The sequence below is a fragment of the Bacillus sp. 103mf genome, assembly GCF_900116295.1.
GTDB lineage: Bacteria > Bacillota > Bacilli > Bacillales > Bacillaceae_G > Bacillus_A > Bacillus_A bruguierae.
In genome coordinates this window covers 341,935-399,605 of record NZ_FPAF01000002.1, presented here as the reverse complement: position 1 = coordinate 399,605, position 57,671 = coordinate 341,935, and the positions used below count along the sequence as shown (strand labels likewise).

At 37.8% G+C, this 57,671-nt stretch carries 57 protein-coding genes and 1 pseudogene (1 of these 58 running past the window's edge); 36 read left to right on the top strand and 22 right to left on the bottom strand.

All coding sequences use genetic code 11. The annotated features are described in order from the left end of the window. The first annotated feature begins 176 nt into the window (after window positions 1-176). The 9 genes from cysT (at window position 177) to BM350_RS08550 (ending at window position 8,306) form a co-directional block, all read left to right on the top strand. Window positions 177-1,013 carry a sulfate ABC transporter permease subunit CysT gene (gene cysT, locus BM350_RS08590; protein WP_090915683.1) on the top strand — a complete coding sequence of 279 codons (837 nt, stop codon included), beginning with the start codon at window positions 177-179 and terminating at the stop codon, window positions 1,011-1,013. Between the two features lie 15 nt (window positions 1,014-1,028). After that, window positions 1,029-1,889 (top strand): sulfate ABC transporter permease subunit CysW, encoded by an 861-nt coding sequence (gene cysW / locus BM350_RS08585; protein ID WP_090915685.1) that lies wholly within the window; start codon window positions 1,029-1,031, stop codon window positions 1,887-1,889. A 1-nt stretch (window position 1,890) separates the two neighbouring features. Continuing rightward, complete coding sequence (locus BM350_RS08580; RefSeq protein WP_090915687.1) at window positions 1,891-2,964, top strand: sulfate/molybdate ABC transporter ATP-binding protein; 1,074 nt, start codon at window positions 1,891-1,893, stop codon at window positions 2,962-2,964. A 123-nt stretch (window positions 2,965-3,087) separates the two neighbouring features. Further along, window positions 3,088-4,026, top strand: a complete 939-nt coding sequence (locus BM350_RS08575; protein WP_090915689.1) for an ATP-grasp domain-containing protein — start codon at window positions 3,088-3,090, stop codon at window positions 4,024-4,026. 133 nt (window positions 4,027-4,159) lie between these two features. Beyond that, a complete protein-coding gene (locus BM350_RS08570; RefSeq protein WP_090915691.1) occupies window positions 4,160-5,065 on the top strand; it encodes an AraC family transcriptional regulator in 906 nt (301 codons plus the stop codon). A 168-nt stretch (window positions 5,066-5,233) separates the two neighbouring features. Beyond that, on the top strand, window positions 5,234-5,593 hold the full coding sequence (locus BM350_RS08565; protein ID WP_090915692.1) for a VOC family protein: 360 nt from the start codon (window positions 5,234-5,236) through the stop codon (window positions 5,591-5,593). A gap of 494 nt (window positions 5,594-6,087) precedes the next feature. Continuing rightward, a complete protein-coding gene (locus BM350_RS08560) occupies window positions 6,088-6,621 on the top strand; it encodes a sigma-70 family RNA polymerase sigma factor (RefSeq protein ID WP_090915694.1) in 534 nt (177 codons plus the stop codon). A 4-nt stretch (window positions 6,622-6,625) separates the two neighbouring features. Continuing rightward, window positions 6,626-7,033: a PadR family transcriptional regulator gene (locus tag BM350_RS08555; RefSeq protein ID WP_090915696.1), complete on the top strand. Its 408-nt coding sequence runs from the start codon at window positions 6,626-6,628 to the stop codon at window positions 7,031-7,033. A gap of 7 nt (window positions 7,034-7,040) precedes the next feature. Continuing rightward, a complete protein-coding gene (locus BM350_RS08550; RefSeq protein WP_090915697.1) occupies window positions 7,041-8,306 on the top strand; it encodes an FtsW/RodA/SpoVE family cell cycle protein in 1,266 nt (421 codons plus the stop codon). A gap of 602 nt (window positions 8,307-8,908) precedes the next feature. Here BM350_RS08550 and BM350_RS08545 read toward each other — a convergent pair. After that, window positions 8,909-9,493 carry an SCO family protein gene (locus BM350_RS08545; protein WP_090915699.1) on the bottom strand — a complete coding sequence of 195 codons (585 nt, stop codon included), beginning with the start codon at window positions 9,491-9,493 and terminating at the stop codon, window positions 8,909-8,911. 154 nt (window positions 9,494-9,647) lie between these two features. On the opposite strand from BM350_RS08545, the gene BM350_RS08540 reads away from it, so the two are divergent. Next, window positions 9,648-10,904: a M48 family metallopeptidase gene (locus BM350_RS08540; protein ID WP_090915701.1), complete on the top strand. Its 1,257-nt coding sequence runs from the start codon at window positions 9,648-9,650 to the stop codon at window positions 10,902-10,904. Window positions 10,905-11,429: 525 nt separating this feature from the next. Here BM350_RS08540 and BM350_RS08530 read toward each other — a convergent pair. After that, a complete protein-coding gene (locus BM350_RS08530; protein WP_090915705.1) occupies window positions 11,430-11,645 on the bottom strand; it encodes a spore germination protein in 216 nt (71 codons plus the stop codon). 481 nt (window positions 11,646-12,126) lie between these two features. Here BM350_RS08530 and BM350_RS08525 point away from each other — a divergent pair, with 481 nt between their 5' ends. The 7 genes from BM350_RS08525 to BM350_RS08485 all read left to right on the top strand — a co-directional run bounded on the left by BM350_RS08525 (window position 12,127) and on the right by BM350_RS08485 (window position 19,669). Further along, window positions 12,127-12,618 carry a DUF1648 domain-containing protein gene (locus BM350_RS08525; RefSeq protein ID WP_090915708.1) on the top strand — a complete coding sequence of 164 codons (492 nt, stop codon included), beginning with the start codon at window positions 12,127-12,129 and terminating at the stop codon, window positions 12,616-12,618. A 140-nt stretch (window positions 12,619-12,758) separates the two neighbouring features. Further along, a complete protein-coding gene (locus BM350_RS27235) occupies window positions 12,759-13,826 on the top strand; it encodes a DUF5667 domain-containing protein (protein ID WP_211482626.1) in 1,068 nt (355 codons plus the stop codon). An 87-nt stretch (window positions 13,827-13,913) separates the two neighbouring features. Further along, a complete protein-coding gene (gene sigI / locus BM350_RS08505) occupies window positions 13,914-14,636 on the top strand; it encodes an RNA polymerase sigma factor SigI (protein WP_090915710.1) in 723 nt (240 codons plus the stop codon). Beyond that, window positions 14,629-15,681, top strand: a complete 1,053-nt coding sequence (locus tag BM350_RS08500; RefSeq protein ID WP_090915712.1) for an anti-sigma factor domain-containing protein — start codon at window positions 14,629-14,631, stop codon at window positions 15,679-15,681. The genes sigI and BM350_RS08500 overlap by 8 nt, the downstream gene beginning before the upstream one ends. Before the next feature lie 236 nt (window positions 15,682-15,917). Further along, on the top strand, window positions 15,918-17,507 hold the full coding sequence (gene aceB / locus BM350_RS08495) for a malate synthase A (RefSeq protein ID WP_090915714.1): 1,590 nt from the start codon (window positions 15,918-15,920) through the stop codon (window positions 17,505-17,507). A 23-nt stretch (window positions 17,508-17,530) separates the two neighbouring features. Further along, window positions 17,531-18,808 (top strand): isocitrate lyase, encoded by a 1,278-nt coding sequence (gene aceA / locus BM350_RS08490; protein WP_090915716.1) that lies wholly within the window; start codon window positions 17,531-17,533, stop codon window positions 18,806-18,808. A 282-nt stretch (window positions 18,809-19,090) separates the two neighbouring features. Beyond that, the gene (locus BM350_RS08485) at window positions 19,091-19,669 is read left to right on the top strand and encodes a competence protein ComK (protein ID WP_090915718.1); all 579 of its coding nucleotides are present in this window, start codon (window positions 19,091-19,093) and stop codon (window positions 19,667-19,669) included. Window positions 19,670-20,342: 673 nt separating this feature from the next. On the opposite strand, the gene BM350_RS08480 is transcribed toward BM350_RS08485, so the two are convergent. Further along, entirely contained in the window at window positions 20,343-20,768 is a 426-nt protein-coding gene (locus tag BM350_RS08480; protein ID WP_090915720.1) for a hypothetical protein, read from the bottom strand. A 90-nt stretch (window positions 20,769-20,858) separates the two neighbouring features. Here BM350_RS08480 and BM350_RS27445 point away from each other — a divergent pair, with 90 nt between their 5' ends. From BM350_RS27445 to addA, 7 genes and pseudogenes are all read left to right on the top strand, one after another. Continuing rightward, window positions 20,859-20,975 carry a competence protein ComK gene (locus BM350_RS27445; RefSeq protein ID WP_217647527.1) on the top strand — a complete coding sequence of 39 codons (117 nt, stop codon included), beginning with the start codon at window positions 20,859-20,861 and terminating at the stop codon, window positions 20,973-20,975. A gap of 767 nt (window positions 20,976-21,742) precedes the next feature. Further along, window positions 21,743-22,546 (top strand): annotated as a pseudogene (locus BM350_RS08475) (N-acetylmuramoyl-L-alanine amidase); the annotation flags it as partial. 316 nt (window positions 22,547-22,862) lie between these two features. Continuing rightward, on the top strand, window positions 22,863-23,063 hold the full coding sequence (locus BM350_RS08470; RefSeq protein WP_035437341.1) for a cold-shock protein: 201 nt from the start codon (window positions 22,863-22,865) through the stop codon (window positions 23,061-23,063). Between the two features lie 298 nt (window positions 23,064-23,361). Then, entirely contained in the window at window positions 23,362-23,961 is a 600-nt protein-coding gene (locus BM350_RS08465) for a TVP38/TMEM64 family protein (RefSeq protein ID WP_090915726.1), read from the top strand. A 53-nt stretch (window positions 23,962-24,014) separates the two neighbouring features. After that, window positions 24,015-24,578, top strand: a complete 564-nt coding sequence (lepB, locus tag BM350_RS08460; protein ID WP_090915888.1) for a signal peptidase I — start codon at window positions 24,015-24,017, stop codon at window positions 24,576-24,578. A gap of 230 nt (window positions 24,579-24,808) precedes the next feature. After that, window positions 24,809-28,318 carry a helicase-exonuclease AddAB subunit AddB gene (gene addB / locus BM350_RS08455; RefSeq protein ID WP_090915727.1) on the top strand — a complete coding sequence of 1,170 codons (3,510 nt, stop codon included), beginning with the start codon at window positions 24,809-24,811 and terminating at the stop codon, window positions 28,316-28,318. Continuing rightward, on the top strand, window positions 28,315-32,040 hold the full coding sequence (gene addA, locus BM350_RS08450) for a helicase-exonuclease AddAB subunit AddA (RefSeq protein WP_090915728.1): 3,726 nt from the start codon (window positions 28,315-28,317) through the stop codon (window positions 32,038-32,040). Before addB ends, addA begins: the two co-directional genes overlap by 4 nt. 158 nt (window positions 32,041-32,198) lie before the next feature. On the opposite strand, the gene gerPF is transcribed toward addA, so the two are convergent. The 7 genes from gerPF to BM350_RS08415 form a co-directional block, all read right to left on the bottom strand. Next, window positions 32,199-32,414 carry a spore germination protein GerPF gene (gene gerPF, locus BM350_RS08445; protein ID WP_090915729.1) on the bottom strand — a complete coding sequence of 72 codons (216 nt, stop codon included), beginning with the start codon at window positions 32,412-32,414 and terminating at the stop codon, window positions 32,199-32,201. 41 nt (window positions 32,415-32,455) lie between these two features. Continuing rightward, window positions 32,456-32,842, bottom strand: a complete 387-nt coding sequence (locus BM350_RS08440) for a spore germination protein GerPE (RefSeq protein ID WP_090915730.1) — start codon at window positions 32,840-32,842, stop codon at window positions 32,456-32,458. 11 nt (window positions 32,843-32,853) lie between these two features. Beyond that, window positions 32,854-33,048: a spore gernimation protein GerPD gene (locus BM350_RS08435; RefSeq protein ID WP_090915732.1), complete on the bottom strand. Its 195-nt coding sequence runs from the start codon at window positions 33,046-33,048 to the stop codon at window positions 32,854-32,856. 6 nt (window positions 33,049-33,054) lie between these two features. Then, a complete protein-coding gene (gene gerPC, locus BM350_RS08430; RefSeq protein ID WP_090915734.1) occupies window positions 33,055-33,669 on the bottom strand; it encodes a spore germination protein GerPC in 615 nt (204 codons plus the stop codon). Window positions 33,670-33,730: 61 nt separating this feature from the next. After that, window positions 33,731-33,940: a spore germination protein GerPB gene (locus BM350_RS08425; protein ID WP_090915735.1), complete on the bottom strand. Its 210-nt coding sequence runs from the start codon at window positions 33,938-33,940 to the stop codon at window positions 33,731-33,733. Between the two features lie 16 nt (window positions 33,941-33,956). After that, a complete protein-coding gene (locus BM350_RS08420; protein WP_090915737.1) occupies window positions 33,957-34,178 on the bottom strand; it encodes a spore germination protein in 222 nt (73 codons plus the stop codon). A gap of 138 nt (window positions 34,179-34,316) precedes the next feature. Beyond that, window positions 34,317-34,496 carry an aspartyl-phosphate phosphatase Spo0E family protein gene (locus tag BM350_RS08415; protein ID WP_090915739.1) on the bottom strand — a complete coding sequence of 60 codons (180 nt, stop codon included), beginning with the start codon at window positions 34,494-34,496 and terminating at the stop codon, window positions 34,317-34,319. Between the two features lie 241 nt (window positions 34,497-34,737). On the opposite strand from BM350_RS08415, the gene BM350_RS08410 reads away from it, so the two are divergent. Then, the gene (locus BM350_RS08410) at window positions 34,738-35,637 is read left to right on the top strand and encodes a fumarylacetoacetate hydrolase family protein (protein ID WP_090915890.1); all 900 of its coding nucleotides are present in this window, start codon (window positions 34,738-34,740) and stop codon (window positions 35,635-35,637) included. After that, entirely contained in the window at window positions 35,624-36,118 is a 495-nt protein-coding gene (locus BM350_RS08405; RefSeq protein ID WP_090915741.1) for an HXXEE domain-containing protein, read from the top strand. Before BM350_RS08410 ends, BM350_RS08405 begins: the two co-directional genes overlap by 14 nt. Window positions 36,119-36,160: 42 nt before the next feature. Here BM350_RS08405 and BM350_RS08400 read toward each other — a convergent pair whose 3' ends face one another. Next, complete coding sequence (locus tag BM350_RS08400) at window positions 36,161-37,351, bottom strand: ornithine--oxo-acid transaminase (RefSeq protein WP_090915743.1); 1,191 nt, start codon at window positions 37,349-37,351, stop codon at window positions 36,161-36,163. Window positions 37,352-37,502: 151 nt separating this feature from the next. Between BM350_RS08400 and BM350_RS08395 the strand changes: the two genes are divergently transcribed. Beyond that, window positions 37,503-37,874, top strand: coding sequence for a YisL family protein (locus tag BM350_RS08395; protein ID WP_090915744.1), 372 nt, complete (start codon window positions 37,503-37,505; stop codon window positions 37,872-37,874). A 51-nt stretch (window positions 37,875-37,925) separates the two neighbouring features. On the opposite strand, the gene BM350_RS08390 is transcribed toward BM350_RS08395, so the two are convergent. Continuing rightward, the gene (locus BM350_RS08390; RefSeq protein ID WP_090915746.1) at window positions 37,926-38,477 is read right to left on the bottom strand and encodes a DUF2777 domain-containing protein; all 552 of its coding nucleotides are present in this window, start codon (window positions 38,475-38,477) and stop codon (window positions 37,926-37,928) included. A 139-nt stretch (window positions 38,478-38,616) separates the two neighbouring features. On the opposite strand from BM350_RS08390, the gene asnB reads away from it, so the two are divergent. Then, window positions 38,617-40,464: an asparagine synthase (glutamine-hydrolyzing) gene (gene asnB, locus BM350_RS08385; RefSeq protein WP_090915748.1), complete on the top strand. Its 1,848-nt coding sequence runs from the start codon at window positions 38,617-38,619 to the stop codon at window positions 40,462-40,464. 287 nt (window positions 40,465-40,751) lie between these two features. Here the strand turns inward: asnB and BM350_RS08380 are convergent, their stop codons facing one another. Both BM350_RS08380 and BM350_RS08375 read right to left on the bottom strand, forming a co-directional pair. Then, complete coding sequence (locus BM350_RS08380; RefSeq protein WP_090915750.1) at window positions 40,752-40,979, bottom strand: hypothetical protein; 228 nt, start codon at window positions 40,977-40,979, stop codon at window positions 40,752-40,754. A gap of 220 nt (window positions 40,980-41,199) precedes the next feature. Continuing rightward, entirely contained in the window at window positions 41,200-42,474 is a 1,275-nt protein-coding gene (locus tag BM350_RS08375) for an ammonium transporter (protein ID WP_090915752.1), read from the bottom strand. Between the two features lie 220 nt (window positions 42,475-42,694). Between BM350_RS08375 and BM350_RS08370 the strand changes: the two genes are divergently transcribed. Further along, entirely contained in the window at window positions 42,695-44,038 is a 1,344-nt protein-coding gene (locus tag BM350_RS08370) for an alpha-amylase family glycosyl hydrolase (protein WP_090915754.1), read from the top strand. A gap of 207 nt (window positions 44,039-44,245) precedes the next feature. On the opposite strand, the gene BM350_RS08365 is transcribed toward BM350_RS08370, so the two are convergent. Continuing rightward, window positions 44,246-44,737 (bottom strand): YajQ family cyclic di-GMP-binding protein, encoded by a 492-nt coding sequence (locus BM350_RS08365; RefSeq protein ID WP_090915756.1) that lies wholly within the window; start codon window positions 44,735-44,737, stop codon window positions 44,246-44,248. Between the two features lie 348 nt (window positions 44,738-45,085). On the opposite strand from BM350_RS08365, the gene BM350_RS08360 reads away from it, so the two are divergent. After that, complete coding sequence (locus tag BM350_RS08360) at window positions 45,086-45,940, top strand: CvfB family protein (protein WP_090915758.1); 855 nt, start codon at window positions 45,086-45,088, stop codon at window positions 45,938-45,940. A 35-nt stretch (window positions 45,941-45,975) separates the two neighbouring features. Here the strand turns inward: BM350_RS08360 and prsA are convergent, their stop codons facing one another. Together prsA and BM350_RS08350 are read right to left on the bottom strand one after the other, a co-directional pair. Beyond that, on the bottom strand, window positions 45,976-46,833 hold the full coding sequence (gene prsA / locus BM350_RS08355) for a peptidylprolyl isomerase PrsA (protein ID WP_090915793.1): 858 nt from the start codon (window positions 46,831-46,833) through the stop codon (window positions 45,976-45,978). A 204-nt stretch (window positions 46,834-47,037) separates the two neighbouring features. Then, the gene (locus BM350_RS08350) at window positions 47,038-47,169 is read right to left on the bottom strand and encodes a DUF3941 domain-containing protein (protein WP_090915794.1); all 132 of its coding nucleotides are present in this window, start codon (window positions 47,167-47,169) and stop codon (window positions 47,038-47,040) included. A 105-nt stretch (window positions 47,170-47,274) separates the two neighbouring features. Between BM350_RS08350 and BM350_RS08345 the strand changes: the two genes are divergently transcribed. Then, window positions 47,275-48,132, top strand: a complete 858-nt coding sequence (locus tag BM350_RS08345) for a YitT family protein (RefSeq protein ID WP_090915796.1) — start codon at window positions 47,275-47,277, stop codon at window positions 48,130-48,132. A gap of 44 nt (window positions 48,133-48,176) precedes the next feature. Here the strand turns inward: BM350_RS08345 and BM350_RS08340 are convergent, their stop codons facing one another. The 3 genes from BM350_RS08340 to BM350_RS08330 all read right to left on the bottom strand — a co-directional run bounded on the left by BM350_RS08340 (window position 48,177) and on the right by BM350_RS08330 (window position 49,428). Further along, window positions 48,177-48,380: a DUF3813 domain-containing protein gene (locus BM350_RS08340; protein ID WP_090915798.1), complete on the bottom strand. Its 204-nt coding sequence runs from the start codon at window positions 48,378-48,380 to the stop codon at window positions 48,177-48,179. Next, entirely contained in the window at window positions 48,380-48,520 is a 141-nt protein-coding gene (locus tag BM350_RS08335) for a competence protein (protein ID WP_090915800.1), read from the bottom strand. Before BM350_RS08335 ends, BM350_RS08340 begins: the two co-directional genes overlap by 1 nt. A 98-nt stretch (window positions 48,521-48,618) precedes the next feature. Then, a complete protein-coding gene (locus BM350_RS08330) occupies window positions 48,619-49,428 on the bottom strand; it encodes a Cof-type HAD-IIB family hydrolase (RefSeq protein WP_090915802.1) in 810 nt (269 codons plus the stop codon). 394 nt (window positions 49,429-49,822) lie between these two features. Between BM350_RS08330 and BM350_RS08325 the strand changes: the two genes are divergently transcribed. Together BM350_RS08325 and clpB are read left to right on the top strand one after the other, a co-directional pair. After that, window positions 49,823-50,002 (top strand): YjzC family protein, encoded by a 180-nt coding sequence (locus BM350_RS08325; RefSeq protein ID WP_020059836.1) that lies wholly within the window; start codon window positions 49,823-49,825, stop codon window positions 50,000-50,002. Window positions 50,003-50,420: 418 nt separating this feature from the next. Next, window positions 50,421-53,027: an ATP-dependent chaperone ClpB gene (gene clpB, locus BM350_RS08320; RefSeq protein ID WP_090915804.1), complete on the top strand. Its 2,607-nt coding sequence runs from the start codon at window positions 50,421-50,423 to the stop codon at window positions 53,025-53,027. Between the two features lie 31 nt (window positions 53,028-53,058). On the opposite strand, the gene BM350_RS08315 is transcribed toward clpB, so the two are convergent. Further along, window positions 53,059-53,244, bottom strand: a complete 186-nt coding sequence (locus tag BM350_RS08315) for a YjzD family protein (RefSeq protein ID WP_090915806.1) — start codon at window positions 53,242-53,244, stop codon at window positions 53,059-53,061. Window positions 53,245-53,399: 155 nt separating this feature from the next. Here BM350_RS08315 and BM350_RS08310 point away from each other — a divergent pair, with 155 nt between their 5' ends. Genes BM350_RS08310 through BM350_RS08300 form a run of 3 tightly spaced genes read left to right on the top strand, consistent with a single transcriptional unit; the run spans window position 53,400 to window position 55,260 of the window. After that, window positions 53,400-54,131: an alpha/beta hydrolase family protein gene (locus tag BM350_RS08310; RefSeq protein WP_090915808.1), complete on the top strand. Its 732-nt coding sequence runs from the start codon at window positions 53,400-53,402 to the stop codon at window positions 54,129-54,131. Between the two features lie 48 nt (window positions 54,132-54,179). Further along, the gene (locus tag BM350_RS08305) at window positions 54,180-55,040 is read left to right on the top strand and encodes an NAD-dependent epimerase/dehydratase family protein (protein WP_090915810.1); all 861 of its coding nucleotides are present in this window, start codon (window positions 54,180-54,182) and stop codon (window positions 55,038-55,040) included. Between the two features lie 40 nt (window positions 55,041-55,080). Then, entirely contained in the window at window positions 55,081-55,260 is a 180-nt protein-coding gene (locus BM350_RS08300; protein WP_020059831.1) for a ComZ family protein, read from the top strand. A 378-nt stretch (window positions 55,261-55,638) separates the two neighbouring features. Here BM350_RS08300 and BM350_RS08295 read toward each other — a convergent pair whose 3' ends face one another. Next, window positions 55,639-57,671, bottom strand: the 3' portion of a protein-coding gene (locus tag BM350_RS08295; protein ID WP_090915812.1) for an efflux RND transporter permease subunit. It continues 1,093 nt past the right edge of the window; the window shows 2,033 of its 3,126 coding nt (coding positions 1,094-3,126); the start codon falls outside the window, past its right edge; its stop codon occupies window positions 55,639-55,641.

The following is a 57,671-nucleotide window of genomic DNA, read 5'->3' as shown; positions in this document are numbered from 1 at the left end:
AACTTCCATCAGTGGGGGGCTTTATCCCCCACTGATGGAAAGCCCTCCCAATCGGGCTCTTACGGGCAGTTATCTCCCACCTATCTTCTTTGCTTTCTCTGAATCTGGAGGTGGGAGTCTTACTGCTCGTTAGTAGCGGGATAATCGAAGCAGATGATGTAATGAGGTGAAAGAGTATGAGGAAGAAGAGTAGGAAGAAAATTTTACCCGGGTTTGGACTTTCTTTTGGATTTACGATGTTATATGTAAGCTTATTTGTCTTAATCCCATTATCTATCGTGTTTATCCAAACTTCCCAGTTAGGATGGAGCAAATTCTTTCAAGTGATTACAAGTGAAAGAGTATTGCATTCTTATCAAATTAGTTTTACAACTTCACTGGCAGCGGCGCTTGTAAATGTTTGTTTTGGCTTATTAATCTCCTGGGTACTTGTTCGTTACTCGTTCCCAGGAAAGCAGCTGCTTGATGGGTTAATTGATTTGCCTTTTGCTTTGCCGACTGCGGTTGCGGGTATTACGCTTACAACTTTGTATTCTCAAAACGGCTGGATTGGAAAAATTTTTGATGTGTTTCATATAAAAATAGCTTTTACGCCACTTGGGATTATTGTTGCTTTAACTTTTATTGGATTGCCCTTCGTTGTACGTATGGTGCAGCCTGTCTTGCAAAATATGGAGAAGGAAGTGGAAGAAGCAGCAGCTAGTTTAGGAGCATCACGTTTACAAGTATTTTGGAAGGTTGTTTTTCCGGAAATTTTACCAGCTTTATTAGCGGGATTTTCGCTAGCTTTTTCAAGAGCGCTAGGGGAATACGGATCTGTTGTTTTTATTGCTGGAAATATGCCGCTTAAAACAGAAATTGCTCCGCTGATGATTATGACGAAACTTGAACAATACGATTATGCAGGTGCGACGGCTGTGGCAGCGGTCATGCTGGTTGTCTCTCTTTTCTTCTTGTTCACTATTAATCTCATTCAGAGCTGGAGTCAAAAACGTGGATTGCAAAATGAATAGAAAGGGGAGAAAAGGATGGAACCGTCATTCGTGAAACCAATTAAGCCAAAAACAGTGCAGACACCAGTAGTCACGACAGAATCGAAAGTGATTCGCATTATTTTCATTGCGGTCACTGTTATCTATTTATCTGTATTTCTTTTGTTGCCGTTAGCGACGATTTTTATGAAGGCATTTGAGCGTGGAATGAATGTGTATATTGCCGCTATTACAGATAGTGAGGCGGTTTCTGCGATTCGTCTAACAATTATCGTTGCTCTCATTGTTGTCCCACTTAATACGATATTTGGCGTGGCGGCAGCGTGGCTGATTACAAAATTTCGCTTTAGAGGGAAACAATTTCTTTTATCACTCATTGAACTGCCCTTTGCAGTTTCGCCGGTTATTGCCGGGTTAGTTTTTGTATTACTATTTACGCCTCGCGGTGAATTAGGGGCGTGGCTCATGGAGCATGGCGTGCGGCTTATTTTTTCAGTGCCCGGTATTGTAATTGCCACTGTGTTTGTCACATTCCCTTTTGTAGCACGTGAATTGATTCCCGTTATGGAGGCGCAAGGAACAAGTGAAGAAGAAGCGGCTTTATCACTAGGAGCAAGCGGCTGGAACATGTTCTTTCGTGTTACGCTGCCTAATATAAAATGGGGGTTACTCTATGGCATGATTTTATGTAATGCCCGTGCGATTGGAGAGTTTGGAGCGGTTTCTGTTGTATCGGGGCATGTGCGAGGCGTTACGAATACAATGCCGCTTCATATTGAAATTTTATATAATGAATATCAATTTTCTGCTGCATTTGCGGTTGCGTCATTAATGTCATTGCTGGCGATCGTTACGTTAATTATAAAGAACTGGATTGAATGGAAAGGAAGGCAATAGGATGAGTATTCAAATTCAGAATGTATGGAAACAATACGGTACGTTTCAAGCTCTGCAGCAAATTAATCTAGAAATTCCGAAAGGGGAACTCGTTGCGCTGTTAGGTCCATCTGGTTCTGGGAAAACGACGTTATTACGAATTATTGCGGGGTTAGAACAAGCGGATCAAGGTGCGATCTTATTCGACGGAGAAGATTTAACGGATATTCATGTGAAAAATCGGCAAGTTGGTTTTGTGTTTCAGCATTATGCCCTTTTTAAACATATGAATGTATTTGAAAATGTAGCATTTGGATTAAAAGTGCGCAAAAAGAAACTAAGACCGTCCGCAGCAGAAATAGAAGAAAAGGTGCTTGAGTTATTAAGACTTGTGAAGATGGATGGTTTTGCGGCGCGTTATCCCGCGCAGTTATCTGGAGGACAAAGACAACGGATTGCGTTAGCGAGGGCTTTAGCAGTTGAACCGAAAATTTTGTTGCTTGATGAACCATTTGGTGCATTAGACGCAAAGGTGCGTAAAGAATTGCGAAGATGGCTCAGGAAACTACATGATGAGTTTCAAATTACGAGTGTGTTTGTAACGCATGATCAAGAAGAAGCGTTGGATGTTGCGGATCGCATCGTTGTCATGAACGAAGGGCGCATTGAACAAATGGGAACGCCAGAAGAAGTGTACGATAATCCAGCTAGCCCATTTGTATATGATTTTTTAGGAAATGTAAATTTATTTCACGGTCGTGTTCGGAAAGGGAAATTGAATTTAGGTTCTATTGAATTAGAAGCACCGGAGCATGTGCATATTTCCGATGCTGACGCTGTTGCATATGTGCGGCCTCATCATCTATCTATTACCCGAACAAAGCAAAGCGTCGATGCCATCCCAGCAAAAGTTATCTACACACACGCTGTCGGTCCTGTTGTATATATTGAATTAAAACGTGATGGAGTAGATGAATATTTAGAAGCAGAAGTGAGCAAAGAGCAATTTGAGCAGCTTAAGATTCGAACAGGGGAAGTTGTATATGCACATCTGAAAGAAGTGAAGGTGTTTATACCAGAGGACTTTGTTATTTAGTAAGAAAACGAAAGGCGCTTCGTGTCGTCTTTCGTTTTTTTATTAATCTGTAAAATTAGTATTTTACAGATTAATAAAAAGAGTATAATGAATATAATCACAATTTAGAAAGAAGGTATTCCCTTGAAGAAGATTCACGTTATTCATGAAAACACAGAGTGGACAAGACATCTAACGAAAAGATTGGAAGAACTCGGTCTTCCTTATGAAGAATGGCATTTAGACAAAGGGAATGTTGATCTTTCGTCTGTACCGCCGAGCGGCGTATTTTATAACCGGATGAGCGCTTCTTCTCATACAAGAAATCATCGCTTTGCACCGGAATTTACAGGGGCTGTCCTTTCTTGGTTAGAGAGACATAACCGAAAAGTGTTCAACGGAAGCAGAGCACTACAGATGGAAGTAAGTAAAGTTGCGCAATATATGGCGCTGCATGCACAAGGAATTCAGACACCGAAGACAATTGCCGCTGTTGGTAAGGAACATATTATAGAAGCAGCAGCGCAATTTGAAGGACGTCCATTCATTACGAAGCATAACCGCGCTGGAAAAGGACTAGGCGTTCAACTGTTTCAGTCTGCTGCTTCACTGCAAGAATACGTAGAAAGTGCAGCATTTGAAGAGCCAGTAGATGGTATTACATTAATTCAAGAATACATTCAATCTCCTGAGCCTTACATTACACGTTGTGAGTTTGTAGGCGGGAAATTTGTATATGCAGTTCAAGTTGATACATCGAAAGGATTTGAATTATGCCCAGCTGATGCTTGTCAAATTGGCGATCTGTTCTGCCCAGTTGGAGAGAAAGCGCCGGAAAAACCGAAGTTTCAAATTATTGAGGGCTTTAATGACCCAATCATTCAAAAATATGAGACTGTTTTAGCTGCGAATGATATCGCCATTGCTGGAATTGAGTTCATTCGAAATGCAGATGGTGAAATTTTTACGTATGACATTAATACAAATACAAACTACAATGCTGACGCTGAAGCAGTTGTTGGGAAATACGGTATGTTAGAGATTGCGAAGTTTCTTGGTAGTGAATTAGAGAAAGTAGAATAGATGGGGAGAAAGCTGCTGATGAGGCAGCTTTTATATATATATTTGAATTGTTTCATAAAACAAAAAGCAAAAAACATCAAGAAGAAAACACAAGTTCCCTTTATCATAATACATATAAGGCAGGTGAACAGAGATGGGATGTTATGAAATACAAATTCAAAAAGTAATTGATTCTATTGAAGAAGATGTGATGGAAAAGCAAACGTTAGCGAGTCTTGCGCGTATTGCAGGATTTTCTGAGTACCATTTCCACCGCGTTTTTCAAGCACTCGTAGGAGACTCTGTGATGGAGTATGTGCGAAAGAGAAGGCTCGCCCAGGCAGCTTATCAGCTTTCTCATACAGAGGGGAAAATTCTTGATATTGCACTAGAGCACGGCTTTCAATCTCATGAAACGTTCACACGCGCCTTTAAAAAGCTGTTTCATATGACGCCGAGTGAATATCGAAAGCAAGAGATTCGAACACCGCTATATTCCAAGGTGAATGTGATGCAGCGAAAATTTAATCCGTATTTAGGGGGAATCAAAATGGAATTTCGTATAGAAACAAAGCCAGCTTTTCAAGTGATTGGGTATGAAATGAAGACAACGAGCAAAGACGGAAAAAACCTGAAAGATATCCCAGCCATGTGGCAAAATTATTTGCAAAATAATTTATCGGAAAATATTCCAAACCGTAAGCATACGAATGAGTTCGTCGAGTTAGGGATGTGTACGGATTTTAATTTAGAAACAGGGGAGTTTACGTATATTATTGGAATGGAAGCAACAAGCTTTAATGATGTATCAAGTGAGCTGGCGTGCCGCACATTCCCTGAAGCAACGTACGCAGTATTTACAACGCCAAAAGTACCTGAGGAAGAAATGGTACCATCGATTCAGCAAACATGGAATGCAATCTTTACAGAGTGGTTCCCGCATTCTGGATACGAGCACTCCGGCGTTGTCGAGTTTGAATTATACGATGAGCGCTCTCATGCTGATAAGCACGATCTTGTACAACTGGAGATTTGGCTGCCAGTGCAGAAGAAACAATAAAGTGAAAAGAGACTGACTTCAAAGTAAGTGGCCTCGTTTTGTGAAGAAACATTGTAAATATTAATTAACATTAAAAATGTTGTTAAACTTTGTACTTAAAATAACGAGCAGGTTAGTTAAATAGTTATCTTATTTATTTGGATAATCTTGGTGTGGGGGGGATGGTTGATGTGGAAAAGAATAGAATGTGTCGCAATTTATGTAGAAGATATTGAAAAATCAGTGGAATTTTATCAATCGTTAGGTTTAACAAAAGCCTGGGAAACGTTTCAAGATAAAGAAAAACAATGGAAACTTATTGGCATGAAATTTCCTAATGGCAATTCAGAGTTAGTATTAAAGAATAATCCTAATTTGAATTTTGCTGAAACTGAGATTGTTGTTGAAGATGTTTGTGAGACTTACGAAACGTTAAAATATAATCCTGAAGTTCAGTGGATTCGCACGCCATTCCTTAATTCTTTAGGTGGCCATGTGGCTGTAATGCAAGCTCCAGACGGAAATGTTTTTGTTTTAGTAGGAAAATAAAGTAGTGGAAAAGAGTGTTAAATGTGGAATTTAAAGAAGTCACAAAAAACGTTTGGTTTTCCAAGCGTTTTTTTATTTGTTAATTGTACTGGTATTTAATCGGAATTACTTAATCTCAAAGGCACGTACTTGCATTTGGTGTTGATTTAAAATAAAGTTCGATAACTTGTAAAAAATTTTGATAAAAAGATCCATTTTGTAGAGTATTTCTTTGTTCAACAATCGGGCTATTTAATTGAGTAAATCTTATTAAACGAACGGTGGCAGGATAATGAATTTCATGGAGTAAAATAAGAAATTAAAGTAGAGAATTATTTAGAAAACAAAAAGGGATATGCCTTTGTTAGAATAAAAGATTTATTTTTAGTAAAGAAAAATTAAGCTTGAAATAAAGGTTTGAAAAAACGGTATGGACGTTGCCAACAGTTTTTTTAGGGATTTATAAAACTTTTCAATGGATTGCGTCGTCTAATAAATGGGAAGGAGGAACTGATGTGGATGAATTAACAGCAGAGGCGTTTGAAATGGAAGATAAGGAGGACCTTATAGATGAGATAATGAACAAGTATGGACAGGAAATCTTACAGCTTGTTTATTCATATGTGAATAATAAAGAGGTCGCTGAGGACTTAACGCAAGATATATTTGTTAAATGTTATAAATCTCTTCATACATACAAAGGGAAATCAAATGTAAAAACATGGTTATGGAGAATTGCCATTAATCATTGTAAGGACTATATAAAAAGTTGGTATAACAAAAAGGTAATTGTTACAGAGGATGAATCTACGTATATCGGGATTCAAAAAGAAAGTGTTGAACAAACTGTTATTCAAAATGCAGAGGAACGTAGGCTGGTTTCTGCAGTAATGAATTTACCGATAAAATATCGAGAAGTGATTTATCTCTTTTATTATGAAGAGTTGCCAATTAAAGATATTGCTACGGTAATAGAAGTGAAGGAAAACACGATAAAAACAAGACTGAAAAGAGCTAAGGAACTATTGAAGAAAGGATTGGAGGAATAATCAAATGGAAGATCGATTAAAAGGCCTACGAAAATCAATGGAGAATACAACTTTTAAACATTTGAGTTTTTCTGATCAGCATCGAAAGCAGGTACACGAAAAAATTAATCAATCATACGAAAATGAAGAAAATATCCTTTTAGCAGTTTTGCAACTTCTCATGAATGAAAAAACAGGGTACGAATTGGCACAGCTATTGCGTGGGAGAGGAATTCAAAAATTCGAAAGAAATGAAGGTTTTTTATACACCTTATTACATCGTCTGGAACAGAATCGTTTTATCCAATCAAGTTGGGATCATTCAGGAGCTAAATATTATCAATTAAATGATAAGGGAAGAAAGATGCTACGAAAGGCAGAAAAAAATTCTACAAAGGCACGATTTATATTAAAAGGATTAGTACAGGGGTGAGACAAACTTGAATAAAAAAGGGGAGCGTTTTTTAAAAGAAGTTACCAATCGTATTAAATCAAAAGAAGCAAAGAACCTTGTGGCAACTGAACTGGATTTTCACTTGAAACAGGCAAAGAATATGTGGATAGAGAAAGGGTTAAGTGAGGAAGTTGCTGAAGACAAGGCTGTTGAACAAATGGGAAGTCCAATCAAACTTGGTCAAGAACTTAACAAACTTCATAAGCCAAAGGTTGATTGGTTCATTATTATTTTATTAGTGACTGCTATGGGGTTAGGTTTCTTGCCAATAGTAGCTCTTGGTTATACAGATCATTTTCTAATTAATAAGGTGATATTTGTTATTCTCGGTGTTGTAACAGCTTTTGGGATGATGATGATTGATTATCGGAAATTAGAAAGACTTGGATGGCTGTTTTACACAATCGGAGTACTCATCCTGTTAATGATAAGCTATTTTCCGAACACTACAATCCATGGAGAACCTCTTATAAAAATTGGCCCCATTACAATTGAATGCTTAATGGCTGTACCATTCTTTTTTCTAGCTTGGGCTTCTTTTTTCAATAACGGTAGGTTAAAGGTTTGGTTTCTTGGGATTTTGTACTTATTTTCTTTGTATCTATTCTTAACTATACCAAATCTTTCAACAACCTTTATCTATATCATGATGGTATTCGTTATGCTTTGGTGGAGTAAGTTAGGTAAGAAAAAGGCATTGATAATTACAGTTGTACCAATTTGTTTATCTATCATCGGTGGATTGTTTTTCTGGTCCTCAGTAAAGGAATACCAGTTGGATAGAATTTTAGGGTTTTTAAACCCAGAAAATTACGCAGATGGTCAGGGTTATATGTATGTACGTTTAAAAGAGTTAATATCGTCAGCAGGGTGGTTTGGTACATCTGGAAATATAAAGTTTACTCAGGCTGCACATACTGATTTTGTGTTTGCAAGTTTGACTTACTATTATGGGTATTTGTTTGCACTAATCCTTGTCTTGATTCTTTCTCTTTTTGTAGCAAGGATAATGGTCATATCTCATAAAATAAATGGTCATTATGGTAAATTGCTTCTTGTTGGTGGAATGACTCTTTTTGTAGTCCAGTTTATTTATAACATTGGAATGATCTTAGGCTTATTACCCATCACTTCTATATCCTTGCCTTTTATTAGCTATGGATTGATGCCAACTCTGTTTAATGCGTTTTTAATGGGTATCGTGTTAAGTGTGTATCGACGTAAAAATTTGATATCAAGTAGTTTCATTTAGAATTGAGTCTAAAATTTCTTTAAATTAATTTAACAAAGAAACTTTATACTGACATGGGTATTTAACTTATTCCAGAATAGAGCGCTTTAATTGAGCAAGGATAATAAAAATTATCAAACTTTTTTATAAAAGGATGATTCAATTGAAAATAGAAAAAGCGTGTTTTGATCAATCTTTTTTTCAAGACACGCTTTTTCTATTTGTCTCTTTTATCAAGGTTTATTAAGTTAATTTAATCAAACTTTATTCCAAGGCTACATTTGGGCTCAGTATTTTACAGTATACGCATGTCGAACATCGTCGAATGGTCTTTATTTCCTGTCGAATCGCCGATATATTCTAAAAGCCGCCGATAAATGTCCCGTTTGCGCCGATATATTGAAAAAAGCGCTGATAAATGAAGCAATTTCGCCGATATATTTAGAAAAGCGTCGATATCGTATTATTTGTATGAAACTATTTTGTTTTTTAACATATAAATTGCTGCTATGCGGGATAAAACATGACCTGCACTTGCCCTTAAACTTTGCACGTGGCAGAAAAAGGCCCTGAACGCTTCTATGCAAGGCCAGATGCTCTCGCCCCTCTAAAAGAAAGGGGGTTTACATCGCTTTCTTAATTTTCTCTAACACTTCTTTACTATCAAACCCGCGCTCTCCCATACCGAATACTTCAATTAAACGATTATTTTCATCTAGTAAGTAAGAGTTAGAAGTATGAATGTAAAGACCGCTCCCAGGGTCACGGTAGCGGAAGTTAAAAGATTCGGCTAGTTGTTTCGTTTCTTCCTCATCGCCGCGCAGCAGATGCCAACCTGTTGTTTCTTTCATATCAAATGTTTTGGAGTAATGTTCTAGAATTTCTTTCGTATCGTATTTCGGATCAATCGTAATTGTAATAAATTCGATTTTTGTTCCGAACACTTTTTGTTTTACAAGTTCATCTCGTAAATGTTTCATTTTGTATGTTGTAACCGGGCAAATGTCTGGACATTTTGTATACATAAATTCTACTAATTTTAATTTTTTCGGTAATTGATCAAATGATACAGATGTTCCGTTTACATCTTCCATAATAATCCCCTTTGGTATTTCCGCTGATGCTTTTCGGTAACTCGTAAAATAAAAAATTCCAATCAAGGTTGCAACAATAAGCCCGAGCGTAAAAGTAATGTACAATTTCTTCATTCCAATCCCTCCCAATTTTTATTTTATAAGAAAAATCTGAAAAATAAGGAGGGAATGAGTGAATATTACATGACATTTCATGTATTAGCTTGTTCTATTTTTTGAGGAACGAACTACAATATTAATAGACAGGCAGCGATGAGGAGGAGAAATCATGCGAAAAGTGATGAGATGGACACTTTTTTTGTACGCTCTATTTGCATTATTTATATATTGGTACTTATTTGGCTGGAATCATGAGATCATACCGGAAGCGTATAAAGGAACGAATGCAGATCCAGCAACATTTATGAATGCAAGGGAGCTGACACTTAGTCAAGATTACTCGCGGGTAAAGAATTTATTGTTTTTTTTAGCAACGCCGCTGCAATGGATTGTTTTATTATTTGTACTCATTTTCGGTGTATCAAAGCGGTTTGAAAAGTGGGCGAAAGATACAACGAAATTCCGAGTACTACAAATTGCGATTTATTTGTTTTATTTATCGCTTGTGACAACAATACTTGCGTTGCCGCTGCAATGGATTAGTCATCAAGTATCTGTTGATTACGGCATTTCTACACAATCAACGGCAAATTGGATAAAGGAGCATATACTGGACTTTTGGATAAATTTTTTGCTTATGTTTCTTGTCGTGACAGTGCTGTTATGGCTCATTAAAAAGTATCCGAAACGCTGGTGGCTGTATGGCTGGGCGCTTTCTGTTCCATTCACGATCTTTTTAACATTCATTCAGCCAGTAATCATTGATCCGCTCTATAATGATTTTTCAACGCTGCATAATAAGGAGCTTGAGAAAAAGATTTTAACATTAGCAGATCAAGCAAATATTCCAGCAGAGCATGTGTATGAAGTGGATATGTCAAAGAAAACAAATTCGTTAAATGCATACGTAACGGGGATTGGCTCAAATTCTCGCATCGTTTTATGGAATACGACGCTAGAGCAGTTAAAAGATAAAGAGATATTATTTATTATGGCGCATGAAATGGGTCATTACGTTATGAAACATATATATTGGGGCGTTGGGAGTTATATAGTTTTAACCTTTGTTGGCATGTATCTTATTAACCGTATTATTAGCGCGTGTATTCGTAAGTGGAGCGATACACTGCATATTTCTAAGGTAGCTAGTTTCTCAGTTTTACCACTATTTTTCCTTGTATCTTCGATGCTTTCTTTTGCAGTAAGTCCTGCTACAAATTACGTATCGCGCATTGAAGAAAGAGCGGCCGATCAATACGCATTAGATATGACGAAAGATGGTCAGTCGGGAGTTAAAACATTTCAATATTTATCGAAGACGAGCTTGAGTCAAGTGAATCCGCCGGCTTTGGTGAAATTTTTCATGTACACACATCCGCCAATTTTTGAAAGAATTAATACATTTGAAGAATATAAGAAGAAATAGTCGTTAAGAATCGTAATTGTGTATCAAAGATAAAAATGGAAAAGAACAAGTAATTTTCTAGCATAAAGACTAGGAAGCTACTTGTTCTTTTTGCTATATATCCATTTTAATTTTTCGGCATCTTTGTCTAGCTCTGCCTCCTAGGCCCTCATGTCTAAGAACCTTCCACACAAGAAGGTAAAAAAACACCTTCTGTGTGAAAGAACCTTAGCTAACGGGCCTAAACAGTCGGCTCCGCTTTTCTTTATGATCCAGCGCCAGCGGCTAGAACAGTCGGTGGCTTCGCGTCTTCCGCCGAGGCAAAAAGCGCCTCTATGTCAGAAGCTCCATCCCCCTCTTGTTCTGAGCGAGCCGCTTCCGCTTTTCTTTGTAAGTCGCTGCTATGGAGAATACAACATGACCACTACTTGCTTACTCCTTTTGTTTTAAACCTAGCATGTGGCAAAAAAGGCCCTGACCGCTTCTATGCAAGGCCAGATGCTCTCGTCCTTCCTAAAAAAAGGGGGGTTAACTAGTATATATAGTTTACAATGTAAATGTTATATCTTGATCAGTTTGATCATTATCAAATACATTTGAGGTACTAACTCCATTAAAGACTTTCAGTGATTTTGCTGCATTTGATGATCCAGAACCATGATATTCTTTATTACGGAATTGAGGATTTACATTATATTTGTCTCCTAAATTTACAGTCCCATTACATCGTGAAATGACAACGCTGTCAACAATTGCAGGCATGCTCTTCACCTCTTTTTTATTTTTATCCCGCTATTCGCGGGCAGTAAGACCCCCACCTCAAGGTTGAGAGAGAATCGTTGTCCAGCTCTAGCGGCTAGAATCTCCGGTCGCTTCGCCCCTCCGCCGAGGCAAAAAGCGCCTCTTTGTCAGGGACGTGGGCGTCCTGCGTTTCTGAGCGAGCCGCTTCCGCTTTTCTAAAGAAGATAGGTGGGGGATAACTGCCCGTAAAAGCCCGATTGGGCGGGCTTTCCATCAGCGGGAGATGAAGAAAACCCCCACTGATGGAAGTTTCACTTTATTGTATGCTGTTTATTTTGAAAAAAAGATTGTTTATAAAAATAAGTAACCTTATTGAACTACCCCCATCTACCGTTTCCCGCTTGAGGTGGTGGTCTTCTCACCAGATATCATAAAAAAATGTTCTTTTTGTTTTTATGGAAAATATAGTAAAATAATAGTATGAAAGCAAGGAGGAGTAGAGATGAAAAAGATTGCGCCAAGAACAATTCTTGAAAAGTGGCTAGATGGTTTGTCGCTTATTGGAATCGTTTTGATGCTTATATACATTGGCTTCATGTGGTCGTCTTTACCACATGTGATTCCAACTCATTTCGGTTTCGATGGAGAAGCAGATGGGTTTGGCGGGAAAGGAAATATTTTTATTCATCCGACTGTTGGTTTAGGATTCTATATATTATTTCATGTGTTAAGTCGCTTTCCTCATTTGTTTAACTATCCTTCGCATGTTACAGAAGAACAAAAACAACAATTATATATTCATTCCCGTACATTATTAGGGTGGTTACAATTTGAGATTATTACATTTGGTGTATATAGTGCGTGGGAAAACGTACAAATTGCAATGCAAAGAGAAGTTGAATATTCTACAATTTCTGTTGTCATATTTCTCGGTATATTATTTAGTACGATGATATTTTACATAGTTAGAAGTTTACGGATGATAGAAAAATAGAAGAGTAATTTTCATACTTATTGAAAAAGGTGACGGGAAGTCATCTTTTTATTTTTTATGAAAAAATTTTTCTAACCCCCCTAAAACTTATTTTCCCTCCGAATATGTATAGTGAAGAAAACAAATGGAGGAAAAATGACATGAAAAAGATATTGCTAAAAGGAACTATGGTAACAATGATGGCATGTAGTCCATTTCTAATGGGAACGGCGGCGTATGCTAGCGGCAACACAGACGCAGCAAAAACAACAGAGACAGAAAAGCCGACTTTAGTGCAAGGGGATTTCTTTTATTTCGTAAAAACGATGGTGGAAGATATTAAAATGGCACTTGCGAACAATGATTTAGCCAAGGCAAAGTTACTATCTGAACAAGCTGCAGAACGCATTGCTGAAGCGGATGTGTTAATGAAAAAGGGAAAAGATGATTTCACAAAAGATACATTAGAAAAAGCAGCTGAAAACTTAGAAAAAGCGGATGAGTTTTCAGGAGAAACGAAAACAGAAGCAGAAAAGACTGCTGAAGTAAAGAAAGAAGAAGCGGAAAAAACTGCTGAAGTAAAGAAAGAAGAAGCAGAAAAGACTGCTGAAACAAAAAAAGAAGAAACGAAAAAGCCGGCTGATAAAGAAAAAACAGAAGCAGAAAAAGTAAAAGTTCACATCGGAAACAATATCGAAGCATTAGCAAAAGCGCTTGATAAAGTGAAAAATCCGAAAGCAAAAGCTGCGATTACCAAAAATATAGAGAAGAGTTTTGCAAAAATTGCTGCTAAAATAGAGAAAGCGCAAGAAAAGCAAGAGCGTGCTGTTGCAAAGGAAAACAAGCCAGCACAACCGGAACAACCGGAACAACCGGCACAGCCAGCACAACCGGCACAACCGACACAACCGGCACAACCGGCACAACCGACACAACCGGCACAACCGGCACAACCGGAACAACCGGCACAGCCAGCACAACCAGCACAACCAGCACAACCGGCACAACCGGCACAACCAGCACAACCGGCACAACCGGCACAACCAGCACAACCAGCACAACCGGCACAACCAGCACAACCAGTACATAAAGCTGCTGTTTCTCATGAGAATCATGAGCAATCCAAGCAAAAGGAAAATCATGAAGATAACGGTAAAAAAGTTGGTCATGAAAAACATGAAGAAAAACATGAAAACAAACATGAAGACAAACATAAAGAAAAGAACTAAGAAAAGTAGGGAAATACTGTGGGGAAATGGTCACTTCTTTAGTGACCGTTTTGCTATTTATAGCAGAGGGGAGGAGAAGGATTACCTGTGTTAAGTTTATTGATGAAAGTCGTAAAAAAATCGACAATAGAAGATGTAGTATTAAATGTACAAAAAAATGAAGAAGATAAGGAAGCTTTTATCGCTCGGTATCGGCCTTTTATTCGAAAATCGATTTCAGCTGTCTGTCGTCGTTATATTACAGAGCAGGACGATGAATATAGCATTGGACTGTTTGCATTTCATCAAGCTATTGAACAATATTCATATAAAAAAGGGAAATCTTTTCTTTTATTTGCTGAGCTTCTTATAAAAAGAGATGTAATTGACTATATACGTAAGGAGTCTAGGCATAACCTTATCTTTTTAAAAGAAGACCAGCAAGAGGAAACAATGGAAGTACAAGCGGCACTTACAGAATATATGAAAGAGATGGAAAATAGCAATCGGAAGGAAGAAATTCTTCATTTTCAAAGCGTGCTATCTGAATTTAAAATATCGTTTGCCGAGCTTGCGAAGGAGTCTCCGAAACATCGTGATACGCGGGAACATTTAATAGGAATTGTAAAGATTATTATAAAAGAAGAGAAAATGATAGAAGAGCTGTTCCGAAAGAAAAAGTTACCTCTCAAACAAATTGAACCGCATGTTAGAACAAGTCGCAAAACGCTAGAGAGGCATAGAAAATACATCATTGCAATGTGCATTATTTTTGTAAACAACTACATATACATTCAAGAATATATAAGAGGGGGGCAGGGGAATGAATAAAGGAATTGTGATGGATATAAGAAAACGCAGCATAGTTGTTTTGACACCAGACGGAGAATTTATTAATTGTAAGAAAAAGTCGAACTCTTATATAATCGGACAGGAAATTGTATTTCATGAACAAGAAAAGAGACAAGTGACCTTTTCAGTTCCTTCTATATTAAAACCGGCATTGCTAATTTTTGCTTGTTTTCTATGTGTTTTTTTGTTTGTATTCAATCAGCCAGAAGAAAAAGCGCTTGCCTATGTTTCTATCGATATTAATCCGAGCTTAGAAGTAAGTGTGACAAAGGATCTTCGTGTTACGGAATTACGAGCTTGCAATGAGGATGGCAGGCGTATTTTAAAAGAAATAAAAGGCTGGAAAAATGAGCCTTTGCAAGACGTAGTGCGTGCGATTGTAAAGCAAAGCAAAGAGGATGGATACTTAACGAGTGAAAAGCAAGTCATGCTAACATCCGTTGCAAAAGAAAAATCGCTAGAGCCGCAACTGCAGAAGGCTATGCAAGAGTTAAAGAGAGAGTATGATACACAACATGTTACAGTCATATATCAGGAAAGTACTATGCAGATAAGGGAGAATGCCCAAAAAGCAGGAGTCAGCACAGGGATTTATCTGAAACAGGAAAACGAGAAGAAGAAATCGTCTGTCTCACCTGCACCGTCGCAAGTGCAGAAGGAACAACCTTCTGAGGTACATTCGCAGCCGGATGCATCCCCTAATTCAGATTCGCCATCGAATTCCTCTTCTTCTGTGCAACAAGAAAGAAGTGAGCCGAAAGAGCAACAAGAAAAAGAACAACAACAACCAGCTCGCGTACAGCAGCCGCAACCAGAAAGAAATAGCGGCCATAGAGAAGAAAATAACGATAAAGAACAGAAAAAAGAAGATAAGGAACAGAAAAACGAGAACAAAGAGCAAAGAAAAGAACAGAAAAAAGAATATCAGGAACAGAAAAAAGAGCAAAAAGAGCAGCAAAAAGAAAATAAGAATGACAATTCTTCAAAACATGATGAAAAAGAAAAGGGAAAACATGATAAGTAAAAAGGCATAGGGTGTTGTACACTCTATGCTTTTTTTGTTGAAGAAAATTTTTCTCTTTCATTTTGCATAATGCGACACCACGTTATTTACAAGGAATATGAAAAGTACATATAAACCAATTTTGAGATATTGTTAAAAAATTCTAAAAAATCCTTCCTTTTTGATTTTTATGTTATATAATATAAACATAAAAATCAAAACTGTTATAAAACAGTTTGTAAAAAGGAGAGGCTAATATGTCGACGCAAACTTCGCGGGTTACACTCGTTGGAGAAGTATTACCGGCGTATTTGGAGATTTTGACACCAGAAGCACTCACATTTATAAAAGAGTTGCATGAGAATTTTAACGGACGCCGAAAAGAATTACTACAGAAACGAGTAGAGAAGCAAAAGAAAATTGATGCAGGAGAGTTGTTACATTTTTTAGAGGAAACTGCAAATGTTCGGGCTGATGATTGGACAATTGCACCGCTTCCGAATGACTTACAAGACCGGCGCGTAGAAATTACAGGACCGGTTGATCGTAAGATGGTTATTAATGCTCTCAATTCAGGAGCGCGTGTCTTTATGGCAGACTTTGAAGATTCCAATGCACCGACATGGCAAAATGCAATGGAAGGACAAATAAATTTACGAGATGCAGTTAAGGGAACGATTTTGTATACCAATGAAAATGGTAAGGAATATCGTCTTAATGAAAAAACAGCTGTATTAATGGTGCGGCCTCGTGGCTGGCATTTACAAGAAAAGCATGTGTTAGTAGATGGTGAAGAAGTATCAGGTAGTTTATTAGATTTTGGATTGTTCTTTTTTCATAATGCAAAAGCGTTAATGCAAAAGGGGAGTGGTCCATACTTTTACTTACCGAAAATGGAAAGTTACTTAGAAGCAAGATTATGGAATGATGTGTTCGTATTTGCACAAAAATACATTGGCATTCCGCATGGAACAATTAAAGCAACGGCACTGCTAGAGACGATTCATGCTTCATTTGAGATGGATGAAATTTTATATGAGTTGCGGGATCATTCAGCAGGGTTAAATTGTGGACGTTGGGATTATATTTTTAGTTTCTTAAAAACGTTCCGCAATCATGAACAGTTTTTACTTCCTGACCGGGCCCAGGTGACAATGGGTGTTCCGTTTATGCGCGCGTATTGTTTACGTGTCATTCAAACATGCCATCGCCGCAATGCACCAGCAATTGGAGGAATGGCAGCGCAAATTCCAATTAAGAACGACCCAAAAGCGAATGAAGCAGCATTTGAGAAAGTGCGCGCTGATAAAGAACGGGAGGCGTGTGATGGGCATGATGGAACTTGGGTTGCCCACCCGGGACTTGTTCCTGTAGCGATGGAAGTATTTGATCGCATCATGACAACGCCAAACCAAATTTATCGAAAACGAGAAGAAATTCGTATTACAGAGCAAAGTTTATTAGAAGTTCCAGTAGGAACGATTACAGAAGCTGGTCTTCGTACAAATATTAGCGTTGGTATTCAATATATTGCATCGTGGTTAAGCGGCAGAGGAGCAGCGCCTATTTACAATTTAATGGAAGATGCAGCAACTGCAGAAATTTCACGTGCACAAGTGTGGCAATGGATTCGTCACGAGGAAGGGAAACTCGAGGATGGAAGAAAGATTACGTTTGCATTAGTAGAACAGTTTAAAGTAGAAGAATTAGCAAAAATAGAGCAAGAGATTGGTAGTGAGCGCTTTGAAAAAGGACGATTTGTCGAAGCTACGAAACTATTTACGAATCTTGTTCGAAATGATGAATTTGTATCGTTTTTAACGTTACCAGGATATGAGATTTTATAAATGAGGAAAAGGGGATAGAAGAAATGGGAAATGAAAGAGTCGGACAATTACAAGAGAACTGGGAGCTTGATAAACGCTGGAAAGGAGTTACACGTCCATATTCTGCAGAAGATGTCATTCGTCTTCGTGGATCGATTGATATTGAATATACGCTAGCACGCCGCGGTGCAGAAAAGCTTTGGAATTCTCTTCATAGTGAAGATTACATTCATGCGTTAGGTGCATTAACTGGGAATCAAGCAATGCAGCAAGTAAAGGCGGGGTTAAAGGCAATTTATTTGAGCGGCTGGCAAGTAGCGGCCGATGCAAATTTATCAGGTCACATGTATCCAGACCAAAGTTTGTATCCGGCAAATAGTGTGCCGGCAGTTGTAAAACGTATTAATCAAACGTTGCAGCGTGCCGATCAAGTTCAGCATATGGAAGGAAACGGTGATATTGATTACTTCGTACCAATTGTTGCTGATGCAGAGGCAGGATTTGGCGGACAACTAAATGTATTTGAACTAATGAAAGGAATGATCGAGGCAGGAGCATCTGGCGTTCACTTTGAAGATCAACTTTCTTCTGAAAAGAAATGCGGTCATTTAGGCGGAAAGGTATTATTGCCAACACAAACGGCAGTGCGGAATTTAGTATCGGCACGTCTTGCGGCAGATGTAATGGGAGTACCAACGCTCATTATTGCCAGAACAGATGCTGACGCAGCTGATTTAATTACAAGTGATATTGATCCTGTTGATCAACCATTTATTACAGGAGAAAGAACACCAGAAGGTTTCTTCCGGACGAAAGCTGGGCTTGATCAAGCAATTGCGCGCGGCTTAGCATATGCACCGTATGCAGACCTTGTATGGTGCGAAACATCTGAACCGAATTTAGAAGATGCGAAACGCTTTGCAGAAGCAATTCATGAAAAATTCCCTGGAAAACTATTGGCTTACAACTGTTCACCGTCCTTTAACTGGAAGAAAAAATTAGACGATAAAACAATTGCAAACTTCCAAAAAGAAATCGCATCTTACGGATATAAATTCCAATTCGTAACACTTGCTGGCTTCCATTCTTTAAACTACGGCATGTTTGAGCTAGCACGCGGCTATAAAGAACGCGGTATGGCTGCATACTCAGAGCTGCAGCAAGCGGAATTTGCAGCAGAGCAGTATGGTTACTCGGCAACGCGTCATCAACGCGAAGTTGGTACAGGATATTTTGATGAAGTAGCACAAGTCATTACCGGGGGAACTTCGTCAACGACAGCATTGAAAGGATCTACAGAAGCAGAGCAGTTTACGCGATAATAAAAGAGAGAGAGTCAGCTTTCGAGCTGGCTCTCTCTCTTTTATTACAAATATTTCAAAATGAAAAATATGAAATTATATATAAGATAATTTTATTTTTTATAGGAAGAGTATGTAGTTTAATTCTGTTATTCATACAGACGTATAAAAGAAAATTTTAATTTATTACTAAGAAATTGTAAAAAAATTGAAAATGACGTTTATTTTTTGTATAAAATGGTACAATTATCCATGTAGATAATTGCATGAAATTATCCAAAAATGACAAAGGAGAGGAAAAAAATGACTAGTAAAGTCGAAAAGTACACGCCGCAGTACATTGTGAATTCAAACACGATCGCATTGCTTCCAATTGTTTTAAATGACAAACGAATTGTAACACGTGTGATCGAAGAAAATGATGAATTTTTTGTGTACCAAAAGCCACTTGAGATTGTGGAACAAAGTTGTCGTCAATATGGTGCTAGCTTTGGCGGACGAAAAGATGGTACGAAAGAATACACAGGCTTTACGCATAAAGCACCGATTGCAATTAGTCCTACAGATTATATTTATTTTTTTCCTACGTTTTCTTATTCTCGCAAAGAGTGTGCTTGGTTATCGCATTTTCATATTGAAACTGTAACAAAACTTCCTCATGGAAATATTCTGATTGAATTCATAAACGACCAGACAATTAAATTAGAAGTATCTAAAAACAGCTTTGAAAATCAGAGGAATCGAACTGCACAGCTTCGGGCAGAATTTGAAGATAGGAAAAGAAAACAAGCGGCGACAAAATTTTTACTAGTGAATCAAAATGAGGTTTTAGAGCTAAAACCAGCCTATGAGAAAATGTATCTTTTGAAGAAAGAAGATTGATGATATGGATGATGAAAAAGAGAGAGTACTTTTAATGATTCTATTTGAGGGAAAATTAGTTTTAGTAGAGCCGAGAATAAATGAAGAATTATATAAGAGATATGACTGAAGATGAGATTAATACATTTAAGTATTTAGCAGATAATTATATTACAATTAATAAAAGCCCTTTTATGTGAGAAGGGCTTTTATGGTTATTTCTATTTAATAGAGTTCTTTTACAATTCTGCTTGTAGAATAGAATTATCCTTCATACTTCTTTTGTATATACATCATTTCATTGTTTTTATATGGTTTTGTATAATCTTTACTAAATACTTTTTCATCACTAATATCAAGTTCTTGCTTGACTAGATTACAGTCACCAAAATTTAATAATTGCAGCGATAATAATAATTATAAATATTCCAATTAGACCAAAACAACTCAATCTAAAAATTCTTATTATGTTGTCCTCCCTTGAATTAAATACATTATTTAGTATAGCAGATGAATAAATGTATTTTGAGGAATGATTTGTTAATAAAGAAAATCACGCAAAGGCAGGCAATAATTCGTGTTATTTCATTTATGTGTTACAAGAAGCTTAATTGGACTCAACTAAGTCATGTGATACGTACTTCACCTTATAAATTATTAAAAATAAAAACCTATCGGTAGATAGGTTTCGGATTCATGATCCCTCAATTCCCGAATTATTTCTGTTTCGTTTTAATAGCAATAATATGTGGAAATACACAATTGCTGGTATTATCCCGTAAGGAGAATACCATATTAACCCACTTTCTATAAAATCAAACGAAAATAATATTCCTAATAAAATAACCCCAAACATTGAGTACATAAGTAATTGAATCAAATATGTTTTTTGAGAAGAATGACACTTATTTAAGATTTTTTTCGTAGCCCAATCAACTAATAGAGAGAATGGTATTCCGATAAACGTGAATATAGGGATAGTATAAAATAATGTAATTATAGAAAAAAGCATAGGCGAAAAATCATATTGTCCACCTAAAATAAATGAGAAAATACCCAATGCTACAGCAATAATTGAACTTGAAAGTATAGCTGACAATAGTCTTTTCAATAGATCCATTTATTTTTCTCCTTATTAACTTTCTTTTAAATATTTTAGCATGTATTTTCCATTTATCTTTTAATAAATAAATCTTCCTTTGTTTTATTTATGTGTTACAAGAAGTTTGGCGGACGAAAAGATGGTACGAAAGAATACACAGACTTTACGTATAAAGCACCGATTGCAATTAGTCCTATTAGAAAGAAGATTGATGATATGGAATAAGAAGAATGACATTTTCTTCTTATTATTCATACATAGGAAGTGTAATCTATTAATATAGAGTTTAGAAAATCACTATATAACTCTGTTTTAATTTTTCACCATATAAGCCTCTGCTATGCAGAACAGAACAAAACATAACCTACACTACACTCACTTTCTCGCACGTGGCAGAAAAAGGCCCTGACCGCTTCTATGCGTGGCCAGACGCTCTCGCCAACCTAAAAAGAAAGGGGGTTTTATGTCATTTTTCCTTTATCAGCAGAACTTTTTATCTGTTTTAAACAGCAATTATGTGAGATAATTTAAATACATATAAATCCATTTTAATTTTTCGACATATAAATCGCTGCCAGACCTGCACGCACTTTTCACCTTTGTTTTAAATCTTCATGTGGTAGGAAATTTTATCCCGCACCAACGGGCAGTAAAACTCCCACCTCAAGATTCTGAGAAAACAAAGAAGATAGGTGGGAGATAACTGCTGACATGTGCCCAATTGGGGGGCTTTCCATCAGTGGGGGATGAAAAACCCCCACTGATGGAAGTTTCACTTTATGCGTGGCTAAGTGTCTCGTCCATCTAAAAAGAAAGAGTGTTTTTATGTCATTTTTTAATTTGTATTTATATAGATGGGTCCCCAAAGTATATCTATTATCAAATAGTGCACGTTTCTACTATTTCTCAATCCTCCCAATAAAGTTTGACTGGGGCTTTTTTAGTTATTTTTTCTACATAAATCAAATAAGGTTTTTTGAAGGTGATGAAAAATGAAAGCTATTAAACTACTATGCTCTGTAACTGTAGCATCTATTACGTTATTAACTTCGGTTAATAGTGCGTTTGCTGATAGTACACTTATTATTCCAGATTTACCTAAGGAACCATATCGCAATGGTGTAGGTAAGTACGAAGGGGTTGTGGCGCATTCAACTGCTACTCCTGAGGTTTCGGCAACTAACATTCAACGTTATCAGTCTCGTACATGGGGGACAGCTTTTGTTCATTATGTTGTCGATTGGGATGAGACGATTCAGACTGCGAGTACAAAATATCGTTCGTGGGGGGCAGGACCAACTGCGAATGAGAGATTTGTTCAAGTTGAATTAAGTGAGACGAAGAACCCAGTAAAGTTTAAACGGTCTTACGAACGTTATGTAAAGCTGCTAGCGGAGATTTTACGTAGCCGCAATATTCATCCATCTAAAGGGTTGTGGACTCATAAAGATGTTACGTATAAGTTTGGTGGTACTGATCACGAAGATCCATTAGCTTATTTGGCCAGCCATGGCGTTTCGGAAGCGCAATTTCGTGCGGATGTACTAAAAGCATATAATGGAAATGCTATTTCAAGCGGGGCAAAAGTGCAGCAATCTAATAAGGAACACGGCGTGATACATATTAATAGAAATAATGTTAATCTACGTTCCGGCCCGTCAACGAGTAATCATATTATTCGTAAAGTGCAAAAAGGAGAAGTGTACAAAGTGTGGGGTGAATCAGGAAACTGGTTAAAAGTAGGTAAGAATCATTGGATTTACAATGATGCATCGTACATTCGTTACACTAAAAAATAAAGATTCTTTAGTTCATAAACAATAAATGATATGTATGTTTATTAAAACAAAAGAACCGATGCTCGATATAGAGTGTCGGTTCTATCCATTTTTTTATTTTTGTTTTCATAAATTATGTTGTACATTCTTTTTTTTATATGGTATAGTTAATTTATAGTTGAATACTTAAATCAAGCAATCCATATATTATCAAGTGCCGTGAAACTAGCGAGAAAATTATGTATGTGTTCTGTTTCGCATTTGATAATGTGTGGATTCTTTTTTTATGCTGTGAAAACTAAAAAAATATATTTATTTTTAGGAGGAAGTTATTATGAAAACAGGTCAAGTAAAATGGTTTAACAATGAAAAAGGTTTCGGTTTCATCGAAGTTCCAGGCGAAAACGATGTATTCGTACATTTCTCTGCTATTACAACTGAAGGTTTCAAATCTTTAGAAGAAGGCGAAAAAGTTAGCTTTGAAGTAGAAGAAGGTAACCGTGGACCTCAAGCTAAAAACGTTGTAAAACTATAATCTTATAGATCATAGTGTGAAAAAAGGATGGCATTCGCCATCCTTTTTTGTTATTTATAAAAGGATTTTTTCTAGGAAATATGGAAAATAAATATATATTTAGTTGTCAGATATATCATTTCCCCTTATTGCAGAGTAATGGTAAAGTAATAACAGGAAAAGGTAAACTAAAATTTCAGTTAGGAAACGTTTTTTTCATGGAGTTGTACAAATCGGGCTCTTAAAGTAAGGGTAATATCCTCTTCGTTCGGAAAAAATTTACAATTCGTTAGAGCAAGGTAAAGGGGTACATAGTAGAATGGATTTTCAAACAATTAAAGAATATTTCACAATAGAAAATATGGAACATTTGTTAAAGAGCTATCAAGCATTTGGTCCGCTAATTGGCATTGGGCTTCCGATGATTGAAGCGTTTATTCCAGCTTTGCCTCTCTTTTTATTTGTGATGGCAAATGCAGTTGCTTTTGGACTATGGCTTGGCTTTTTCTACTCATGGCTTGGTTCATGTATAGGGGCATTGCTTGTGTTTTTTATCATTCGTCGTTTTGGAAGAAGTCGCTTTTTTGCTTTTGTAAATAGACATCCGCGAGTTCGCAATGCGATGACATGGATAGAGAGAAAAGGATTTGCACCCATTTTCCTGTTATTTTGTTTTCCGTTTACGCCGTCAGCGCTTATTAACGTTGTAGCAGGTTTGTCGCGTATTAGTAAGCGGCAGTTTGTTTTAGCACTTTCACTTGGTAAGCTTGTGATGATTTTCGTGTTAAGTTACGTTGGTCATGATCTTGCCTCTTTTATGCATAAGCCAGTAAAAACAGCTATTGTAATAGGTGTCATTTTTGTTTTATGGTATGTCGGAAAGAAAATTGAAGTCAAGCTTGAACTGAGCAGAGACTAAACTTCGTAAGTGAGCGCACCCCTGTTATAGAAAAGAGAAAGGGATGTGGCATGATGAAGCGAAAGTGGAAAAAAGAAAGCATAGAGTGGATGAGAACAATTTTTATAGGTGTTTTATTAGCTGTATTTTTTCGCACTTTTTTCTTTGCAACGTATGTGGTAGAAGGAAAGTCGATGATGCCTACGCTCCAAGATGGTAATATGCTGATTGTGAATAAAGTAGGCTATCAGTTAGGTGAATTGAGTCGTTTTGATGTTGTTGTCTTTCATGCGAATAAACAGGAAGATTATGTAAAACGGATTATTGGCCTTCCGGGGGACAAAATTGCATACAAACATGATAAACTATATATTAACGGACAATTTATTGAAGAGCCGTACTTAGATGCATACAAAAAACAAATTCATGGAAGACAGTTAACAGGAGACTTTACCCTAGAAGAGTTAACAAATGAAAAGGTTGTTCCGCAAGGGTTTCTCTTTGTAATTGGAGATAATCGTTTAGGAAGCTGGGATAGTCGTCACTTCGGATTTGTAAAAATAGAACAAGTTGTTGGAAAAGTTGATTTACGCTATTGGCCAATCAATGAAGTACAAACAAATTTCTCTAAAGGGTAATTCGAAATTTCGAATTACCTTCTTTTTCGGATAAAGTGAAACTTTAATCAGAGGGGATTTTCTTCATCCCCCCTCTGATTATTAGTTGAACCAATCGGGCTTTTACGGGCAGTTATCCCCCACCTATCTTCTTCGATTCTTTCTCAATCTTGAGGTGGGGGTCTTACTGCCCACGAATAGCGGGATAGATCTTGATTGATCGAAGTTCACTTATAGAAAGGCGGGTTTACATGTCACTTCGATTTATAATAGGACGAGCTGGAAGTGGAAAAAGTACGATGTGTTTGCAAGAAGTACAGCAAGAGCTGCAGCATCGTCCAAAAGGTGAAACGATTTTATATCTTGTGCCAGAGCAAATGACATTCCAAACGCAGCAAGCATTAATTAATGGAGACGTAAGCGGCTCTATTCGTGCACAAGTGTTTAGTTTTTCGCGGTTAGCGTGGAAGGTGCTTCAAGAAGTAGGCGGAGCAAGCCGCCTTCATATTGATGAATCTGGTGTGCATATGCTGCTTCGTAAAATTGTCGAGGCGCGTAAAGAAGAATTATATGTTTTCCAGAAAGCAGCAGAGCAAAATGGATTTTTTGAACAACTTGGCAGTATGATTACGGAATTTAAACGCTACAATTTAACGCCGTCAAATGTGTATGCGATGTGGCAAGAATTAGAGGCTCATAGCAATGGAAATGAACAGAAACTGTTAGCAAACAAAATGTATGATTTGCAGCTTTTATATGATGATTTTGAACGGGCGTTAATTGGAAAATATTTAGATTCTGAAGATTATATGAAGCTTTTGTTTGAAAAGCTTCCCTATTCAGAGTATGTGAAAGATAGCATGATTTATATTGATGGATTTCATACATTTTCACCGCAAGAGTTAGAGATTGTAAGGCAACTACTGCGATGCGGAGCAAAAATGACAATTGCATTAACGCTTGATGAGCAGACGTTATCACAGCCAGTGAGTGAACTGGATTTATTTTATCAAACGCTTATCACGTTTGAAAAACTAAAACAGGTAGCAAGTGAAGAGAAAATTGTTATTGAAAATACGATTGTCATGCGAGAGCAACCGCGTTTTACGTCGCCAGCACTTGCGCATTTAGAGGCGCATTATGATTCTCGTCCTTATGGAGAGTTTCAAGGTGAGTCACACATTACACTATATGCTGCGGCGAATTTACGGGCAGAAGTGGAAGGCATTGCGCGCGAAATTCGCAGATTAGTAGCGGAAGAAGGGTATCGTTATCGTGATATCGCGGTGCTTCTTCGCAATGGTGAAAGCTATTACGATATGATGAGGACGTTGTTTGTTGATTATAATATTCCATTCTTTATTGATGAAAAACGCCCAATGCTTCATCATCCATTAATTGAGTTTATTCGCTCTGCGTTAGAAGTCATTAGTGGGAATTGGCGTTATGACGCGGTATTTCGCTGCATAAAAACCGAACTGTTGTACCCATTAGATGGAAATAAAGCGAAAATACGTGATGAAATGGATGAATTTGAAAATTACTGTTTAGCGTATGGTGTGCAAGGGAAAAGATGGACTTCGGAAGAGCCGTGGACGTATCGTCGCTACCGTTCATTAGATGGTGTACATGGCGGTCAAACAGATAGCGAACGAGAAATGGAAGAAAAGATTAATCGTCTTCGTGAGATTGTTCGCACACCAATTATTCGTTTGCAAAAGCGATTAAAACGAGCGGTAACGACAATGAGTATGTGTGAAGCGGTTTACTTATTTTTAGAAGAGCTAGACGTTCCGAAAAAATTAGAAGCGTTACGCCTGCAAGCAGAGGAAGCAGGGAATTTCTTATTTGCCAATGATCATGATCAAGTATGGGAACAAGTCATCACGCTACTGGATACGTGCGTTGAAATGCTTGGAGAAGAGAAAATGTCTCTGTCTATGTTTGTAAATGTGATGACGACAGGATTAGAGTCACTCCAGTTCGCGAATATTCCGCCGTCTTTAGATCAAGTGTTAATTGCAAATATTGACCGTTCACGTCTTTCGAATATTCGAGCGGCATTTGTAATTGGAGCAAATGAGGGAATTATTCCAGCGGCGCCATCAGATGATGGTGTATTATCTGACGAAGAACGAGAAGTGCTTGTTTCAGCAGGAATTGAACTGGCACCAACAGCGCGGCAAAAGTTACTCGATGAACAATTTGTCATTTATCAAACGGTGACAAGGGCAGCGGAGAAGTTATATATATCTTGTCCTCTTGCAGATGAAGAAGGGAAGACGCTATTAGCATCTAGCTTTATAAAGAAGGTTAAAAGAATGTTCCCTTCTGCTGCCGAAATATTTTTAACGAATGATGTAAATGATTTGTCACATAGTGAGCAAATTTCATATGTGGCCACGCCAGAAGTGACACTTTCGTATTTAACGCAGCAACTGCAAAACTGGAAGCGATACGGTTTTGAGGGGAATCTTTCTTTCTGGTGGGATGTATACAATTTTTATGTTACAACGCCGGAGTGGAAGCAAAAGAGCATTCGTGTGTTATCCAGTTTGTTTTACCGAAACAGGGCGCGTAAATTAAGCCCTGCTGTAAGCGAGGAGTTATACGGTGACAAAATTAAAGGCAGCGTATCACGTATGGAGCTCTTTAATCGCTGTGCGTATGCTCATTTTGCGCAGCATGGCTTATCTTTGAAAGAACGTGATATTTTTAAATTAGATGCACCAGATATCGGGGAACTGTTCCATGCTGCTTTGAAGAAGATTGCTGATAAATTATTGAAAGAAAAGCGTACCTGGGCTGATTTAACTGTAAAAGAGTGTGAATATCTTTCTGTTACTGTGATCGAAGAATTAGCACCGCTTTTGCAGCGTCAAATTTTATTAAGTTCCAACAGGCATCATTATTTAAAGCATAAATTACAGCAAATTATTTTCCGTACTTCACTTGTGTTAAGAGAGCATGCAAAGTCGAGCGGATTTGTACCTGTTGATTTAGAAGTTGGATTTGGTATGGGCGGAACAAACTCATTGCCAGCTATGAAATTTGAATTATCAAATGGTGTGAAAATGGAAGTAGTTGGACGAATTGACCGCGTTGATAAAGCAGAAGATGAAACGGGCACGTTTTTACGTATTATTGATTATAAATCGAGCGCGAAAAAATTAGATTTAACGGAAGTATATTATGGTTTAGCATTGCAAATGCTGACGTATTTAGATGTCGTGACAACAAACGCAAGCAAATGGATGGAGAGGGGCGGAAACGCAAGCCCTGCCGGAGTACTGTATTTCCATATTCATAATCCAATTGTTGAAATGAAAGGTGACGTGTCAGAGGCTGAAATTGAACAAGAGATTTTAAAGAAATTTAAGATGAAAGGACTCGTTCTTGGAGACGCTGATGTCGTTCGGCTAATGGATAACACGTTAACGACAGGAAGCTCGAATATTATTTCAGCGGGCCTTAAAAAAGATGGCAGTTTTAGTGCGCGTTCTGATATTGCGAGTGAGCAAGAGTTTCATGTATTGCAGCAATACGTACATCGTACATTTGAAAACATCGGGACAGATATAACAGAAGGTGTTATCGATATTGCACCGTATAAAATGGGGAACAAAACAGCATGTACGTTTTGTAATTTCCGCTCTGTTTGTCAATTTGATGAGTCGTTAGAAGATAACAAATACAGGGCATTGCAAGATATGAAAGATAGTGAAGCGTTAGAGAAAATGAGAGAGGATACCCAGTCATGACGATACAAACTTGGCCAGCGAAACCAGAAGGAAGTCAGTGGACCGATGATCAGTGGAAAGCAATCGTTGCGGATGGCCGTGATATTTTAGTTGCAGCTGCAGCTGGGTCGGGAAAAACAGCGGTACTTGTTGAACGTATTATTCGCAAAATGATTCGAGAGGAAAATCCAGTTGATGTCGATCGCCTGCTTGTCGTAACGTTTACAAATGCAGCGGCGCAAGAGATGAAAAACCGAATTGGAGAAGCGTTAGAAAAAGTATTAATTGATGATCCAGCTTCGCCGCATATTCGAAAGCAGCTTAGTTTACTAAACAGAGCATCGATTTCGACAATCCATTCGTTCTGTTTACAAGTCATTCGAACGTATTATTATATGCTCGATGTTGATCCGCGTTTTCGCATTGCGAATGAGACGGAGAATGAATTATTAAAAGAAGAAGTTCTGGATGACATATTAGAAGCAGAGTACGGCATGGAAAATAATGAATTGTTTTTTGAACTTGTCGATCGTTATACGAGTGACCGCACTGATGATGATCTGCAGCGTATGATTTTGGCGCTCCATACTGAATCAAGAGCGCATCCAGATCCGAACGGTTGGCTTGATAAATTAGTTGAAGCATATGACGTAGAAGGAAAAACAATTGAAGATTTAATGTATGCCTCGTATTTATTAGAGGATGTAAAGGTGCAGCTGGAAACGGCAAAGCAATACGCTGAAAAAGCGATTGAGCTTGCGATGTTACCAGATGGTCCAGCGCCGCGCGTGGAAACACTGCAAGCGGATCTTTTGTTACTTCAGAACTTGTCCGAAGCAGCTTGTGGGTCTTGGACAAGCACATATGAAGCGATGCAAACTGCTTCTTGGCAAACGTTAAAGCGTATTAAAAAGAGTGATTATAATGAAGAGATTGTGAAACAAGTTGACTCTCTGCGGAATAAAGCGAAGGATGAAGTAAAGAAACTACACGAAGAATTATTTAGCCGCAGTCCAGAAAGTTTTTTACGTGATTTTCAAGATATGCACCCCGTACTGCGTAAGCTTGTCGGTCTCGTAAAAGTATTTACAGAACAGTTCCAAGCGATTAAGCGCGATAAAGGAATGGTTGATTTTACAGATTTAGAGCATTTTTGCTTACAAATTTTAAGCGAGCGTACGGATGAGGGAGAACTGCGTCCATCACCAGTTGCGTGGCAATACCGTCATAAATTTACAGAAGTGCTTGTTGATGAATATCAGGACACGAACTTTGTACAAGAATCGATTATTAAGCTTGTTACGAAAGACGCGGAGCAAGACGGAAATTTATTTATGGTCGGCGATGTAAAACAAAGTATATATCGTTTCCGGCTAGCAGAGCCAGGACTTTTTCTAGGGAAATACAAACGTTTTACATCTGAAGGCATAGATGGCGGCATGAAAATTGATTTAGCAAAAAACTTCCGCAGTCGTCACGAAGTACTAGCAGGGACAAACTTTATTTTTAAACAAATTATGGGCGAAGCTGTCGGAGAAATTGATTATGATGAAGACGCTGAGCTGAAGCTTGGAGCGAGCTATCCAGAAGGAGCGGATCCATCAGCAGAATTGTTATTTATCCATCAATCTGATAATGCGGCAGTGGATGAAGAGGAAGGCGTGGAATTAGAAAAGGCGCAATTAGAAGCACGCCTCATTGCACAAAGGATAAAAGCAATGGTCGATTCTGGTTATGAAGTATATGACCGAAAAACAAACGGCATGCGCCCTGTTACCTATCGTGATTTTGTTATTTTACTGCGTTCTATGCCATGGGCGCCGCAAATTATGGAAGAGTTAAAGCAGCAAGGTATTCCTGTTTATGCAGAGCTTGCGACTGGTTATTTTGAAGCGACAGAAGTGAATGTAATGATGAACCTGTTTCGCGTAATTGATAATCCAGCGCAAGATATTCCGTTAGCAGCTGTGCTTCGTTCGCCAATTGTTGGATTAACAGACGAAGAGTTGGCGATGCTGCGTACTCATGGGAAAAAGAGCTCCTTTTATGAAGTAATGCGCTCTTTCTTGCAAGGCGCACCATTAGAGGAAGAGAAAGAATTGCATGAGAAAATATCATGGTTTTACAAGTATTTACAAGAGTGGCGTGAATTTGCGCGTCAGCAGTCGCTTTCGGATTTAATTTGGAAAGTGTATCGTGAAACGGGTTATTATGATTTTGTGAGTGGTCTTCCCGCTGGTAAGCAGCGCCAGGCAAATCTTCGCGTGTTATATGATCGTGCCCGCCAATATGAAGCGACTTCATTTCGTGGTTTATTCCGCTTCTTGCGTTTTATTGAGCGGATATTAGAACGCGGTGACGATATGGGAACAGCACGTGCGCTTGGCGAACAAGAAGATGTTGTGCGTATTATGACAATTCATAAAAGTAAAGGACTGGAGTTTCCAGTTGTATTTGTAGCAGGGCTTGGAAGACGTTTTAACACACAAGATTTAATGAAGCGTTTCTTGCTGCATAAAGATTTCGGATTTGGCTCACAGTTTATTGATCCGAAAAAGCGCATTAAATATACGACATTATCGCAGCTCGCGATTAAGCGCAAAATGAAAATGGAGCTGATTGCCGAAGAAATGCGCGTCTTATATGTTGCTTTAACACGTGCGAAAGAAAAGCTCATTTTAATTGGAACTGTAAAAGATAAAGAAAAAGAAATACAGAAATGGCTAGATGCCCGCGAGCATACCGAATGGTTATTGCCGGATTATGTACGTGCCGGGGCAACCTGTTATTTAGATTGGATTGTACCATCATTATGCAGACATAAAGATAGTGACATGCTTTTGGAGATGGGGCAGGGAGATATTCCAACTGACATATATGAATATGATGCAACCTGGAAAGTAGAAGCAGTTGACGTGGCAGAGTTGCAAGCACCAGAGCCAATGAAAGAAGAAAAGCAAGAGCTATTAGAAGCGCTCAGGGAGCAAAAATCAGTTTCTCTCTGTAGTGAGCAAAAAGATGAAGTGTATAAAAGGTTAACATGGCAGTATGGATTCGAAGATGCGGCAACGCACCGCGCCAAGCAATCTGTTACGGAAATTAAACGAAACTATCAAGCACAAGAAGGTAGTGATACATCGTTTATCAAACGAGTTCGTGCACCAATTGAAACGCGTCCGCGTTTTATGGAGAAAAAAGGACTTACGTATGCAGAACGCGGGACGGCTGTTCATACCGTTATGCAGCATGTAAACTTAGCGAAAGCAATAACAGCTGAAGTGATTCAAGAACAAATTGCGGAAATGGTAAATAAAGAGCTCTTAACATTTGAACAAGCAGAAGAAATAGCACCGGAAAAGATTGTTGCATTTTTTGAAACAGAACTTGGGAAACGAATGTTAGCCGCAAAACATGTAGAGCGCGAAGTACCGTTTACGATGATGTTATCAGCAAACGAAGCCTATCAAGATTGGACAGCTGAACAAGACGAATCCATCCTTGTTCAAGGGGTTATTGATTGTATGATTGAAGAAGAGGAGGGCATCGTTTTAATTGATTTTAAAACAGATACAATTGGGGCCCGTTTCCCAGGTGGATTTGAACAAGCGAGACCAATATTAGAAGAACGGTATAAAATACAGCTAGCCCTTTATCGGAAAGCACTAGAGAAAAGTTTACATCAACCCGTAAAAGAAACATATTTATATTTCTTTGATGGGAGTCACGTATTGCAAGTGAAATAAAGTGAAACTTGCAATAAGGGTTTAAGTATGGACCCGAAAGCGGGAGTTATTAAAGTTTGAATGGACAAACAACAAAAAACGGAGGGAATTCCCTCCGTTTTTTGTTGTTATCCCGCTATTCGCGGGCAGTAAGACTCTCCGCTGATGGAAGTTTCACTTTATGCTGTTCCGATTTGATCTTGATCAGCTACATCAGAATCAAATGTATTTGTACCACTTACACCGTTAAATGTATTAAGAACAAATGCAACATTTGATGAACCAGATCCGTTATAAGCTTTCGTATTTTCTTTCGGAGATACATTATAGAAATCCCCTAAGTTAAAAGAACCGTTACTATTTTGAACGACTAAGTTCCCGACAACAGACGGCATATTTTCACCTACTTCAATTTCCTTTTATGGTACTATATGATTTATTTGCGAAAAGGTTCTTTTGTAGTAAATTGACGAATTTGTAAAATGCGTGAGTTTAAAAATACATAATCAATAGATCCAATATGAAGACAAGAAGCATTGAGCATACTTTGAATGGTAATGCAGTTTACTTCGATAAAGGGATTCTTATTAATGACAGTCATGTTTACTTCGTTTACGCGAGTTGGAATTGTAATTTCGTCATCAACAAATATTTCATATGTTTCCCATTTTCCTTCTGTAGACAAAAAGTAAGGAGTTTCACGATGAACAGCAATTGTTCTGTTTTTTAATTCCATTTGGTTCGTATCGCCAATTTGAATCACGGAACCAAGTCCTAGTGTGATGACAGAGGGCTGATGGACAATGGAAATATGTCGAAACATAACCAGCCTCCTTATCTAGGAGTAGTAGGCACAGCGGTTACGAGTGGTACAAACGGGCCTCCTGTAACAGATTCAAATGGTGTATCTAAAATAGAAGATGAAATAATGAAGTTTGCATCGCCGACTAAGAATAAAGCAGACGAGGATACCCCAAGGGAACTAATATTTCCCACTTTGATTTCATGATTAATCACAGTAAAATTCATATGCATTTACTCCTTTCGGAAATTACGCGGTATATGCTGAATAAAGGAAAGAAATGCTTTATCAATATCATGCTTCATTGCTTGAATAATGACATCTTTCATATACTGTGGGTTAGATGTAATTTCTGAATGTGGCTGTACTTGAGATAAATAGTATGGGAGACGGTGTTCCATTTGTTGTTTTATATCATCGATCATCATTTGCCGGTACATATCGTCAAGAGGTGTGCGTTCTTCTTGTTCAAAGTAAAGAATGCGACTATATGCTTCTTCGTCTAGATAGCGGTGCATTTCATGAATGATGTCTTGATAAAAATCGGGATTGATCTGGGTTTCAGGGTTTACTTTTAATGTTTCAGTCTCGACATTAAAGTCTTCAATTATTTCGCCTTTGCTTGTAAAGGGATTTAAACCAATATTTAATGTACCATTTAAATTTTCAACTTTTAGTTGATCAAATTTATATTCGACTTTTCCAATTGAAGAGGATGGACGCTGTTTCAGTTCTTCTACTTGCTCTGTTAGCTGCGCTAGTTGTGTTTCTAAAGCATTTATTTTTTCTTGTTGCTGCTGAATAAATTGTTGTAGCTGTTGTAAATAAGTATATATATCTTGATTCACTGCTAGAAGCCTCCTTTTCGATCTGGAGGGTATATTGGTATATGTCTATGATATTAGTACGTTAAGAAGAACTAGGAGGAGGGGGGGAAATAGAAATAATTTGTCCCTGAGCTGTTAGCGGCGGAGTTGGTTTTGTAAATCCACCTGTATTAGAGAACTTTGACAATGTTTTAATACTGCCAGCACTTCCAATTTGAAAGACAGCTGAAGTTGTAAGGTTATCTATTCTTATATTGTTAATGATAATGCTTTGGTGTACACACAGTTTCAATTTTTATTTCCCCCCTTTAATAAGTAGCAGTTATTGGCTGATCGATTACGTCATTATCATTTACATTTGTTGTACTTTCGTAATTGTATATGGATATATTTTCTCCAACATTAAAAGAACCCGCTCCTGCAAACGCACGGGAATAACTAATAGGACGAATAGCAAATACATCACCAATATGAAATACACCGCTGGATCCGACATTAACAATATTAACGTGTCCAACCATTGCAGGCATAGAAAACACCTTTCATGTGAAAAATTTTTGTATTTGTCCCTTTTTCATCCGAATTTCTATGATGGGAGTTTTACTCTATTATTGTATGGGCGTTTGTGCAAATATGTGTCTGTTATTTTAAAAATAAAAGACGTACACTCAGCGGGAGTGTACGTTTGTATGTTGAGTTGGCACATGATCTATTTGTATGAGTAATATAACATTTAAGAGCCTGTCCAGCTCTTGACTACAACTAACCGTTTTTTGAGATGTCATTCCATACCGTTTGGCCAAGTATTTCATTTTTTCGCGTTTTTTTTCAATTGCTTGCTCAAACATAGAATCGGCTCCGTCTCCTTATAGATTTTAAGAGTGTCTGTAGTACATATTATACAAAGTTTCCATAAAAAAGAAACGTATTCGCTAAAAGAAGAAGGAATTCTACATATTTTGGCAAAAAAGTATTTTAATTGCGCGTGTAATAGAGAGAATGTTGTAAATTAAAAATATTTTCAGGAGGATTTTTGCTAGTAGGTGCGAATACCATTACAGTATGAATTTGAAGATGGGGTGTGGAAATATGCGGTTTGTGACGGCAAAAACAGATGAAAAAGTGTTTGTTGGTGTTGTAGATGATGCATCACAAACAGTGTTGCATATAAGAGAAGCGCAAAGAAAAAAAGGCGAAAAAGTTACGATTCCTATTACAATGTTAGAGTGTATTGAACAGGGAGAACCCTTTATTACGAAAGTAATTGAGATTGTCGAATGGGCAAAAGAACATTGCGAGGATGCTTATTATTCATTATTGGAAGTTAAGTTGTTGGCCCCCATTCCAAGGCCAAGAAAAAATATTCTTTGTGTTGGGAAAAATTATCGTGAGCATGCAATCGAAATGGATGGAGCAGAAGCAGTTCCGGAAAATATTATTATTTTTACAAAGGCTCCAACAACTGTAATTGGCGATGGGGATAAAATTTATAGTCATCCGCATGCGACAAGTGAGCTTGATTATGAAGGAGAACTTGCAATTGTGATCGGAAAGCGTGGAAAAAGAATTCCGAAAGAAGAAGCCTTGCATCACGTGTTTGGTTATACGATTGTAAATGATGTTACAGCCAGAGATATTCAAAAGAAGCATAAACAATTTTTTCTTGGGAAAAGTTTTGATACATTTTGTCCAATGGGGCCATCTATCGTACATCACTCAATGATTCATAATCCGAATGCACTTCATATTGAAACGAAGGTGAACGGGGAAGTACGTCAATCTTCTACAACGGCAAATATGATGTTTTCAATTGAAGAAATTATATCAATTGTAAGTAAAGGAATGACGTTAGAGCCAGGCGATATTATTGCAACCGGAACACCAGCTGGAGTTGGAAAGGGATTTCAACCACCTCGATTTTTACATGCTGGTGATGAGGTTGTTATCACTGTAGAAAATGTTGGAACGCTCCGTAATGGTGTCAAATAATACGCTGCACTCTCCTTATTTCTGGCTTATCCCGATTATTTTTACTTTGCATAATGCAGAAGAGTATTACTTTTTTCGGGAAATAAAATATTTACAGTCCATTCAGATGGAAGAGAATATGCTGCAATCAAAGCATTTTTTCATAGCATTACTTATATTGACTGTTTTTGTGTGTGCGATTGTGCTTATACACAATCTGTTTTTGAAGAAGATAACGTTATATGCGGTATTGATTACACAGGCAATGATTTTTATGAACGGGATTGTTCATCTTGTGGGGGCAATCTTGAAGAGAGGGTACGTGCCTGGGCTTGGTACAGCTTTCTTTTTAGTCATTCCTTTTTCGGTGTTTTTGTTTTGGAGAGGAATTGCGTGCGGTTGGTGGAAATGGAAGCATGTGTGGCTATCGTGTCTCATCGGTATATTACTCATGTTTCCTATTCTAGCTGGTCTGTTGTATATAGTGAGAATCATTGCATAGCAAAAAAGAAGGTTGCCTCTTAACAGGCAACCTTCTTCGATATTAAGATAATACCTCTTTAATTTTTTCAAATGCCCATTGTAGATCTTCTTCAGAAATAACAAGAGGCGGAGCAATGCGGATTACATTTTCATGTGTTTCTTTACATAGTAAACCAGCTGCTTTTAATTGTTCACAGTAAGGGCGTGCAGGTTCATTTAATTCGATACCGATAAATAATCCTCTTCCGCGCACATCTGTAATCATTGGATTGTCAATTTCGCGTAATTGATTTAACAGCTTTTCTCCTAATTGTAAAGAACGTTCTGTTAATTTTTCTTCTAATAGGACATCTAGAGAAGCGAGAGAAACTGCACAAGCTAGTGGATTACCACCGAACGTAGAACCGTGAGAGCCTGGCTCAAATACTCCTAAAATGTCACGGTTTGCAGCAACGCAAGAAATTGGGAATACACCGCCGCCTAGCGCTTTTCCAAGAATGTACATATCAGGAATGATATTGTCCCAATCGCATGCAAATAATTTTCCTGTACGGCCTAAGCCTGTTTGGATTTCATCTGCGATAAATAATACATTTTCTTCTTTACATACATTGTATGCTTCTTGTAAGAAACCTGCTGGTGGAATGTTAATGCCAGCTTCGCCTTGGATTGGCTCTAAAATAAATGCAGCTGTATTTGGTGTAATTGCTTCTTTTAATGCTTCAATGTCGCCGTAAGGAATGACAACAATACCTGGAAGCATTGGTCCAAATCCGCGTTTATATTCGTCATTGGATGACATGGATACGGCGCCCATTGTGCGGCCATGGAAGTTATCCACACATACAATAATTTCGGCTTTGTTGTCTTCTACTTTTTTCACATCATATGCCCAGCGTCGTGCTGTTTTGATAGCGGTTTCAACAGCTTCCGCACCTGTATTCATTGGTAAAATCATTTCTTTATTAGTTAACTTTGCAACTTTTTCATACCAAGGACCTAATTGATCGCTGTGGAACGCACGTGATGTTAATGTTACACGCCCTGCTTGGTCGATAAGCGCTTGAATAATTTTTGGATGGCGGTGACCTTGGTTTACTGCAGAATATGCACTGAGCATGTCCATATAACGGTTGCCTTCTGGATCTTCTACCCAAACACCTTCAGCTTTCGTAATTACGATTGGAAGTGGATGATAGTTATTTGCTCCGTATGTTTCTGTTATTTCGATAATGTCTTTTGTTTGAATCATGCTAGTTCCCCCTTTGTTTTTACAAGAAGTTTGTAAATACTCTAAATATTATATCATTTGAGTGGAAAAAAAGCGAAATATTTCCTGAAAAGAAATGGACGTGGTATTATGTAAAGTGAGAAAGTTTGGGGAAAGAGGAGGAAGAGATTACATGACAACACATATGCATATTACTGCGTGGGCATTAGGTTTGATTTTATTCTTCGTTGCGTATTCCATGTACACAGCGGGAAAAAAAGCAACAGGCGTACATATGGTACTTCGTTTGATGTACATCATTATCATTGTAACGGGCGTTTTATTGTACATGGGTATTGTAAAAACGGCTACAGCACAAGCACACATGTTGTATGGTATCAAAATGCTTGGTGGTGTATGGGTAATTGCTGCGATGGAAATGATTCTTGTGAAAGTAAGTAAACGGAAAACAACAGGGGCGTTTTGGGCTCAATTTGTTATTGTTTTTTTAGTTGTGTTATATCTTGGGTTACGATTACCGCTAGGATTTTCACCGTTTGCTTAAAAAAAGAAGCACGTTATCTCGCTCTATAAGTGAGATAACGTGCTTTTGTTGTTAATTTCCAACGTGCAATTCATCCCCATCCGCTTTTGTAATTTTAAATAAATCCTTATTGTTTGTAGAATAGCGGACATAATGGTGATGGAGGGCGCAAATCATTTCTTCATTATCAAATAAGAGAATATTAACGCCTTCGCATGAATGGTTTTTTGGCTGAAATGATAAAAAATTGTGAGCATAGATGCAGTCGTATAAAGAGTAGCCTAGTGATTGTAATGTTTCCGCGACAAGTGAAAAGGATGAATCTGAAAGCTCTTCTATCCACTCATAATAGCTTGAAAGCAACTTTTTTCGAATGCGAATGGTTTCACCGTTTTGCAGCGGATGATGTTCATTTGCTACTTGCAAAATATTATGTTCATAAAAACGAGCAGGTAACCAATTATTGTTATATAAAATCTCAAATCCATCTTCAATCATATCTTCTAGTAAAAAAGCTTCATCGCTTTCTTCGTCAAAAAATACCCATTCTTCGTTTATATATTCAACATTTCCAATTGTATGAGCACGCGGTTGACTATACAAAATATGTTTACGCTGTTTCATTCGTGTTCGCTCCTTTATATAGAAGTTTCTGTTCTTGTTATAGACAGTTCAGTCTTTATTTAAACAAAGGAACATAGAATCAAAATTGGGCATAGAATAAAAACAGACTGCGGATATGAGATGAGAAAGGGTGATCGCAATGTGTGGCATTACAGGGTGGGTTGATTATACAAAAGTGTTATTACAAGAAAAAGAAGCAATAACGAAGATGGCCGAAACGCTCGCGAAAAGGGGCCCGGATGATACGAACGTTTGGCTTCGGAATCATGTTGCTTTTGGGCATAAACGGTTAATCGTTGTCGATCCAGAAGGCGGTAGACAACCGATGGTGCGGGAGAAAAAAGAAGAACGTTACGCCATTTGCTATAACGGCGAACTATATAATACAGAAGATATTCGGAAAGAATTGCTGCAAAGAGGTTATACGTTTAAGGGGCATTCTGATACAGAAGTGTTGCTCGCTTCTTATGTGGAATGGAAAGAACAGTGTGTGAATCATTTAAATGGTATTTATGCATTTGCTGTATGGGATGAACAGGAAGAAAAAGTTTTTATTGCGCGTGATCGTTTAGGAGTAAAGCCGCTATTTTATAAACATGATGCTGGGCGATTGTTGTTTGGCTCAGAATTAAAAGCGATTTTAGCTCATCCTGATGTGAAGACGGAGATTACGACAGAGGGATTAGCAGAAGTATTTGGATTAGGTCCGTCTCGAACTCCTGGGCATGGTATATTTGCTGGAATTGATGAATTGCGCCCAGGTCATGCACTTACATTTTCAAAAGATGGTTTAAAAGTTTGGCGCTATTGGAATGTTGTGAGTGAAGAGCACACACATAATTTTGAAGAAACGGTCGAGCAAGTTCGTTTTCTGTTGCAAGATGCCATTACAAGACAGTTAGTATCGGATGTTCCGCTTTGTACATTTTTATCAGGCGGCGTCGATTCTAGCGCGATTACCGCATTTGCAGCGATGGCGTATGAGCAAGAAGGAAAAGGGAAGCTTCATACGTATTCGATTGATTATGAAGATAACGAAAAGTATTTCAAATCAAATGCATTTCAGCCAAATTCAGATACTCCGTTTATTACGTTAATGACAAATACATTTGATACGATCCATCATCGCTGTGTGATTTCTAATGAAAATTTAGCGGAACATTTAACGGAAGCCGTAATTGTTCGTGACTTGCCGGGGATGGCGGATATTGATTCTTCATTACTATGGTTTTGCCGAGAAATTAAACAAGATTTTGTCGTAAGTTTATCAGGTGAATGCGCTGATGAAATTTTTGGTGGCTATCCGTGGTTTTACCGCGAAGATGATTTACAATCCAGTGCGTTTCCATGGATGCGGTCAACAGAAGCTCGTGAACAATTGTTAAAAAAAGAATGGCGCAAAAAACTAAATTTACAAGAGTATGTTCAGTATCGCTATGAAGAATCAGTGCATGAAACTCCGGTGTTAGAAGGAGAAAGCATACTGGATACAAAAAGAAGACAGTTATTTTATTTAAATATGATTTGGTTTATGACAACGCTGCTTGACCGAAAAGACCGAATGAGTATGGGAGCTAGCCTAGAAGTGCGTGTGCCGTTTGCAGATCATCGCCTTGTCGAATATGCGTGGAATATTCCTTGGGAAATGAAAATGTATAAAAACCGCGAAAAAGGTCTATTGCGCAAGGCTTTAGAAGGTGTCTTGCCAAATGATGTGTTGTATAGAAAGAAAAGTCCATACCCGAAAACCCATAACCCGTATTATACGAAGGCTGTCACTTCATGGCTACAAGAGCTATTAACGGATAAACAGTCGATTCTTCATGAATTATTTGATAACGACCAGTTGCATGGATTAATTGAATCAGGTGGCAGTGCATTTCAAACGCCTTGGTTTGGGCAACTCATGACAGGGCCGCAGCTGTTGGCGCATTTAGGGCAAATTCATGTTTGGTTTAAAGAGTACAATATAAATATTAAAGAATAAAATTGAAGGTCATAGCGTATAAGCTATGACCTTGTTTCTAATAAGCGTATTTGAAATCTTTTCCTTCTTCCGTTGTTGTTAAGGTAATAGGTCACAGATTGAAATATCTTTTATTCCTTCTACACACGATTAGAACGAATAGATTTCCAAACCCATTGAATGCATAGACCGCAAATTAAAAATAATACAAGGACAAGTGTAATAGTTGCCCCAGGCGGTGTCCCTAATTTATATGAAGACGTGAGTCCTGAAAACATACTATCTCTAAGGAAAGCAGAAGGCTTTCCTTAGAGATAGTATGTTGAACCAAACGGAATTGTTGAGAAATCAGTTGGATATATGACATAATGATGTGCAACATGGTGGGGTATAACATGATGATATACGACATGTGCAAAAAGAGGATCTGTTGCCATCACTTGATGAATTGCATGAAGTGTCTGTTGTGCAGCACCATATGTGACGGCGGCACCCGCACCTGCTTGTCTTGTGGTGTTAAAAACTGGATTTATCATAATAATTCATAGAGCTCCTTTATAATAGTTGGATTCTTTTTATATGTTATGCCCTATATCTAGGGAAAGAGCGTACCTTTAATCAAATTAGGTAGATTACCTATTAAGTAGTTTTATGAATCCATTTCAGATAATCCGGATTTCGTAAGTTGAAGAAGTATATAGAAGAAAGAGGATTTCAATATGAAATCCTCTTTTTGTAATTTTGTTTAAAGGCGAGCTATTTAGAAGAATGGTTTAACTTTCCATCTAAAATATCTCCAATAAGTGGAGTTTCGACTTGCTCGTATGCTCTTTCGCCGTGAAGGGAAAGGTCGAGTCCCATTTTCTCTTCATGTTCATGTGCACGAACGGGGAGGAATAAGCTGATTCCTTTAATGATTGCATACGTCACTACAGCTGTAAATGCGTAGGTCGCCCCAATTGCGAGGAGTTGTTTCCAAAGAAGTGCAGCATTTCCGTAAAATAGTCCGTCTGCGCCTGCGCTATTAACGGATGTTGTAGCGAAAAGTCCTGTTGCAATGCCGCCCCAAGTTCCGCCAATACCGTGACAACCGAAGGCGTCGAGCGCGTCGTCGTAACCGAGCTTATGTTTTAGGAAATAGACTGCTAAAAAGCAAAGTGCACCGCCGATTGCGCCGATAATAAGAGCGGAGGGTGGTGTTACGAACCCGCAAGCTGGTGTAATTGCGACGAGACCAGAAACAGCTCCGCATACGGCACCTAGTACAGTTGGTTTTGTTTGGAAGAACCATTCCGCCAGCATCCATGTGAGCGCAGAAGCGGCAGCAGCAGTATTTGTATTAATAAAAGCGGTGAGGGCAACTTCATTTAACGTTAATGTGCTGCCGACGTTAAAACCGAACCAGCCAAACCATAATAAACCTGCTCCTAGAATTGTGAATGGTAAATGATGCGGTGAAGAGTCGTGAGCATCTTTTCGTTTTCCGAGGAAAATAGCTAATACGAGACCAGCCACGCCGGATGTAATGTGGACAACATTGCCCCCTGCGAAATCAAGTGCACCGAGTTCACGAAGCCATCCGCCGATGCCCCAAACCCAATGAGCAACGGGATCGTATACAAGTGTCGTCCAAAGTAAGATGAAGATAAGAAAAGCGGAAAACCGCATTCGTTCTGCGAATGCACCGGAAATTAAAGCGGGAGTTAAAATTGCGAACATCAGTTGAAACATCATAAATAAGTTATGTGGAATTGTCGAGCTGTAGGCTTCATTTGGTGTGAAAGTAACATTTTGTAGACCGAACCAATCAAAATTACCGATGAGCCCATTCCAATCAGGTCCGAATGCTAAAGAATAACCGATGAAAATCCACTGAATGGACACGATTGCCATTGCACTATAACTGTGCATCGTTGTACTAAGTACATTTTTACTGCGAACCATTCCCCCGTAAAATAAAGCGAGCCCAGGTGTCATAATCATCACCATGACGGTGGCTAAAAAAAGAAATACTGTATCCTCCATATGCATCGTTTTCCCTCCTGTTATGTTATATAAGTTCACATCAAATAAATATATCTAGTATCATATTCAATAAATAAAAATAAATCAACAAATTTTTCTGAAAATTATTTTTTTATGTGAGGAAATATAACATATCGTATTTCTATGTGATCTAAATGCGTTAGTATACGAGAGGAGTATAAATTGTTATACTTTTCTTATAATTAGAAAATTTGGGGGAAGCAATGTGAAGAGGGAGTTAGGGAAATATTTTTTATGTTTCATATGTCTATTGTTTGTATTTCAATTACCCATTCATGTGTCGGCAAAGGAAACGAGGCAGTGGCAAGATGAAATTGTGTATTCTATTATGATCGATCGTTTTAATAATGGTGATTCTAGAAATGATAAAGAGATTGATACGAATCATTTAGATGCATATCAAGGAGGGGATATCCAGGGGATTATAAAACGACTTGATTATATAAAAGAGATGGGCTTTACTACTGTTTTGTTGTCACCGCCCACTGCAAGTAGTAGTTATGATGGGTATCATCCAACTGATATAACAAAAATGAATGAACATTTTGGCCAGGTGAAGGACATGCAGCAACTCGTCCAAGAAGCGCACGAGCGAGATATGAAAGTAATGCTTGAATTTGTAGTGAATAATGAAGATAAAACGGGCACGATTGAATATGCGAAACAATGGATTAAGGAGACGGATATAGACGGTTATCATTTGATACATAACGAGAATATTCCGAAGTCAGTTTTGAATGAAGTGATTGCATCTATGCAGAGTGTGAAACAAGATTTTTTTGTAATAGCGGATACGCAAATAGAAGGAGCGAAAGGTGTATTGAATCGAGCTTATCAAGAGCGCATGACAGATGTGTTTGCAAAGCCGAATGTTTCTGTAAAGCCCTTGTATGATGTGACGAAAAGCAGCGATGATACTCTAGAGGGGACGTTTGTAGATAATAGCCAAACGGAGCGTTTTGTTAGAAAAGCAAAAGAAAATAAATATTTTCCACCGGCCCGCTTGAAATTAGCGCTTGCCTATTTATATACATCACCTGGCATTCCGTTTGTATACTACGGCACTGAAATTGCATTAGATGGAGGGAAGGTGCCTGATAATCGCCGTTTAATGGATTTTAAAGCGGATGAGAAGTTTTTGCAGTATATAGGGAAATTAGGAGAACTTCGCAAAACATTACCATCTCTTCGTTACGGAACATTTGAACTATTATATGATAAAGATGGTATGAGCGTAATAAAGCGCAAGTATAAAGATGAAACAACGCTTATCGCGATTAATAACACGACAGAAACAAAAAAAGTGGAACTTGTTGCAAATGAATTTGGGAAAGATCATGAGCTGCGCGGATTGTTAGAAGATGATAGGGTGCGAGAAGAGAACGGAAAATATTACATTGTGTTGAAAAGAGAAACTGCGAATGTATATGCACTTGCAGGGAAATCAGGATGGAACTGGTCGTTTATTGCTGCTTTAGTAGGTGTGAATGTGTTATTTATCATCTTCCTTGTATTGATAAAGAAACGAAAAGGAACGGAATCATCTTGAGAAATAAAAGAAACTGACCAAAAGATGGATTTTGGTCAGTTTCTTTTTATCCCGCTATTCGTGGGCAATAATACTCCCGCCTCAAACTTCAGCGAAAGCAAAGAAGTAAGGTGGGAGATAAACTACCCGTAAAAGCCCGATTGGTGAGGGCTAATAATCAGTGGGGGAAGAAAACCCCCACTGATTAAAGTTTCACTTTATGTATGACTATCGGTAGTTGATAAATTGTACGTCGATTGATAAATCAGCTCCGCGCACAGCTGCAATAACTGCTTGTAGATCATCACGGCTTTTTCCTGTTACACGAACTTGGTCATCTTGTACTTGTGTTTTTACTTTTAATTTTAAGTCTTTAATAATGTTATTAATTTTTTTAGCATTTTCTTTATCAATGCCTTGTTGTAATTTTGCGCGTTGACGTACTGTCCCGCCAGAAGCGCTTTCTACTTTTCCGTAATCTAAGTTTTTGATCGGAACTTCACGCTTAATTAATTTTGAAATCAAAACGTCTTTTACTTGATCAAGTTTATACTCATCATCAGAAGTTAAAACGATTTCCTCTTTTTCTAATTTAATATCACTTTTGCTTCCTTTAAAGTCATAACGATTTTGAATTTCTTTTAAAGCGATGTTAATAGCGTTTGTTACTTCTGGAAACTCTACTTTTGAAACGATATCAAAAGAACTATCTTTTGCCATAATAAGCACCTCCAAATTAAATTCCATCTCTACCCCGCCTTAACGGGCTGTAATATCCCGCTTAAAGTATAGCGAGAAATACATTCGTAGGATAGGCGGGATAAACAGCCCATAAAGGCCCGATTGGTTCGACTAATAATCATTGAAGAAGACCGCCTCAATGATTAAAGTCTCACTTTATTATAGTGAATTTTGGTCAGTTGGACAAATAAAGGAAAAAACGTGTATAATGAAACTTTGTTTGGAATGATAAAAAATAATATAAAGCTGTTCTCGATGCGGGTGTTTTTATATGAAGATAACACCTGTTAGAATAAGATAAAGTATATAGAGAAGGGAATTAAAACTATGAAGTTACAACCAGGAGCGATTGAAGAAGTAACGGTTTTACGCGAAACAGAAATTGGATATATGGTCGGTTACGAAGAAGATGAAGTGTTTTTACATAAAAATGAAGTTGCTGGAGAAATTGAAGAAGGCGACACGATTGATGTGTTTTTATATCATGATCATCAAGAACGTTTAGCAGCAACGATGAAAACGCCGCTTATTACAACGGAAGATTGGAATTGGGTAAAAGTTGTGGAAGTGAAGCCTCGTTTAGGGGTGTTTGTTGATATCGGTGTTTCGAAAGATATATTAATTCCAGCTGATGAGTTTCCAATTTATACACCAGTATGGCCGCAAGAAGACGATGAGTTATATTGTACATTAAAATTAACAAATCGCGGCCGTTTAATTGCTCTTCCAGCAAGAGATGCGGATATGCAAGAAATTGTAGTAGAAGCGACGCCATCTATGCGCAATAAAAATGTAAATGGTCGTGTGTATCGTTCGTTGCAAGTGGGATCATTTGTATTCACGGATGAACATTTTCGTGCCTTCTTGCACCATTCTGAACGCAAAGAGCAAGTGCGTATTGGAGAACGCGTAACAGGACGTATTATTGATGTGAAAGAGGACGGAACAATTAATATTTCTCTTCTTCCTCGTAAAGAAGAAGGGATGGAAGATGATGCAGCTGTTATTTATGAATATATGGAAAGCCGCGGCGGTGCAATGCCGTTTTGGGATAAGAGTTATCCAGAAGATATTGGGGAGCGTTTTAATATGAGTAAAGCAGCTTTCAAACGTGCTCTTGGTAAATTGATGAAAGAAGAAAAGGTTTATCAAGAAGAAGGTTGGACATATTTTAAAAAGTAATATAAAAAATAGCCGAACAAATGTAATTTGTTCGGCTATTTTTGTGGTTGTTCAAAACGTGTAAAAGTATCTTTTAAGTCGCTGTCTTTTACTTTAATGTTTTCTTTCTTTAATTCGTCTATTAATACTTTTTGACGCCACGTATTATCTTGTATACGCTCAGCCTCAAGTGTTTTGCGAATGGAATCTTTTACTTCGTCGTATGGCTTTAAATCTTTTTTGTCTGTCAATTTAATAATATGGTAGCCTTTTGTTGATTTTACAGGTTCACTTATTTCACCGACATGTAATTTATAAGCAGCATCTTCAAATTCAGGTACCATTTTTCCAGGACCGAAGTAACCTAAATCTCCATCTTTTTCTTTTGAAATAGTATCTTCGGAATATTTTTTTGCTAAATCTTCAAATGATGCACCGCTATTAAGTTGTCTTTTTATATCGTTGGCCGTTTGCTCATCGTTTACTAAAATTTGACTAGCTTTAATTTCTGGTTTATATCGGGCTTTTATGTCTTTTTCAGTTATCGTTTGCTTAATTGCTTTATCGATAGCTAAGCTAGAGCGGATTTGTTTTTTTAAATCGTCTTCGTTTTTCATTCGGTTACTTTCAAGGAACATTTTAAAATTATCGCCTGCTTGTTCTTTCACTTTTTTAAATTCCTTATCAACTTCATCATCGGACACTTTATATTTTTTAATCATGATATCTTGTGCCATCATTTCATAGAGCATATCTTTTCCGAAGCGTTCTTTTAACGCCTTATCAAATTCGCCTTTTGTTATCGTACTAGTAGTAGAAGTTGCGATTGGATCGGAACTTTCTTTTGGATCGCAGGCAGCTAACATTAATGTACCGAGCGCTGCTGTCGCAATAAATAATTGTTTTCGTTTCATGTAAACACCTCATCCGAAAGTTGTTGTTTCTATTGTAGAAAAAGAAAGTGAACATGATGTGAATTCGAGATGACTTTTGTAGAAATAAAAAAGTACATCAACGAAAATGTCGATGTACGAGGAGGGTTTGTTCGCATTAAGTAGAGGATCCGAGTTTAAATCATAAGAATAAAATGAGTTAATTATAAGTAAGAAAATTGTTTACTATAGATGATCCGTCTTTTTGGAGTAAGCGCGTTTTCCTTGCTGTATATTTTTTTGCTGTTCTTCATTTTTTTGCGTGCGTTTTGCGTTGTTATCACGCGCTTTTTTGTCGTTGTCACTTGTATGAGGCATATGATTCAACTCCCTTCATAACGGTTGTATGTTTATCATTTCCGTTTTCGTTAAGACTATGTATAATGTATACGATGGAATTTATATAAAGGTGGACTGGGAGATATGGACTTAAAACTGAATTATGCTGAGCTTACCAAAAAATTAGTCGTTGTTATCGTTGCCGGTTTGTTGAATGCGATTGGAATGAACTTATTTTTAACACCAGCGAAAGTGTATGCTAGTGGTTTTGCTGGATTATCGCAATTGCTTTCACAAGTGTTAGGAGATTTTCTGTCAATACATATTTCAACGGGAGTTCTTTTTAGTTTGTTTAATATTCCTGTTGTTATTTTAGCTTGGAAAAAAGTAGGGAAGTCATTCACATTATTTAGTTTTTTAAGTGTCATATTTATGACGTTGTTTTTAGAGATAGTACCAGTAAAAGCTGTATCTCATGATATTATTTTAAATGCCATTTTTGGAGGGGTAATTTCTGCGGTAGGAGTAGGACTTGCTTTAAAGTGGGGAGCCTCAACAGGCGGTTTAGATATCATCGCGATGATTTTATCTAGGGTGAAAGATAAGCCGGTCGGAACGTATTTCTTCTTGTTTAATGCGATTATTATTACCCTGGCCGGTTATTTATATGGTTGGGAAAAAGCGCTTTATACGTTAGTGACATTATATGTATCTTCACGTATTATTGATGCCATACATACGCGTCATGTGAAAATTACGGCATTTATTGTAACGAAAAATGGAACAGAGGTGCGAAAGGCAATTCATGAACGATTAGTTCGAGGAATTACTACAGTTCCAGCGACAGGTGCGTTTACAAATGAAAATAAAGAGATGTTAATGATCGTTATTACTCGCTACGAGTTATATGAATTAGAAAGAGTTATAAAAAAAGTAGATCCAGGTGCATTCACAAACGTTCTCGAAACAGTTGGGGTGTTTGGATTGTTCCGTAAAGATTAATAAAAGAGGACCGCGTTTGGTCCTCTTTTTGTTTGTTCCTCTAGTTACAGTTGCTCGCCTGTTGAAATGCTTTGCAGTTTTTCTTGCATTTCGCGCAATTGTACTTTTTCGGCAGTAGAAGAATTCGTATAAGCGGACAGCAATGCATTTTTTGCTTTATTAACAAGTGCTTGCTGTTCGCTATCATTTGAACAAGATACAGCTTGTGAGACGGCATCTCGTGCTTGTTGGAATAGTAAGTTACCCATTAGAACCCTCCGAGAGAAGAGTTTTTTCGTTCTTTTTCTGCTTCAGCTAATGTACCACGGTATGGGAATCTTGCGTCGTGTTGCATAACAGAATCTGCTCCTTGTTGCACGAAACGTTTTGATTTGTTCTTTTTACCCATTCGTAATGCCTCCTTTTAGCAGAAAAGCATGGACACATTTGCTGTGTCTCCTATAGTATGTGCGCTTGGTGTCAGACTATAAGCAGGGAATTTTCACCTTACAATCCAAGTGCCTCCTCTAAATAAAGGGCAATGCCGTCTTCTTCGTTTGATAATGTTATGTGATTTGCTAATGATTTTAATTCTGGAATGGCGTTCCCCATGGCGATTCCATGTCCGGCAAATTCGATCATTTCAAAATCGTTATCCTCATCACCAAACGCAATGATACGTTCTTTTGGGATATTGTAGTGACTTGAAATTTTTTGGAGGCCAATTGCTTTATTTAACCCGCTTTTCACAATTTCAATAATCGGCCAAGGAGCTCCCCATTTGCGATGATCAATTACTTCTGCATGCATATCTGTTAAATGTTGGCGAATAGAATTGGATTTTGACTCATGTGCATCAATTAATAAGCAAGTTGGATGATCTTGTAAAATATTGAGTAAATCACCTGTGAAGATGTTCGGAGAGCCGAACTCGAAAATATGTTTTTTGTCTTCATCAAGTTGTTTCATATATACATCATCAATTACTTCTGCGTAAATATTTTTCACTCCAAATTCCATACACGTACGAACGATTTCTTGAGCAGTAGTAAGTTCGAGTGGAGAGTGATGCATTCCCCAGTTCATATCAAGTGGATGATGAACGTATGCGCCGTTGAAATTTACAATCGGTGTATTTAAGCCAAGTTCTTTATAATATGCATGACTCGCACGAAATGGACGGCCCGTTGAGATTACAACGATATGGCCTTGTTCTTTTGCTTTTGCAATGGTTTGTTTTGTACGAGCTGAAATTATTTTTTGGTCTGTAAGTAAAGTGCCATCTAAATCTAATGCAATTAAATGTTGTTTTTTCATGCGTCTCACACCTTTTATAAAAAGTTTTGTGTATATTCATCTTAATTCCTGCATGATTGCGTTGTCTACTATTTGTCATTGGTAACGAGAAAAGTCAAGTTTTTTTCTGAAAGTTCGAATAATGTTCCTTTCCTTTTGTACAAATTGTGAAAGGGGTTACAATGTGGGGATTACCGTGTTTATAATGAAAATGTAATCTTCTCGTATAAGTTGTTTGACTCTCCTTTGATACTGGTCTTTATGGCCAGTTTTTTTTGTTTCTACATATACTGATGTATCTCCTGCTAAAATGTGTAATTTCATTATATGAGCTTGGTTTCCTAAACATAACAGAAAAGGTTTTCTAAAATGGGACATACTAAAGATGTAATGATGGAATGGAAGGAGAATGGACATGGGACAAAGTCATCGATTCCGAGCTGGTCAAAAAGCACCTAATGATGGTATATATGTTGAAATTGGTGAAACAGGAAGTATGGTTAAGGATCCGAAAATGGTAAAGCTTTCTGCTGGAGATAAATTTCCAGAAGTTACAAATCAAAATAGACAATGGACATATAAACGAAGACCATAATAAATCCCGCAGTTATAAGCTGCGGGATTTGTTTTGGTGAATAAATAAAAAAGATAACTACTCAGTTACTTTATGAAAAACCGACAGAGAAGCATTTTTTTAAATGGTCGAGAGGGACTGGCGCTGCATAGGAGCGGTCAGTGCCTTTTCCTGCCACGTGCAAGGTTTGAAAAATAAGTGCAGGCTCCTGTTGTGTTTGTATGACAGCAGTCTATGCACAAAAAATGAATTTATAAGTAATAGAGAGACACATCTTCACTAGAATCATACCCTTTTCTAAATTTTTAAAAGGTATAGCTGAGTAGTTACAAAAAATAAGATTGTCAAAAAGTCCTCATCGTTGAATAAAATAGGTGATTTGTCGTATAATCAAATCAAAGGTCAAAAAAAGTCAAACTATAAAGGAGTTGTGGCTGTGATGGACTTGAATCGAATGACGACAAAAACACAAGAAGCGATTATGGGTGCACAATCAATTGCTATTAAGCATCATCATCAAGAAATTGATATTGTACATCTTTTAGCCGCGCTTCTTCAGCAGCAAGATGGATTAGCAATTCGTATTTTCCAAAAGATGAATGTAAATATAGAGCAGTTCGTGCAAGGAGTAGAACGCTTGTTAAAGCGAAAGCCATCGGTTACAGGAGGAGGCACGGAAGCAGGAAAAGTTTATATTACAAGCGCTCTTCAGGGGTTGCTTGTAAGGGCTGAAGAAGAAGCGAAGCATTTGCAAGATGATTATATTTCAGTGGAACATATTCTTCTTGCGTTATGTGATGAAAAGAAAACGAATGATATACGTGAATTATTTACGTCGTTTCGTATTACGAAAGAAGCGTTATTGCAAGCATTAACAGAAGTTCGGGGGAATCAAAGAGTGACGAGTCAAAATCCAGAAGTAACATACGAAGCTTTGCAAAAATATGGTCGTGATTTAGTGGCGGAAGTAAGGCAAGGGAAAATTGATCCAGTCATTGGACGTGATAGTGAAATCCGACGTGTGATTCGCATTTTATCGCGTAAAACAAAAAATAATCCTGTATTAATTGGTGAACCTGGTGTTGGGAAAACGGCAATCGTTGAGGGATTAGCACAGCGTATTGTCCGCAAAGATGTACCGGAAGGATTAAAAGATAAAACGATTTTTTCACTTGATATGAGTGCGCTTGTTGCAGGTGCGAAATTCCGTGGTGAATTTGAAGAGCGTCTGCAAGCGGTCTTAAATGAAATTAAAAAAAGTGAAGGAAAGATTTTATTATTTATCGACGAGCTGCATACTATTGTTGGGGCTGGTAAAACAGAAGGAGCAATGGATGCTGGAAATATGTTAAAACCAATGTTAGCGCGCGGAGAGTTGCATTGCATCGGAGCAACAACGCTTGATGAATATCGCAAATATATTGAGAAAGATCCGGCATTAGAGCGTCGTTTTCAGCAAGTATTAGCAGAAGAACCGACAGTTGAAGATACCATTTCTATTTTGCGCGGCTTAAAAGAACGATTTGAAATTTATCATAGTGTGAATATTCATGATCGTGCTCTTGTCGCAGCTGCAACGTTATCAGATCGCTATATTTCTGATCGTTTCTTACCGGATAAAGCAATCGATTTAGTTGATGAAGCATGTGCAACGATTCGGACAGAAATTGATTCGCTGCCAACAGAGCTAGACGAAATAACACGTCGTATTATGCAGTTAGAAATTGAAGAGGCTGCGCTAAGTAAAGAAATGGACCTCGCAAGTAGGGAACGCCTGCAAACATTGCAGCGTGAGTTGTCGGATTTAAAAGAAAAAGCGAGTGGAATGCGGGCGCAGTGGCAAAAAGAGAAAGAAGAAATTCATAAAGTGCGCGATTTACGCGAAAGTTTAGAGCGTTTGCGAAGGGAACTAGAAGAAGCGGAAGGAAATTATGATTTAAATAAAGCAGCAGAGCTTCGTCACGGCAAAATTCCAGCTGTAGAAAAAGAATTGAAAGAAGCAGAAGAAGCAAGTGCGAATAAACAGCAAGATAATCGTCTTCTTCGTGAAGAAGTAAGTGAAGAAGAAATTGCGAATATCGTATCGCGCTGGACTGGTATTCCGATTGCAAAGCTCGTAGAAGGAGAACGTGAGAAGTTGCTTCGTTTAGAGCAAATTTTATCTGAGCGTGTCATCGGACAAGAAGAAGCGGTCGGTCTTGTGGCAGATGCAGTATTACGTGCTCGTGCAGGAATTAAAGATCCAAATCGTCCAATTGGTTCGTTTATTTTCTTAGGACCAACAGGTGTTGGGAAAACGGAACTTGCGAAAACGTTGGCGCAGTCTTTATTTGATAGCGAAGAACAAATGATTCGAATTGATATGTCTGAGTACATGGAAAAGCATGCCGTATCTCGTTTAATCGGAGCGCCTCCAGGCTATGTTGGGTATGAAGAGGGCGGACAATTAACAGAAGCTGTGCGCCGTAAACCGTATTCTGTTATTTTATTAGATGAAATTGAAAAAGCGCATCCAGAAGTGTTTAATATTTTACTGCAAATGTTAGATGATGGGCGTATTACAGACTCACAAGGACGTACAGTTGATTTTAAAAATACAGTCATTATTATGACGTCCAATATCGGATCGCAATATTTACTTGAAGGATTAGAAGAAGACGGTTCTATTCAAGAAGAAGCAAGAAACCTTGTAATGGGGCAACTTCGCGGTCACTTCCGCCCAGAATTTTTAAATCGAGTGGACGAAATCATTCTCTTTAAACCACTTACAACAAATGAAATAAAGGGTATTGTTGATAAAATCGTGAAAGAGTTGCAACATCGTTTAACGGATCGTCATATAACGGTTGAGTTAACAGATGCTGCCAAAGAGTTTATTGTGGAATCTGGATTTGATCCAATGTACGGTGCGCGTCCTCTAAAACGCTACGTACAGCGTCAAGTAGAGACGAAGTTAGCGCGTGCGCTCATTGCCGGCACGATTACAGATCATAGTCATGTATTGATTGATGTATCAAATAACGAGTTAATTGCCAAAGTTCAATAAAAAAGAGTCCGGATATCCGGACTCTTTTTTATTAATGCTGCTGTGCAGGTTCGTTTGGAATTAATGCTCCAAGTGCGATCACAAGTACAGTAATAACTACAGAAAAAATAGACGCTTGCCCAAAATCGTATGTAACGCCTGGCGTCATAGAGCTAATTACGTAGCTCATCATTTGCACAAGCAAGAACGACCAGATAAAGGCCCAAATTACACGCATCTTTTTACACCTCTATTCGTTCAGTTTGTCTTTATTGTATCATAACTCGAAAAAGAATATAGAAAAATATTTGTCGTTTTTGCAAAGCAAATTGCTCTTCGTATCATACATTATAAAAGAGTAAATTTGATGTTGTCATATAAGGCGGGAGAAGTATGAGTATTACGGAACGTTTTTTCTTTTTAGAACAAGAGCCATGTGTGATTCACTTGCCAGAAAAGCCAAATGGATTCGGTATATTACTATTAGGCGACTACAATTACTTTATTGAGAATGGTACAAGTTTATGGCTTCAGCATGCAGGACGGCTACAACTTTTAAACGAATTGCGAAAGAAGGGTTATACAGTCTTTTCCTCTAATTTATACGGTAGACATTGGGGGAATGAACAGGCGGTACGTCTGGCAAAGCGGTTGTATCATATTGTTATGAAAAAGGAAATTTTGAACGAAAAGATTCATATCATAGCAGAAGGGATGGGTGCGCTTGTTGCTCTGCAAATGATGGCGCAATATCCAGAATGTGTGCGTTCGGTTCTTATGTTTAATCCGTGTCTTCATTTACCAGCACATGTTGAATTTGAAAAAGAGCACAAATTTTTTTATAAGCGATTAATTCGTGAATTGATGCAAGCATATGATGCAGCGGAATCAGAATTAGAACGAAAAATTGAAAAGAAAGCATTTCCATATTTAGTATCCTCCGTTCCAGTAAAAATATTTGTATCTGCTCAAGAAAAAAAAGAACGAAAACAGTTGTTTCGGGAATATGAAAAGAAACGTTTGCAAGAGAATTGTCCGACTTCATTATCATTTCATCTACAGGATGTAAAATATAAAATGGCGCAAAATGCATGTCAGTTTTTTAAGTGGTATGAAGATTTATAAAGCTCCTATACATAAGGAGCTTTTTATGTATGTGAGGAGGGAGCGAAAATGAAACGAGTAATTGTCGTTGGGGCGTTAACGTTTATAGGTTATCATCTTGTGCAGAAGTTCCTTGAAGAAGAAATTGAAGTGTATGCGTTTGATTTTGATGATATGAACAGTGTTTCCAAAATAAATGAAGAAAAATTATGTTTGATTGGTCGAAATGCATTGTTTATGTATTTTTCGTTGCGGGATCATGACGGATGGGAAGTTTTGGAGAAAACAGATATTGATGCTGCATACTTTTGCTTATGTGAGCCGAATCAGCAAAAGAATTTTAGAAATGAACGCACCATATTGCAATATGTAAAGCGATTTGAGAGTTTTTGCAGACGAAAAAAAATAAAATTCGTTATTTCATCTTCTGTAGAAGTGAGTCATGCTTCTAGTGACAATGAAAATAGTATGCTTTTTTCAAAAATTGAACGAGAAGTACAAAAAGGCGATGCAGATTACTGCATACTACGTGTTCCGGCAGTATATGGACCGTGGCAACCATCATTTATGACGTATCACCACATCATTCTAGCGGGGTTAAAACAACAAACGATTTCTCTTCCTATAGAAGAATGTACATGTGATCTTTTGTATGTTGAAGATGTTGCGAACTGTTTATATACGATTGGTCAAAGGAAGTTGGAAATGAAACTATATGCTCTTTGTAGCGAAGAGAAAAACCGGTGGCAAAAAGGAATTGAAATATTACAGAAAACAGGGGGGGATCAAATACAGAAGAAAGAGTGTTTAAAAGGTGATGAGGAAAAGATAGTTGTTCCGAGCAAGTTTTCCTTAGAAAAGGGGATGCTGCGTCAAATTTCTCATATAAAAAAATATAGGAAGTTATACGAGACAAGTAACACGTGGTAAACTGGAAAAGAAAGTTTTGATGTGGAAAGGATGAGGAAATATGAACGAAAAAAATATGCAGTTTTTACAAATCGCAATGAAGCATTTACCAGAAGCAAAGGCGATTTTAGATGATCACGGTGTGGCATTAGATATGGCAAAAGCACAGCCTGTATTGGAATTATTAATGAAAGTTATGGGCGAAGCGTATGAACTTGGGAAAGCGGATGCGAAGGAGTAAAATAAATACGAATTGAAAAACTGACATAAAAACCACTTTCTTTTTAGGGTGGGTGAGAGCATCTGGCCGTGCGTAGAAGCGGTCAGGGCCTTTTTCTGCCACGTACAAGGTTAAAACAAAAGGAGAAAGCAAGTAGCTGTCATGTTATTTTCTACATAGCAGTGACTTGTCGGTCTGAAAAATAAAAAAGTGAGACCCTTCCGTTTTGATGGAAAGGTCTCGCTTTTTTTATCCCGCATTAACGGGCAGTAAGATCCCCACCTCAATATTGAAAGGGAAGCAAAGAAGAGAGGTGGGGATAACTGCCCATAAAAGCCCGATTGGTTCAACTAACCATCAGTGGGGATGAAGAAAAATCCCACTGATGGAAGTTTCACTTTATTTAGCTACTTTGTTTTTCCGTTTGAATTTACTTACTACTTCATACACAATTGGTACGATTAATAATGTTAATAGTGTAGAGCTTGTTAATCCACCGATTACTGTGACGCCAAGACCTTTTGAGATAAGGCCGCTTCCTTCAAAGCCTAATGCAAGTGGAAGTAAGGCGCCAATCGTTGCGATAGCCGTCATTAAAATTGGGCGTAATCTTGTCGCACCAGCTTCTAATAATGCTTCGCGTGTTGTAAAACCTTCGCGTTCCTTATGAATAACGCGGTCAATTAATACGATGGCGTTTGTAACAACGATACCGATTAACATAAGGGCACCAATCATTGCAGAGATGCTTAATGTTTCACCGGAAATTAGTAAGGCAACAACGGCACCGATTATTGTAAATGGAAGCGAGAATAAAATCGCAAATGGCGCCAGTGCCCCGCCGAATGTTATCACAAGAACGAAGTATACAATCGCAATGGCGGCTAACATCGCTAAGCCAAGTTGTGTAAAGGATTCTTGAATATCTTTAGATACACCGCCCATTGACACCTCAATGCCAGATGGTAAGTCTAGCTTATCTACTTCTTTTTGAATGTTTTGAGAAGCTTTTGCGACATCGTCTGTTGTTGGTTTTGCAGTTACTTCTGCATATACGCGGCCGTCCCGTCTTGTTACGGTATTAGACGTTTCTCCTTCTTTTACAGTCATAATGTCTTTTACAGTCACTTCTGTACCTAGCGGCGTTTGTACTTTTCGATTTGTTAAATCATCGATGTTTTCGTAGTTTTGTTTGTTCACTTCAACATACACATTCATTTCTTTTCCGTCTTTTTTAACTGTTGTTAAGACAGGGCGTTCGTGAGAGTCGGAAAGTCCCATGCCTATCTGCGCGGTAGTTAGTCCGAGTTTACTTAACTTCTCTTGATCTGCCACTAATGTGTATTCATCGTATGTTTTGGAAATGCTCGAGTCGATATCTTTTAACGTTTTCTCTTTTTTCATGATACTTTGAATCTCTTTTACGACAGGTTTAATCTCTTCTAAATTATTGCCGTATACGTATAACTTAATTTCATTGTTGCCTCCGCCAGATGAGAAGTCTTGGTTTTTCCATTCTCCTTTGTCCGTCATCTTTTGCAGATCTTTCACGACTTTTTCTTTTTCCTTCTCAAAGTTCTTTGTATCGTCTTTGTATTGAACAAAGAATAATGCTTGGTTCGATTTACCCGGGCTCATCGGATTTTCTCCGCCAAGTGAGAACTGAATTGTTTTCACATCTTTATTTTTCTTAAAATAATCTTCTGCTTTTGTCGCAATATTTTCGACATCTTGCAATGTTTGGCCAGGTTCTGGATTATAAGAGGTGATTACTGTTTTCTCTTCTTCAGATGGTAAGAAACTTACACCTACAATCGGAAGAAATGCAATGCTTCCTACTAATAATAAAACCGCAATGCTAGACGTAATAATTTTATGGTTTAATACCCATTCTAGAAGGAATTTATATCCATTCGCAAGTTTACTTGGCTTCTCTTCATGATGTTGTTGTTTTTCTTTCATACTTTCCTTTTTAAATAAAGAATGTGCCATCATTGGAACAATTGTAACAGCTACAAGAAGAGATGCTAATAAGGCGAAAACAATTGTTAAAGCAAACGGTAAGAATAGTTCACCGATCATTCCTTTCACAAGACCGAGCGGTAAAAAGACTGCAATGGTTACGATTGTCGATGACATAATTGGCACGAACATTTCTTTCGTTGCTTCGCGAATTAAGTCTTTTCCTTTTAATTTTTCACCTGGTAAAGCCATGCGCCGGTAAATATTTTCAATAACAACGATGGAATCGTCGACAACGCGGCCGATAGCGACAGTCATTGCCCCAAGTGTCATCATATTTAATGTAATATCCATTTCTTTTAATAATAAAATTGCAATTAATAAAGAAAGTGGAATTGAAATAACAGAAATAAGCGTTGTTCGAATGTTACGCAAGAACAGCATGATGATAATAACAGCGAAAATGGCAC

Coding starts and splice junctions, on each gene's coding strand:
- BM350_RS08415 (WP_090915739.1), bottom strand. CDS start 34,496: ATGTTTGAGCAAGCAATTGAAAAAAAACGCGAAAAAATGAAATACTTG.
- BM350_RS27235 (WP_211482626.1), top strand. CDS start 12,759: ATGAAAAAGATATTGCTAAAAGGAACTATGGTAACAATGATGGCATGT.
- clpB (WP_090915804.1), top strand. CDS start 50,421: ATGGACTTGAATCGAATGACGACAAAAACACAAGAAGCGATTATGGGT.
- BM350_RS27445 (WP_217647527.1), top strand. CDS start 20,859: ATGTGTTACAAGAAGTTTGGCGGACGAAAAGATGGTACGAAAGAATAC.
- addA (WP_090915728.1), top strand. CDS start 28,315: ATGACGATACAAACTTGGCCAGCGAAACCAGAAGGAAGTCAGTGGACC.
- BM350_RS08570 (WP_090915691.1), top strand. CDS start 4,160: ATGGGATGTTATGAAATACAAATTCAAAAAGTAATTGATTCTATTGAA.
- cysT (WP_090915683.1), top strand. CDS start 177: ATGAGGAAGAAGAGTAGGAAGAAAATTTTACCCGGGTTTGGACTTTCT.
- BM350_RS08545 (WP_090915699.1), bottom strand. CDS start 9,493: ATGAAGAAATTGTACATTACTTTTACGCTCGGGCTTATTGTTGCAACC.
- BM350_RS08380 (WP_090915750.1), bottom strand. CDS start 40,979: ATGATAAATCCAGTTTTTAACACCACAAGACAAGCAGGTGCGGGTGCC.
- BM350_RS08365 (WP_090915756.1), bottom strand. CDS start 44,737: ATGGCAAAAGATAGTTCTTTTGATATCGTTTCAAAAGTAGAGTTTCCA.
- BM350_RS08440 (WP_090915730.1), bottom strand. CDS start 32,842: ATGTTTCGACATATTTCCATTGTCCATCAGCCCTCTGTCATCACACTA.
- BM350_RS08350 (WP_090915794.1), bottom strand. CDS start 47,169: ATGCCTCATACAAGTGACAACGACAAAAAAGCGCGTGATAACAACGCA.
- BM350_RS08525 (WP_090915708.1), top strand. CDS start 12,127: ATGAAAAAGATTGCGCCAAGAACAATTCTTGAAAAGTGGCTAGATGGT.
- BM350_RS08395 (WP_090915744.1), top strand. CDS start 37,503: ATGACAACACATATGCATATTACTGCGTGGGCATTAGGTTTGATTTTA.
- BM350_RS08300 (WP_020059831.1), top strand. CDS start 55,081: ATGAACGAAAAAAATATGCAGTTTTTACAAATCGCAATGAAGCATTTA.
- BM350_RS08400 (WP_090915743.1), bottom strand. CDS start 37,351: ATGATTCAAACAAAAGACATTATCGAAATAACAGAAACATACGGAGCA.
- BM350_RS08410 (WP_090915890.1), top strand. CDS start 34,738: ATGCGGTTTGTGACGGCAAAAACAGATGAAAAAGTGTTTGTTGGTGTT.
- cysW (WP_090915685.1), top strand. CDS start 1,029: ATGGAACCGTCATTCGTGAAACCAATTAAGCCAAAAACAGTGCAGACA.
- BM350_RS08470 (WP_035437341.1), top strand. CDS start 22,863: ATGAAAACAGGTCAAGTAAAATGGTTTAACAATGAAAAAGGTTTCGGT.
- BM350_RS08305 (WP_090915810.1), top strand. CDS start 54,180: ATGAAACGAGTAATTGTCGTTGGGGCGTTAACGTTTATAGGTTATCAT.
- BM350_RS08375 (WP_090915752.1), bottom strand. CDS start 42,474: ATGCATATGGAGGATACAGTATTTCTTTTTTTAGCCACCGTCATGGTG.
- aceB (WP_090915714.1), top strand. CDS start 15,918: ATGTCGACGCAAACTTCGCGGGTTACACTCGTTGGAGAAGTATTACCG.
- BM350_RS08390 (WP_090915746.1), bottom strand. CDS start 38,477: ATGAAACAGCGTAAACATATTTTGTATAGTCAACCGCGTGCTCATACA.
- BM350_RS08580 (WP_090915687.1), top strand. CDS start 1,891: ATGAGTATTCAAATTCAGAATGTATGGAAACAATACGGTACGTTTCAA.
- BM350_RS08555 (WP_090915696.1), top strand. CDS start 6,626: ATGGAAGATCGATTAAAAGGCCTACGAAAATCAATGGAGAATACAACT.
- prsA (WP_090915793.1), bottom strand. CDS start 46,833: ATGAAACGAAAACAATTATTTATTGCGACAGCAGCGCTCGGTACATTA.
- BM350_RS08330 (WP_090915802.1), bottom strand. CDS start 49,428: ATGAAAAAACAACATTTAATTGCATTAGATTTAGATGGCACTTTACTT.
- addB (WP_090915727.1), top strand. CDS start 24,809: ATGTCACTTCGATTTATAATAGGACGAGCTGGAAGTGGAAAAAGTACG.
- BM350_RS08435 (WP_090915732.1), bottom strand. CDS start 33,048: ATGAATTTTACTGTGATTAATCATGAAATCAAAGTGGGAAATATTAGT.
- lepB (WP_090915888.1), top strand. CDS start 24,015: ATGAAGCGAAAGTGGAAAAAAGAAAGCATAGAGTGGATGAGAACAATT.
- BM350_RS08360 (WP_090915758.1), top strand. CDS start 45,086: ATGAAGTTACAACCAGGAGCGATTGAAGAAGTAACGGTTTTACGCGAA.
- BM350_RS08420 (WP_090915737.1), bottom strand. CDS start 34,178: ATGCCTGCAATGGTTGGACACGTTAATATTGTTAATGTCGGATCCAGC.
- BM350_RS08325 (WP_020059836.1), top strand. CDS start 49,823: ATGGGACAAAGTCATCGATTCCGAGCTGGTCAAAAAGCACCTAATGAT.
- BM350_RS08485 (WP_090915718.1), top strand. CDS start 19,091: ATGACTAGTAAAGTCGAAAAGTACACGCCGCAGTACATTGTGAATTCA.
- BM350_RS08480 (WP_090915720.1), bottom strand. CDS start 20,768: ATGGATCTATTGAAAAGACTATTGTCAGCTATACTTTCAAGTTCAATT.
- aceA (WP_090915716.1), top strand. CDS start 17,531: ATGGGAAATGAAAGAGTCGGACAATTACAAGAGAACTGGGAGCTTGAT.
- gerPF (WP_090915729.1), bottom strand. CDS start 32,414: ATGCCGTCTGTTGTCGGGAACTTAGTCGTTCAAAATAGTAACGGTTCT.
- BM350_RS08345 (WP_090915796.1), top strand. CDS start 47,275: ATGGACTTAAAACTGAATTATGCTGAGCTTACCAAAAAATTAGTCGTT.
- BM350_RS08465 (WP_090915726.1), top strand. CDS start 23,362: ATGGATTTTCAAACAATTAAAGAATATTTCACAATAGAAAATATGGAA.
- BM350_RS08565 (WP_090915692.1), top strand. CDS start 5,234: ATGTGGAAAAGAATAGAATGTGTCGCAATTTATGTAGAAGATATTGAA.
- BM350_RS08540 (WP_090915701.1), top strand. CDS start 9,648: ATGCGAAAAGTGATGAGATGGACACTTTTTTTGTACGCTCTATTTGCA.
- BM350_RS08530 (WP_090915705.1), bottom strand. CDS start 11,645: ATGCCTGCAATTGTTGACAGCGTTGTCATTTCACGATGTAATGGGACT.
- BM350_RS08315 (WP_090915806.1), bottom strand. CDS start 53,244: ATGCGTGTAATTTGGGCCTTTATCTGGTCGTTCTTGCTTGTGCAAATG.
- BM350_RS08500 (WP_090915712.1), top strand. CDS start 14,629: ATGAATAAAGGAATTGTGATGGATATAAGAAAACGCAGCATAGTTGTT.
- asnB (WP_090915748.1), top strand. CDS start 38,617: ATGTGTGGCATTACAGGGTGGGTTGATTATACAAAAGTGTTATTACAA.
- BM350_RS08335 (WP_090915800.1), bottom strand. CDS start 48,520: ATGGGTAAAAAGAACAAATCAAAACGTTTCGTGCAACAAGGAGCAGAT.
- BM350_RS08405 (WP_090915741.1), top strand. CDS start 35,624: ATGGTGTCAAATAATACGCTGCACTCTCCTTATTTCTGGCTTATCCCG.
- BM350_RS08310 (WP_090915808.1), top strand. CDS start 53,400: ATGAGTATTACGGAACGTTTTTTCTTTTTAGAACAAGAGCCATGTGTG.
- BM350_RS08340 (WP_090915798.1), bottom strand. CDS start 48,380: ATGGGTAACTTACTATTCCAACAAGCACGAGATGCCGTCTCACAAGCT.